Source organism: Nonomuraea sp. NPDC001699 (assembly GCF_053596455.1).
Map to the genome: position 1 here is coordinate 1 of NZ_JBSFGF010000024.1, position 55,387 is coordinate 55,387.

The 55,387-nt window shown below is 69.5% G+C and carries 58 protein-coding genes and 3 pseudogenes (1 of these 61 cut by a window edge); 40 read left to right on the plus strand and 21 right to left on the minus strand.

From position 1 onward, the window contains the following. Positions 1 to 253 precede the first annotated feature (253 nt). A complete protein-coding gene (locus ACWCSU_RS42500) occupies positions 254 to 865 on the minus strand; it encodes a class I SAM-dependent methyltransferase (RefSeq protein ID WP_449942236.1) in 612 nt (203 codons plus the stop codon). 342 nt (positions 866 to 1,207) lie between these two features. Between ACWCSU_RS42500 and ACWCSU_RS42505 the strand changes: the two genes are divergently transcribed. The 5 genes from ACWCSU_RS42505 to ACWCSU_RS42525 all read left to right on the plus strand — a co-directional run bounded on the left by ACWCSU_RS42505 (position 1,208) and on the right by ACWCSU_RS42525 (position 7,877). Continuing rightward, positions 1,208 to 1,867: a glycosyltransferase family 2 protein gene (locus ACWCSU_RS42505; RefSeq protein ID WP_449942237.1), complete on the plus strand. Its 660-nt coding sequence runs from the start codon at positions 1,208 to 1,210 to the stop codon at positions 1,865 to 1,867. A 1-nt stretch (position 1,868) separates the two neighbouring features. Next, on the plus strand, positions 1,869 to 2,522 hold the full coding sequence (locus ACWCSU_RS42510; RefSeq protein WP_449942239.1) for a TIGR04282 family arsenosugar biosynthesis glycosyltransferase: 654 nt from the start codon (positions 1,869 to 1,871) through the stop codon (positions 2,520 to 2,522). Then, complete coding sequence (locus ACWCSU_RS42515; RefSeq protein WP_449942350.1) at positions 2,522 to 3,529, plus strand: NAD-dependent epimerase/dehydratase family protein; 1,008 nt, start codon at positions 2,522 to 2,524, stop codon at positions 3,527 to 3,529. Before ACWCSU_RS42510 ends, ACWCSU_RS42515 begins: the two co-directional genes overlap by 1 nt. A gap of 53 nt (positions 3,530 to 3,582) precedes the next feature. Further along, on the plus strand, positions 3,583 to 4,995 hold the full coding sequence (locus ACWCSU_RS42520; RefSeq protein WP_449942240.1) for a glycosyltransferase family 87 protein: 1,413 nt from the start codon (positions 3,583 to 3,585) through the stop codon (positions 4,993 to 4,995). A 797-nt stretch (positions 4,996 to 5,792) separates the two neighbouring features. Next, positions 5,793 to 7,877 (plus strand): CocE/NonD family hydrolase, encoded by a 2,085-nt coding sequence (locus ACWCSU_RS42525; protein ID WP_449942241.1) that lies wholly within the window; start codon positions 5,793 to 5,795, stop codon positions 7,875 to 7,877. A 130-nt stretch (positions 7,878 to 8,007) separates the two neighbouring features. On the opposite strand, the gene ACWCSU_RS42530 is transcribed toward ACWCSU_RS42525, so the two are convergent. Next, the gene (locus tag ACWCSU_RS42530; RefSeq protein ID WP_449942242.1) at positions 8,008 to 8,235 is read right to left on the minus strand and encodes a hypothetical protein; all 228 of its coding nucleotides are present in this window, start codon (positions 8,233 to 8,235) and stop codon (positions 8,008 to 8,010) included. An 894-nt stretch (positions 8,236 to 9,129) separates the two neighbouring features. Here ACWCSU_RS42530 and ACWCSU_RS42535 point away from each other — a divergent pair. Continuing rightward, complete coding sequence (locus ACWCSU_RS42535; RefSeq protein WP_449942243.1) at positions 9,130 to 9,561, plus strand: ester cyclase; 432 nt, start codon at positions 9,130 to 9,132, stop codon at positions 9,559 to 9,561. 387 nt (positions 9,562 to 9,948) lie between these two features. On the opposite strand, the gene ACWCSU_RS42540 is transcribed toward ACWCSU_RS42535, so the two are convergent. The 4 genes from ACWCSU_RS42540 to ACWCSU_RS42555 form a co-directional block, all read right to left on the minus strand. Next, entirely contained in the window at positions 9,949 to 10,095 is a 147-nt protein-coding gene (locus ACWCSU_RS42540) for a transposase (RefSeq protein ID WP_449942245.1), read from the minus strand. After that, positions 10,092 to 10,322, minus strand: coding sequence for a hypothetical protein (locus ACWCSU_RS42545; RefSeq protein WP_449942246.1), 231 nt, complete (start codon positions 10,320 to 10,322; stop codon positions 10,092 to 10,094). The genes ACWCSU_RS42540 and ACWCSU_RS42545 overlap by 4 nt, the downstream gene beginning before the upstream one ends. Positions 10,323 to 10,512: 190 nt before the next feature. Next, positions 10,513 to 10,746 carry a hypothetical protein gene (locus ACWCSU_RS42550; RefSeq protein WP_449942248.1) on the minus strand — a complete coding sequence of 78 codons (234 nt, stop codon included), beginning with the start codon at positions 10,744 to 10,746 and terminating at the stop codon, positions 10,513 to 10,515. Continuing rightward, positions 10,731 to 12,536 (minus strand): S41 family peptidase, encoded by a 1,806-nt coding sequence (locus tag ACWCSU_RS42555; RefSeq protein ID WP_449942249.1) that lies wholly within the window; start codon positions 12,534 to 12,536, stop codon positions 10,731 to 10,733. The genes ACWCSU_RS42550 and ACWCSU_RS42555 overlap by 16 nt, the downstream gene beginning before the upstream one ends. Positions 12,537 to 12,703: 167 nt before the next feature. Here ACWCSU_RS42555 and ACWCSU_RS42560 point away from each other — a divergent pair, with 167 nt between their 5' ends. The 3 genes from ACWCSU_RS42560 (at position 12,704) to ACWCSU_RS42570 (ending at position 15,965) form a co-directional block, all read left to right on the plus strand. Then, a complete protein-coding gene (locus tag ACWCSU_RS42560; protein ID WP_449942250.1) occupies positions 12,704 to 13,942 on the plus strand; it encodes a sensor histidine kinase in 1,239 nt (412 codons plus the stop codon). Continuing rightward, entirely contained in the window at positions 13,939 to 14,622 is a 684-nt protein-coding gene (locus tag ACWCSU_RS42565; RefSeq protein ID WP_449942251.1) for a response regulator, read from the plus strand. Before ACWCSU_RS42560 ends, ACWCSU_RS42565 begins: the two co-directional genes overlap by 4 nt. A gap of 98 nt (positions 14,623 to 14,720) precedes the next feature. After that, complete coding sequence (locus ACWCSU_RS42570) at positions 14,721 to 15,965, plus strand: SGNH/GDSL hydrolase family protein (protein WP_449942252.1); 1,245 nt, start codon at positions 14,721 to 14,723, stop codon at positions 15,963 to 15,965. 162 nt (positions 15,966 to 16,127) lie between these two features. On the opposite strand, the gene ACWCSU_RS42575 is transcribed toward ACWCSU_RS42570, so the two are convergent. Then, a complete protein-coding gene (locus ACWCSU_RS42575) occupies positions 16,128 to 16,628 on the minus strand; it encodes a winged helix-turn-helix transcriptional regulator (protein WP_449942253.1) in 501 nt (166 codons plus the stop codon). Positions 16,629 to 16,796: 168 nt separating this feature from the next. On the opposite strand from ACWCSU_RS42575, the gene ACWCSU_RS42580 reads away from it, so the two are divergent. Continuing rightward, positions 16,797 to 17,600, plus strand: a complete 804-nt coding sequence (locus ACWCSU_RS42580) for an SDR family NAD(P)-dependent oxidoreductase (RefSeq protein ID WP_449942254.1) — start codon at positions 16,797 to 16,799, stop codon at positions 17,598 to 17,600. 105 nt (positions 17,601 to 17,705) lie between these two features. On the opposite strand, the gene ACWCSU_RS42585 is transcribed toward ACWCSU_RS42580, so the two are convergent. The 3 genes and pseudogenes from ACWCSU_RS42585 to ACWCSU_RS42595 all read right to left on the minus strand — a co-directional run. Beyond that, positions 17,706 to 17,918, minus strand: coding sequence for a hypothetical protein (locus ACWCSU_RS42585; protein ID WP_449942255.1), 213 nt, complete (start codon positions 17,916 to 17,918; stop codon positions 17,706 to 17,708). 115 nt (positions 17,919 to 18,033) lie between these two features. Continuing rightward, complete coding sequence (locus ACWCSU_RS42590; protein WP_449942351.1) at positions 18,034 to 18,234, minus strand: TetR/AcrR family transcriptional regulator; 201 nt, start codon at positions 18,232 to 18,234, stop codon at positions 18,034 to 18,036. A gap of 209 nt (positions 18,235 to 18,443) precedes the next feature. Next, a pseudogene (locus tag ACWCSU_RS42595) lies at positions 18,444 to 18,572 on the minus strand (hypothetical protein); the annotation flags it as partial. 286 nt (positions 18,573 to 18,858) lie between these two features. On the opposite strand from ACWCSU_RS42595, the gene ACWCSU_RS42600 reads away from it, so the two are divergent. From ACWCSU_RS42600 to ACWCSU_RS42625, 6 genes are all read left to right on the plus strand, one after another. Then, positions 18,859 to 20,574 carry an ABC transporter substrate-binding protein gene (locus ACWCSU_RS42600; protein ID WP_449942256.1) on the plus strand — a complete coding sequence of 572 codons (1,716 nt, stop codon included), beginning with the start codon at positions 18,859 to 18,861 and terminating at the stop codon, positions 20,572 to 20,574. After that, on the plus strand, positions 20,561 to 21,490 hold the full coding sequence (locus ACWCSU_RS42605; protein ID WP_449942257.1) for an ABC transporter permease: 930 nt from the start codon (positions 20,561 to 20,563) through the stop codon (positions 21,488 to 21,490). The genes ACWCSU_RS42600 and ACWCSU_RS42605 overlap by 14 nt, the downstream gene beginning before the upstream one ends. Next, the gene (locus ACWCSU_RS42610) at positions 21,487 to 22,473 is read left to right on the plus strand and encodes an ABC transporter permease (protein WP_449942258.1); all 987 of its coding nucleotides are present in this window, start codon (positions 21,487 to 21,489) and stop codon (positions 22,471 to 22,473) included. The genes ACWCSU_RS42605 and ACWCSU_RS42610 overlap by 4 nt, the downstream gene beginning before the upstream one ends. After that, entirely contained in the window at positions 22,466 to 23,500 is a 1,035-nt protein-coding gene (locus tag ACWCSU_RS42615) for an ABC transporter ATP-binding protein (RefSeq protein WP_449942259.1), read from the plus strand. The genes ACWCSU_RS42610 and ACWCSU_RS42615 overlap by 8 nt, the downstream gene beginning before the upstream one ends. Continuing rightward, positions 23,497 to 24,285, plus strand: coding sequence for an ATP-binding cassette domain-containing protein (locus ACWCSU_RS42620; RefSeq protein WP_449942260.1), 789 nt, complete (start codon positions 23,497 to 23,499; stop codon positions 24,283 to 24,285). The genes ACWCSU_RS42615 and ACWCSU_RS42620 overlap by 4 nt, the downstream gene beginning before the upstream one ends. A gap of 131 nt (positions 24,286 to 24,416) precedes the next feature. Beyond that, positions 24,417 to 25,265 carry an alpha/beta fold hydrolase gene (locus tag ACWCSU_RS42625; RefSeq protein ID WP_449942261.1) on the plus strand — a complete coding sequence of 283 codons (849 nt, stop codon included), beginning with the start codon at positions 24,417 to 24,419 and terminating at the stop codon, positions 25,263 to 25,265. On the opposite strand, the gene ACWCSU_RS42630 is transcribed toward ACWCSU_RS42625, so the two are convergent. Both ACWCSU_RS42630 and ACWCSU_RS42635 read right to left on the minus strand, forming a co-directional pair. Further along, on the minus strand, positions 25,252 to 26,214 hold the full coding sequence (locus tag ACWCSU_RS42630; protein ID WP_357710164.1) for a LysR family transcriptional regulator: 963 nt from the start codon (positions 26,212 to 26,214) through the stop codon (positions 25,252 to 25,254). The genes ACWCSU_RS42625 and ACWCSU_RS42630 overlap by 14 nt on opposite strands. A gap of 282 nt (positions 26,215 to 26,496) precedes the next feature. Beyond that, positions 26,497 to 28,056, minus strand: a complete 1,560-nt coding sequence (locus ACWCSU_RS42635) for a PHP domain-containing protein (RefSeq protein WP_449942262.1) — start codon at positions 28,054 to 28,056, stop codon at positions 26,497 to 26,499. Between the two features lie 360 nt (positions 28,057 to 28,416). On the opposite strand from ACWCSU_RS42635, the gene ACWCSU_RS42640 reads away from it, so the two are divergent. Continuing rightward, the gene (locus ACWCSU_RS42640; protein ID WP_449942263.1) at positions 28,417 to 28,923 is read left to right on the plus strand and encodes a GNAT family N-acetyltransferase; all 507 of its coding nucleotides are present in this window, start codon (positions 28,417 to 28,419) and stop codon (positions 28,921 to 28,923) included. A 508-nt stretch (positions 28,924 to 29,431) separates the two neighbouring features. Beyond that, entirely contained in the window at positions 29,432 to 29,752 is a 321-nt protein-coding gene (locus ACWCSU_RS42645) for a hypothetical protein (protein WP_357710191.1), read from the plus strand. Here the strand turns inward: ACWCSU_RS42645 and ACWCSU_RS42650 are convergent. Further along, positions 29,745 to 29,915 (minus strand): hypothetical protein, encoded by a 171-nt coding sequence (locus tag ACWCSU_RS42650; RefSeq protein ID WP_449942264.1) that lies wholly within the window; start codon positions 29,913 to 29,915, stop codon positions 29,745 to 29,747. The two genes, ACWCSU_RS42645 and ACWCSU_RS42650, sit on opposite strands and share 8 nt — an antisense overlap. Positions 29,916 to 30,113: 198 nt before the next feature. Between ACWCSU_RS42650 and ACWCSU_RS42655 the strand changes: the two genes are divergently transcribed. From ACWCSU_RS42655 to ACWCSU_RS42690, 8 genes and pseudogenes are all read left to right on the plus strand, one after another. Beyond that, a complete protein-coding gene (locus ACWCSU_RS42655; protein ID WP_449942265.1) occupies positions 30,114 to 31,583 on the plus strand; it encodes an alpha/beta hydrolase in 1,470 nt (489 codons plus the stop codon). 92 nt (positions 31,584 to 31,675) lie between these two features. Beyond that, a pseudogene (locus tag ACWCSU_RS42660) lies at positions 31,676 to 31,843 on the plus strand (FAD-dependent oxidoreductase); the annotation flags it as partial. A gap of 76 nt (positions 31,844 to 31,919) precedes the next feature. After that, positions 31,920 to 32,294 carry an oxidoreductase C-terminal domain-containing protein gene (locus tag ACWCSU_RS42665; protein WP_449942266.1) on the plus strand — a complete coding sequence of 125 codons (375 nt, stop codon included), beginning with the start codon at positions 31,920 to 31,922 and terminating at the stop codon, positions 32,292 to 32,294. 207 nt (positions 32,295 to 32,501) lie between these two features. Next, positions 32,502 to 33,515 carry an AraC-like ligand-binding domain-containing protein gene (locus tag ACWCSU_RS42670; protein ID WP_449942267.1) on the plus strand — a complete coding sequence of 338 codons (1,014 nt, stop codon included), beginning with the start codon at positions 32,502 to 32,504 and terminating at the stop codon, positions 33,513 to 33,515. A gap of 258 nt (positions 33,516 to 33,773) precedes the next feature. Beyond that, positions 33,774 to 34,127, plus strand: a complete 354-nt coding sequence (locus ACWCSU_RS42675) for a hypothetical protein (protein ID WP_357710198.1) — start codon at positions 33,774 to 33,776, stop codon at positions 34,125 to 34,127. A 441-nt stretch (positions 34,128 to 34,568) separates the two neighbouring features. After that, positions 34,569 to 34,886: a hypothetical protein gene (locus ACWCSU_RS42680; RefSeq protein WP_449942268.1), complete on the plus strand. Its 318-nt coding sequence runs from the start codon at positions 34,569 to 34,571 to the stop codon at positions 34,884 to 34,886. A 198-nt stretch (positions 34,887 to 35,084) separates the two neighbouring features. Next, positions 35,085 to 35,231 carry a hypothetical protein gene (locus ACWCSU_RS42685; protein ID WP_352365486.1) on the plus strand — a complete coding sequence of 49 codons (147 nt, stop codon included), beginning with the start codon at positions 35,085 to 35,087 and terminating at the stop codon, positions 35,229 to 35,231. A gap of 238 nt (positions 35,232 to 35,469) precedes the next feature. Next, positions 35,470 to 36,294: a class I SAM-dependent methyltransferase gene (locus tag ACWCSU_RS42690; protein WP_449942269.1), complete on the plus strand. Its 825-nt coding sequence runs from the start codon at positions 35,470 to 35,472 to the stop codon at positions 36,292 to 36,294. A gap of 430 nt (positions 36,295 to 36,724) precedes the next feature. Here ACWCSU_RS42690 and ACWCSU_RS42695 read toward each other — a convergent pair whose 3' ends face one another. Then, positions 36,725 to 37,666 (minus strand): IS630 family transposase, encoded by a 942-nt coding sequence (locus tag ACWCSU_RS42695; protein ID WP_449942352.1) that lies wholly within the window; start codon positions 37,664 to 37,666, stop codon positions 36,725 to 36,727. 178 nt (positions 37,667 to 37,844) lie between these two features. On the opposite strand from ACWCSU_RS42695, the gene ACWCSU_RS42700 reads away from it, so the two are divergent. From ACWCSU_RS42700 to ACWCSU_RS42725, 6 genes are all read left to right on the plus strand, one after another. Beyond that, positions 37,845 to 38,318: a hypothetical protein gene (locus ACWCSU_RS42700; RefSeq protein ID WP_387658750.1), complete on the plus strand. Its 474-nt coding sequence runs from the start codon at positions 37,845 to 37,847 to the stop codon at positions 38,316 to 38,318. Between the two features lie 383 nt (positions 38,319 to 38,701). After that, positions 38,702 to 38,872, plus strand: coding sequence for a hypothetical protein (locus ACWCSU_RS42705; RefSeq protein WP_449942270.1), 171 nt, complete (start codon positions 38,702 to 38,704; stop codon positions 38,870 to 38,872). A gap of 233 nt (positions 38,873 to 39,105) precedes the next feature. Continuing rightward, the gene (locus tag ACWCSU_RS42710) at positions 39,106 to 40,389 is read left to right on the plus strand and encodes a serine hydrolase domain-containing protein (protein WP_449942271.1); all 1,284 of its coding nucleotides are present in this window, start codon (positions 39,106 to 39,108) and stop codon (positions 40,387 to 40,389) included. 125 nt (positions 40,390 to 40,514) lie between these two features. After that, positions 40,515 to 41,132: a thiolase C-terminal domain-containing protein gene (locus ACWCSU_RS42715; RefSeq protein WP_449942272.1), complete on the plus strand. Its 618-nt coding sequence runs from the start codon at positions 40,515 to 40,517 to the stop codon at positions 41,130 to 41,132. Then, positions 41,129 to 41,773, plus strand: a complete 645-nt coding sequence (locus tag ACWCSU_RS42720; protein ID WP_449942273.1) for a proline racemase family protein — start codon at positions 41,129 to 41,131, stop codon at positions 41,771 to 41,773. Before ACWCSU_RS42715 ends, ACWCSU_RS42720 begins: the two co-directional genes overlap by 4 nt. A gap of 6 nt (positions 41,774 to 41,779) precedes the next feature. Continuing rightward, positions 41,780 to 42,313, plus strand: a complete 534-nt coding sequence (locus ACWCSU_RS42725; RefSeq protein WP_449942274.1) for a serine hydrolase domain-containing protein — start codon at positions 41,780 to 41,782, stop codon at positions 42,311 to 42,313. Positions 42,314 to 42,606: 293 nt separating this feature from the next. Here ACWCSU_RS42725 and ACWCSU_RS42730 read toward each other — a convergent pair whose 3' ends face one another. Continuing rightward, the gene (locus tag ACWCSU_RS42730; RefSeq protein ID WP_449942275.1) at positions 42,607 to 42,939 is read right to left on the minus strand and encodes a response regulator transcription factor; all 333 of its coding nucleotides are present in this window, start codon (positions 42,937 to 42,939) and stop codon (positions 42,607 to 42,609) included. 155 nt (positions 42,940 to 43,094) lie between these two features. On the opposite strand from ACWCSU_RS42730, the pseudogene ACWCSU_RS42735 reads away from it, so the two are divergent. Continuing rightward, positions 43,095 to 43,142, plus strand: a pseudogene (locus ACWCSU_RS42735) (hypothetical protein); the annotation flags it as partial. Between the two features lie 55 nt (positions 43,143 to 43,197). On the opposite strand, the gene ACWCSU_RS42740 reads toward ACWCSU_RS42735, so the two are convergent. Next, positions 43,198 to 43,563: a DUF4158 domain-containing protein gene (locus ACWCSU_RS42740; protein WP_449942353.1), complete on the minus strand. Its 366-nt coding sequence runs from the start codon at positions 43,561 to 43,563 to the stop codon at positions 43,198 to 43,200. 221 nt (positions 43,564 to 43,784) lie between these two features. Between ACWCSU_RS42740 and ACWCSU_RS42745 the strand changes: the two genes are divergently transcribed. Then, positions 43,785 to 46,568 carry a hypothetical protein gene (locus tag ACWCSU_RS42745; RefSeq protein WP_449942276.1) on the plus strand — a complete coding sequence of 928 codons (2,784 nt, stop codon included), beginning with the start codon at positions 43,785 to 43,787 and terminating at the stop codon, positions 46,566 to 46,568. On the opposite strand, the gene ACWCSU_RS42750 is transcribed toward ACWCSU_RS42745, so the two are convergent. The 3 genes from ACWCSU_RS42750 to ACWCSU_RS42760 all read right to left on the minus strand — a co-directional run bounded on the left by ACWCSU_RS42750 (position 46,561) and on the right by ACWCSU_RS42760 (position 48,308). Next, positions 46,561 to 46,878 carry a hypothetical protein gene (locus ACWCSU_RS42750; RefSeq protein ID WP_357710913.1) on the minus strand — a complete coding sequence of 106 codons (318 nt, stop codon included), beginning with the start codon at positions 46,876 to 46,878 and terminating at the stop codon, positions 46,561 to 46,563. The two genes, ACWCSU_RS42745 and ACWCSU_RS42750, sit on opposite strands and share 8 nt — an antisense overlap. Next, positions 46,851 to 47,402, minus strand: coding sequence for a hypothetical protein (locus ACWCSU_RS42755; protein WP_449942277.1), 552 nt, complete (start codon positions 47,400 to 47,402; stop codon positions 46,851 to 46,853). The genes ACWCSU_RS42750 and ACWCSU_RS42755 overlap by 28 nt, the downstream gene beginning before the upstream one ends. Before the next feature lie 168 nt (positions 47,403 to 47,570). Continuing rightward, positions 47,571 to 48,308: an ATP-dependent DNA ligase gene (locus tag ACWCSU_RS42760; protein WP_449942278.1), complete on the minus strand. Its 738-nt coding sequence runs from the start codon at positions 48,306 to 48,308 to the stop codon at positions 47,571 to 47,573. On the opposite strand from ACWCSU_RS42760, the gene ACWCSU_RS42765 reads away from it, so the two are divergent. Next, positions 48,298 to 48,516, plus strand: coding sequence for a hypothetical protein (locus ACWCSU_RS42765; protein WP_449942279.1), 219 nt, complete (start codon positions 48,298 to 48,300; stop codon positions 48,514 to 48,516). The genes ACWCSU_RS42760 and ACWCSU_RS42765 overlap by 11 nt on opposite strands. Before the next feature lie 152 nt (positions 48,517 to 48,668). Here the strand turns inward: ACWCSU_RS42765 and ACWCSU_RS42770 are convergent, their stop codons facing one another. After that, entirely contained in the window at positions 48,669 to 49,691 is a 1,023-nt protein-coding gene (locus ACWCSU_RS42770) for a glycerophosphodiester phosphodiesterase family protein (RefSeq protein ID WP_449942280.1), read from the minus strand. A 555-nt stretch (positions 49,692 to 50,246) separates the two neighbouring features. After that, a complete protein-coding gene (locus ACWCSU_RS42775) occupies positions 50,247 to 51,140 on the minus strand; it encodes a LysR substrate-binding domain-containing protein (RefSeq protein WP_357708110.1) in 894 nt (297 codons plus the stop codon). Positions 51,141 to 51,238: 98 nt separating this feature from the next. Here ACWCSU_RS42775 and ACWCSU_RS42780 point away from each other — a divergent pair, with 98 nt between their 5' ends. The 5 genes in view from ACWCSU_RS42780 to ACWCSU_RS42800 are tightly spaced (at most 41 nt apart) and all read left to right on the plus strand, a layout consistent with a single transcriptional unit that may run on beyond the window. After that, positions 51,239 to 52,417, plus strand: coding sequence for an acyl-CoA dehydrogenase family protein (locus ACWCSU_RS42780; RefSeq protein ID WP_449942281.1), 1,179 nt, complete (start codon positions 51,239 to 51,241; stop codon positions 52,415 to 52,417). Further along, positions 52,414 to 53,592: a CaiB/BaiF CoA transferase family protein gene (locus ACWCSU_RS42785; protein WP_449942282.1), complete on the plus strand. Its 1,179-nt coding sequence runs from the start codon at positions 52,414 to 52,416 to the stop codon at positions 53,590 to 53,592. The genes ACWCSU_RS42780 and ACWCSU_RS42785 overlap by 4 nt, the downstream gene beginning before the upstream one ends. After that, positions 53,589 to 54,320, plus strand: a complete 732-nt coding sequence (locus ACWCSU_RS42790; protein ID WP_449942283.1) for an enoyl-CoA hydratase/isomerase family protein — start codon at positions 53,589 to 53,591, stop codon at positions 54,318 to 54,320. The genes ACWCSU_RS42785 and ACWCSU_RS42790 overlap by 4 nt, the downstream gene beginning before the upstream one ends. A gap of 11 nt (positions 54,321 to 54,331) precedes the next feature. Beyond that, positions 54,332 to 55,171: a 3-hydroxyacyl-CoA dehydrogenase family protein gene (locus ACWCSU_RS42795; RefSeq protein ID WP_449942354.1), complete on the plus strand. Its 840-nt coding sequence runs from the start codon at positions 54,332 to 54,334 to the stop codon at positions 55,169 to 55,171. Positions 55,172 to 55,212: 41 nt separating this feature from the next. Continuing rightward, on the plus strand, positions 55,213 to 55,387 hold the 5' end (the start) of the coding sequence (locus ACWCSU_RS42800) for an OB-fold nucleic acid binding domain-containing protein (RefSeq protein ID WP_449942284.1). It continues 515 nt past the right edge of the window; 175 of the gene's 690 nt are visible here — the first part of the coding sequence; the start codon lies at positions 55,213 to 55,215; its stop codon lies off the right edge, out of view.

The window sequence follows — 55,387 nt, forward strand, 5'->3', positions numbered from 1 at the left end:
CACGGTGACCGTCGCCGCGTCCAGGAGCAGCAGGCTCGGCCGCGCGGTGAAGGCGATCGTGCCGGTCCCCGTGCCGGCGGGCAGCGTGCCGATGGCCCAGCGCAGCGTGGTGGTGCCGTCGGTGTTCCTGCTCACGCTGCTCGAAGCGGGCCGCGTGGCCACCGAGCCGGCGGGTTGGCCTGATGCGCCGAGATGCCTACACCCCGTGCAGGGCCTTCCCGCCCGGCGAGGCTGGGAACCGCGGCAGGGTAGGTCATGAGAGGGATGCGAACCATCGCCCCGCCGCGTTCCAGCGTTCGACGGTGGGGAACCCGGATCGTCTGGCTAGGGGGCCGACATCGTCGATCGAGACAGTTGCCCAGGTGAACCAGTCGCCCGTGCGCCCGGCCTGGCGCAGCCGTAGGGTGTGAACCCCGCTCTGTGAACCCGGTGGCGAGAGTTCGGCGATCACTTTTCCTTCCGGCCTGACCAGCTCGCGCAGGCGCCGCAGGAGGACTGCCGGGTCGCCACCGATGCCGATGTTGCCGTCGACCAGGAGCGCCTCGGCCCACCACCCGGTTCCCGGAAGAGGTTCGAAGATGCACCTGTGCAGCGCCAGGCCGCCCGCGCGGCGGGTCAGCTCCACGGCCAGAGGTGTGATGTCGATGCCCAGAGAGGGAATCCCCATCCGGGTAAGCGCCACAGTCAATCTTCCTGGCCCCGAACCGACATCCAGAGTGGGTCCGCCGCATCGGGCCACAATGTGCTCGTCGCCCTCGTTGTACCGGAGCCAGCGCATGGCGGAGAGTGGCTGCATTCGGCCGTCGGCGTATTCGATTTCTACGCTTTCGCCGTTGAGAGAATCCTCGTAGAAAGCGCCGATCACGCGACTCTGCCACAGCGGCCGGTGATGGGAAAAGGGGCTGCTGGAATGTTGCCGCGACTCCCGTTGATCATGTCGCGACATTACCTCGGCAAGTCGGTGCCGATTCTTACGAAGCTGTTATGGGCGCGGAGCCGTAACGGCCTTGCAAAAACACGTCCTGCGCGCCTTGAGCGAAAAGTCAAGGTCTGGTGCATGCCTTCCGAGGGCGCAGGACACATCGGCCATATCGTGCGACTGGCTGCCCTGGGAACCGTATCTTCGGGGACCCGAACCGGTCATTTCTCGGAATGACGTCATACTTTCGTAAGGGAAGGGGCGCTGATCCCGCGTTAGCGTCCACCTATGGAGATCGACGTAGTGCTGCCCTGCCTGAATGAGGAGGCAGCCCTGCCCTGGGTGCTCGGGCGGATGCCGCCCGGCTTCCGCCCGATCGTGGTCGACAACGGTTCGACCGACGGATCCGCGAGGGTCGCGGCGGAGTTCGGCGCGATGGTGGTGACAGAGCCTCGGCCCGGATTCGGCGCTGCGTGCCACGCGGGGCTGACGGCCGCGACGGCTGACGTGGTGTGCTTCATGGACGCCGACGCGTCCCTCGATCCCGGGCAGTTGCCGCGCGTCACCGGGCCGGTCCTGGCGGGTGAGGCCGATCTGGTGCTCGGCCGCCGTGTCCTTGGGCGGGGCGCCTCCTGGCCGGTGCACGCCCGGCTCGGCAACGCCGTGCTGGCTCGGAAGCTGCGCCGCCGTACCGGTGCCGACCTGCACGATCTGGGGCCGATGCGGGCGTGCGAACGTGCCGCCCTGCTGGCCTTGGAACTGGCGGACCGCCGGTTCGGCTACCCCCTGGAGATGGTGCTTCGCGCCGGCGCGACCCACTGGCGGATCGCCGAGGTCGAGGTGGACTATCTGGCCCGTACGGGGAGGTCGAAGGTGACGGGTACGGTGCGCGGCACGCTCCGGGCGATCGGCGACATGCGCCGGGTCATGGCCGACAGGACGATATGACGTGAGGTCACACCATGTCGAGAGTGCGCAACTCCTGGTGATCGCCAAGGAGCCCGTACCGGGAAAGGTGAAGACCCGCCTGACCCCGCCCTGTACTCCGCGTGAGGCCGCGGCACTGGCCGCCGCCGCGCTGGAGGACACGTTGCGGGAGGTTGCCCGGGCCCCGGTGACCCGCCGCGTGATCGCTCTCGACGGGGCTCCTGGGGCGTGGCTGCCCGCCGGGTTCACGGTCGTTCCGCAGCGCGGCGACGGCCTGGACGAACGGCTCGCCGCCGCCTTTGACGACGCCCACCGGGCGTCGCCCATCCCGACCGTGCTCATCGGCATGGATACCCCGCAGGTGTCCGCCGGCCTGCTGGCTGGTGCCGTGTCGCTGCTCGGCGCCCATGACGCGGTGTTCGGCCCCGCGACGGACGGTGGGTTCTGGCTTCTCGGGCTGCGTGCCCCCGACCCCGATCTGCTGCTCGGCGTGCCGATGTCCGAGCCGACCACGGGAGAGATCCAGTTGAACAGACTGAGAGAGGCAGGGCTGAGTGTCGCTCGCATGCCCTGCCTGACCGATGTGGACACCATGGCGGACGCGGTCGAGGTGGCGGCCCTGGCTCCCCACTCCCGCTTCGCCGCCGCGCTCGCCGGAACGGCGGTGTTGTCGTGATGGGCGGCGAGGCGAAGGTACTGGTCACCGGCGCGGCCGGATTCATCGGGAGTCATGTGACGGAGGCACTGGAAGCGGCCGGACATGAGGTGGTCCGCCTCGACCTCAGGAGCGGCGAAGATGTGCGCGACGCCGCCGCGCTCGACCGGTCGATGGCAGGAGTCGACGTCGTCGTGCACCAAGCGGCCAAGGTCGGGCTCGGCGTGAACGTGGCCGACCTGCCGGACTACGCCTCGGTCAACGTGTACGGCACGGCCGTGCTGCTGGCCGCGATGGCCAGGCATGAGGTCGGGCGGTTGGTGCTGGCCTCCTCGATGGTGGTTTACGGCGAGGGCGCCTACGACTGTCCGAGACACGGCCGGGTACGGCCCGCGCCGCGATCCGCCGCCGCTTTGGCACGCGGTCTTTTCGAGCCCTGTTGCCTTCGGTGTGACTCGGAGGTGGTCTGCGCCACCATCAACGAGGACGCGCCGGCCGATCCGCGCAACGGGTACGCCACCAGCAAGCTGGCGCAGGAGCATCTGGCCGCCAACTGGGCGCGCGAGACCGGCGGCACGGTCGTCGCGTTGCGGTACCACAATGTGTACGGGCCCGGGATGCCTCGGGACACGCCGTACTCTGGGGTGGCGGCGATCTTCCGGTCCGCGTTGGAGGCCGGTCGAGCTCCTCGGGTGTTCGAGGACGGCGGGCAGTTGCGGGATTTCGTCCACGTCCGCGATGTCGCTCGTGCGAACGTTGCCGCGCTCTTCGGCGGCCGGCCGGGGCTACTGGCCGCGTACAACATCGCCAGTGGGGAGCCGCGCACCGTCGGTGACATGGCGCGAGCGCTGGCCACGCACCACGGCGGGCCGGAGCCGGTGACGACGGGGGAGTACCGGCTCGGCGACGTCCGGCACATCGTGGCCGCACCGCACAAGGCGGCTGCGGAGCTCGGATTCCGCGCCAGGGTCGGTTTCGACGAGGGGATGAAGGAGTTCGCCACCGCGCCTCTGGCCCGTCCGGCGTGAACTGCCGCGCGGCGGGAACGGCCGTCCTGCTGCTCGCCCTTGTCGGCACGCTCGTGGCGGCGATCGGCGAGGAAGCCGTTTCAGCGGATCGCCACGGCCTGTTCTGGCCCTACGCGCTCGCGTGGGCGATCTTCTACGCGGCGGTGTGGGCCGTGCGCGGGCTGCCGAGGCGTCAGGCGATGTCCCTGGTGATCGTCGGGGGGATCGCCGTAACCGTCACCGGCCTCCTCTCTCCCCCCGCGACCAGCACCGACTCCTACCGCTACGCCTGGGATGGACGGGTGCAGGCCGCGGGCGTCTCGCCCTACGATCACGCTCCGGCCGAGGCGGAGCTGGTGCCGCTGCGCGATTCCTGGCTCTTCCCGCGCGGTGCCGGCTGCGAGGGACCCGATCGATACCCGCTGCCATCAGCGGACCCGATGGCGCGGTGCACGCGGATCAACCGCCCCGCCGTGCACACGATCTATCCGCCCCTGGCGGAGGCGTACTTCCTTCTGGTGCACGGGCTCTCGCCCGAGGAGGCACGGCACAAGCCGCTGCAGATCGGTGGTGCGCTCCTGGCGCTCGCGACCTCGGCCGTGCTGCTGATCGCGCTCAGCAACCGGGCCGGCACCCGAGACGCCGCTCCGGCGTATACCGCCTGCTACGCGTGGTGTCCCGCCGTCCCGCTCGAACTGGTGAACAACGCCCACGTCGACGCGCTCGGCGTCCTGCTCGCGGTCATCGCCCTGACCACCGCGAACAGGCACAGGGTGCTCGGCGGCGCGCTGTTCGGCGCGGCGACCGCTGTCAAGCTGCTGCCCGCCGTCACCGTCCCCGGAGCGCTCTCCGGGCTCCTCGCGTCAGGCGGAAGGACGCCGAAGCGCCGGGTGGTCGATGCCCTGGCCGTCGTCGGCCCCGCCGCACTCGTCGTGGCGCTCGCCTACCTGCCGTACGTGCTCGTCTCGGACGGGTCGGTACTCGGATTCCTCTTCGGTTACCTGACTGAGGAAGGGTACGACGATGCCGGCAGCAGGGACCGGTACGCGTTGCTGCGGCTGGTCCTTCCCGACTCGTGGGCGTTCCACGCGGCCCTCGTCATCCTCGGGACTGTGATCTTCCATGTGCTCCGACACGGTGACGCGGATCGGCCGTGGCGAGGCGCCCTGGTGCTGACCGGGGTGGGGTTCCTCGTGTTCACGCCCGGCTATTCCTGGTACGCCGTACTTGTCGTCGCGCTGGTCGCCCTCGACGGTCGGTGGGAGTGGCTCGGCGTCCCGCTGGCGAGTGGCGCGGCCTACATGGGCACCGGCGCCGGCTTCGGGACCATCGCCTACGCCCTCGCCGCGCTGATGGTGACCGCCGGATTCGTCGCACGCGCGGTCCGTCCCCCAAACAGCGCGTACAACTCCCTGAGACTGCGAAGAGCGGCCGGACATTGCCGAACGGGTGCCGGGACGTCGCTTTGGAAGGACCGTTTTCGGTGAGGAGACCGACAGCCGACATGGGATTTCAGGGGGCTCGGTGCCGGATGCGTCGCATGGGCGCGATCGTAGAGTCAAGCCCGACAAGAAGAGCCGCCTGGCCGCGCGCCTCAGGAGATGGAGCCGGCCGCCCGGGCCGTTCCGGCCAGAATTTCGGCGCAGCCCGCTACGCGGTCCCTGGCTGACCTCGGTGCTCGGACTGATCCTGCTAGCTGGAATCACCATCGTCGCGATCATCGGGCTGATGTCGTAGGCCGCTTACGAGCCGAGACCACCGGGCAACGACACGATCCCCGGCAGGGGGCTGCTGGGCTTCTCCCTGTTCGACTGGCCCACGGACCCGGTCTGGTTGTACCGGGTCCCCCAGGGCGCGCACGTCATCGGCGGGCTGACACTGGTGCCGATCCGGAGCTGACGGGCGAATCTTGCGACGTGAGGTCAGGGGCGTGGCCGTGCCATGCCCGGCCTTGAGCTCGTCCAGCGCCTAACAAGATCGGGGCGAGGCATGGCATACATGGCTGTCGCTATTGCAGGGGGCTTCCCCCATAAACGTGGACGCCTTGGGGTGTTCGGCAATTGCAGCCCGCGGTCGATGTCTTGTCGGTCTGGCGCGGCCCGTCCTGCCTCCATGGGCGGCAGGCTCACGAGCAACGATCAGGCCGCCGGCCCCACTCTGTGGGCGCGGCTTCCGTAGCTATTCGGTGTTGCTGAGTACCGGTAGCCAGTGCTACTTTGTACCGGTAGTAAGCAGTACTGAGTAGCGGAAGTGCGGAGTTTCCCTGGGCGAGGAGGTGACGGAGATGCTCAAGGGCGTGCTGAAGGGCGTCGTCCTGGCGATCCGGCCCGGCCGGCCCACGTACGGCCACGAGATCACGGCGTGGCTCCGGGACCAGGGCTTCTCCGACATCGCCGAGACAGGCTTGTCGCCGCCCGCCTCCGTGTGCTTCGACGACTACCGCTGGTCCCGCGTAACCATCCTCGAAGGAGACCGCATGTCAAACCCCCAATGGCGAGGGGTCCTCGCCGCAGCCGCGCTTGCGCTCCCGCTCGTAGTGGCCGCCGCCCCCGTCGCGTCCGCGACGGCGAAGCCGGAGATCAAGGTCTCCGGCGGGCTCACGCAGCCGGTCTTCTCCTATCAGGACGCCATTCGCGAGCACGTCCGGGTGCAGTCACCGGTCGACAGTGACGGGGACGGCAAGAAGGATCTGGTCCGGGTGGACATCATCCGGCCGAAGGAGTCCGGTTCCGCGCTGAAGGTCCCGGTGATCATGCATGAAAGCCCGTATTACGACGTGCCAGGCGTCGGCTACGAGATCGAACACAAGAAGTATGACGCGAACGGAAACGTGACGAAGTTCCCGATGTATTGGGACAACTATTTCGTGCCGCGCGGATACGCGTTCGTGTCGGTCGACATGATCGGCACCAGGCTGTCCGATGGTTGCCCGACCACTTACGGTGCTTCCGACGTGCTGGGCGGCAAGGCGGTCGTTGACTGGCTGAACGGCCGGGCGATCGCCTATGACGACAAGGGCGATCCGGTCGAAGCCGCCTGGACCACCGGACGCACCGGGATGATCGGCCATTCCTATGAGGGAGCGCTCGGTGTCGGCGTGGCCGGCACCGGCGTGCCGGGGCTGGCGACGATCGTGAACATTTCGGGTTACACCAGCGGATACGAGACATCGCGCAACAACGGCACCGTCACCTGGTACAAGGGTGGGCAGGAGGAGCTGGCCCAGCGGGTCGACCTCGATCCGGATGAGAAATGCGCGGCGGTGCACCAGCGCCTGCGCGAGGGCTCGGACGACGCCACCGGCAACTACAACGCCTACTGGGACGAGCGCAACTACCGGACCGGGCCGATCTCGAAGGCGCGCAACGTCCGCGCCAGCGTCTTCTCGGTGATGGGCATGCAGGACCGCAACGTCGTGGGCAGCCAGTTCTCCGAGTGGTGGGCCAAGCTGCCCCGCACCGTGGAGCGCAAGGCGTGGGTGACCCAGTACGGGCACCTCGATCCGTTCTGGGCCCGCCGCGACGTGTGGCTCACCACCCTGAACAAGTGGTTCGACCACGAGCTGATGGGCGTCCCCAACGACATCATGCGTCAGCCGCGCGCCGACGTGCAGCTCGGCCCGGGCCGATGGGTCACCCAGGCCGACTGGCCTGCGTCGACGCGCACGATGACTCTGCGGCCGCAGCATGACGGTTCCCTGGGCCGTAAGCCCTCGACCGGCTCCGGCAGCTATCTCGACACCGCTCAGACCGAGATCGCGATGGCCGGCGATCCCGCCACCGCCAACCCCAACCGGCTGGCCTTCCAGACCCCGCCGCTGGAGAACGCGACGCGGCTGTCGGGGACACCATCGGTGAGCCTGCGTCTCAAGCTGGACAAGCCGACCGCCAACCTGGGCGTGCTCCTTGTCGACTACGGCACCGACACCCGCATCAACTACCGCGAACGCACCGCGACGTCCGCGGAAGGCCTCAAGTTTCTCGGCGGTGAAGACTGCGTCGGCCAGAGCACGGCCGATGACGACGGCTGCTACCTCAAGGCCGGCGACAACACGGCGACCTCCGGCTTCCACGTGGTCACCCGCGGCATCCTGGACGCGCAGAACCACAAGTCGCTCAGCCGCCAGGAGCCGCTGACCCCAGGCAAGTCGTACCAGATCACCTGGAAGACGCTGCCGCTGGACTACGAGTTCAAGGCCGGACACCGGCTGGGCCTGGTGCTGACCGGCGCAAACGACGACTTCAACCTCGACGTAACCGGCAACGGCAGCGGGGACGATGCCGAACCCGGCACCGGGGCCAAGGTCACCGTCGACCTGGCCGGTACATCGATCTCGCTGCCGCTGGTCACCGGCACGTCCACCGAGTAACACCTAGCTAGTACTGCGTCCATCAAAGGGGGTAGGCGAACCGTCGGCGTAGCGGTGGCGGTGCGGTCGCTGAACTCCCGGCCGAACAGCCAGATGGCGATCAGCCCGTAAATGCCCAGGCCGCCGACCGCTACGGCTTGGGCGAGCAGGGCGAGGTAGCCGGGCCAGTCGGCGGTGGCGCCCGACAGCTGGGCCTCGCCGCCGAGCAGGCCGACCCCGTCCGGGCGCGGACGGGGTCGGCCAGGATGAACATGAACATCCCGCACACCAGCGCGGCGATGGTGAAGGCCGGCGCGTTGATCCAGGGCAGACGGCTGCGCCGTACCTTCAGGAGCTCGGCCCACAGTGCCTCACGCATGTCCGTTTCCCTCTTCGGTCATCTGCGTGACCACCGTCACCGACACGCTCACGAGGTATCCGCGACCCTCGACCACGTGCCACACGGGGACGCCTCGGACTGGGGGCGTTCCGGCCGCGTCCGGACACCACACGAGACGGCTGAGCCCGCTCGGCCCAGATGATCGGCCTGCCGCCACGCAGTCCGGCCGTCCTGGACGCCCTTCGCTCGCCTCATTTCCGCCGGAACCGCGAGATGGCGATCGCACAGAGTGTGACGACGGTCAGGAGCACCAGCCCGCCGACCAACGGCGCGTCGCGGGGATAGTGAGGCAGGTGCGCCTGCAGTGCGAGAGGGGCGACAGGGACTGTGCCGACGCCCCAGAGGGACACACCTCGGCGGTAGCGACATCCCGAAATGATGACCATCACAACCTCTTGACTCGTCATGACGGCAAGCGGCGGTAACGGCGTCATGCCCGGCCTGACCATCTTCATGCCCGTCGCCGGGACGGTACGGTCACTGGCTCCGGCCTACTTTTGGTGCTGACTCAACCTTCGCGGCGAGAGGACATTTCGGGAGTGTAAGAACAACGGTTCAACTCCTGATCAAGGAGAACGCTCGCCCAGCCGAACAGCATGCCGAACGCCGTCCAGAAGACCGACTGGGGGCCGATCGCGGCAAGCCGGAACTCCCATGGCAGCGTGGCGGAACCCTTCGGGCGCCCCGTTGACCGTCGGCAGCAGCCACCACGCGGCGACGGCGGGTATGAGGAAGGCGACCACATGCCGGAGCGCGTCCGACGGAAACGCCGAGAATTCTACCGTGTCGAGTAAGCAGATTTAGCAAGCGTTGGCAAGTCGACCGCATATCGGTAGTTACGTTGGGCATCGAGCGATGGGAGGATCTGGTGCCATGAATGTTGCCCGCGAGATACGTGACCGATATACAGCCGCGTTCAACGCTCACGACATGGAGGCGCTACTTCGCACCTTTAGCCCGACTGGGGTCTCCATCAGCCCTGAAGGAGTGTCTCAGGGGCATGCCGAGCTGGCCTCCTATCTGGAGGAGTTCTGGGCGGCATTCCCCGACGTCCAGGCGGTGATCATGGAGTCCTTCGAAAGTGAATCCACAACCGTTGACGAGCTCCTTATGGTAGGCACACATAGGGGGCCGTATGTCCTGGCCGACGGACAGGTGGTTTCCGCGACGGGTCGCGCCATCCGGTTGCGATGCTGTTATGTCTGCACAGTGGAAGACGGGCTCATGGCGAGTTTGCGCCTGTATTTTGATCAATTGGAGCTGCTCGCCCAGCTCTCCTGCTCCGTGACTTTGCCTGGTGCTTAGCGGATTGTTTGATTTGGTGATCGCACGGCATGCTGCGGTCCCGGGTGACTTTCAGGCTGGGCTTGGCTCGCGGGACGAGGGTGGCCTGCATGATGAGCACGGTGCCCGATGAGGGCGGTGGCGTGGACGGTCTTCCACGCCTTCGACGTCGTGACGGCGCTTGGTCGGCGATCCGGAGCGGCGGCGTCGACGGCAACATCGCCTCCGAGGCCATCTCGAGAAGATGTGGCTACGGACCATGGCCATCAGGCCCACCTGGATCGACATCTCCCCATGCAGCGCCCGGATCCTGGTCGTGGAGACCACGCTCACCGTCCAGTCGATCTTCCCGGCGGCGGCCGTCCGCCTCTGCAACGCGGTCAGGATCTTGGCCCAGGTGCCATCACGTCACCAGCGGCGGAACCGGCCGTACTCGGTGGACCAAGGTGTGTACAACGCGGGGACGTCCCGCCACGGCGCATCCGTCCGCATCCGCCACTGGCCGGCGATGTCGGCGAGGGTTGCGCCGCCATGGCCGGCGCCGCTGTCAGTCATGGGGACACGGCGTGTAGGTCCTTGGCCCCGTCGTGCCACTCGATGTCTGACCTGCGCAGCACGCGCAGTGCGATCCAGCCGTGGCCAGCCAGGTGCAGCAGGGCGCCGGTGGACTGCACGACGGACGCCTGCGCCATGGTGACGAACGGCACGACGGTGCCCGCGAGCGCGGCGACCGGCCCCCACCAGGGCGCGACCTTGACCGCGGCCGGCGTGAACCGCCTCACCGATGGACCCGCCACCGGCGACCTCCCTGTGAGCCGCGGCCTGCTCGCCCGGTCGCGGCCCCTCGGCCGGGCCGATGCGGCCGCTCTCCTCGTCCGCCCCGAGCCGCACCACGGTCAACGTCGGCGGCTGAACCACGACCCCGTCCGGTGCCGCTGAAGACCGGATCACGTGACAGGGGACCCGCGAAGATCACGTTGAGGCTGGCTGTTCGGCCAGGCGGCTCATCTCCAAGGCAGCACGGTAGTCGGGCAGCGTGATGGAGTCGGCCTTCTGGGCCGCCTTGGCCATCAGGCTCCGCAGAGGGCGGGAGGTCATCACCTTGACCGACAGGTCGCGCATCCGGATGGCCATGCGGCTCTGGGGCAGGAGGCCGCTCACGCCGCCCGGCGGCAGCTTCTGGCATGCGGTCACGTACGGGCGCATCCTCTCCTCGTAGCGGACGAAAGCCGGATCGTGCTCGCCCCGGGCCGAGGCCAGTTCGCCGGCCAGCACGTACGCACCGACCATCGCCATGGCGGTGCCATTGCCGGAGAGCGGGGAGCCGCAGTAGGCGGCGTCGCCGAGCAGGGCGACGCGGCCGCAGGAGTAGTGCGGCAGGTGGACCTGGCTGATCGTGTCGAAGAAGAAGTCGTTCGCGTGGGCATGGTGGCCAGGAGCTGTGGCGTGTGCCAGCCCATGTCGGAGAAGCGATCGGTGAGGATCTGCTGCTGTTGGGCGCGGTTGTGGCGGTCGTAGACGAGGTGAGCCGCCAGGTAGGACAGGGCCTTGGCGAAGGCGGCGTCGTGGTCGCCGGCCAGTTCCTCGTCGCTGAGGACGCCGGGAACGGACAGATGCGGAGGGATGCCGGTCACGTCGAAGGACGTCCCGTCCCGGGTCAGGAAACGCTCGTTGGGCAGCGCGAAGCTCCACCCGTTGGGCAGCTTCCGCCACAGGAAGTCGGAGAAGGCCCCTTGGGTGTTCTCCCCGATGCGCTCGGGCCGGGGCGTCCGTCCCGTCATGGCCTGGGTGAAGGTCTCGCCTGCGCTGATGGTCAGGCTGCTGGTGAGCATGGCGACCGGGCCCGTGTACACCGGGGCGGACGCCGGCCTCACCGGCACGGGCTGGGGGCGGGTGAACCCGGACGGGGCGCCGGGGCTGTTGCGGGCCTGCTTGGCGTAGGCCAGGTACGGCCTGCCGGTGAGCCTGGAGGCCAGCCGCAGGCCGAGCGCGTCGTAGCCGCCGAGGTTGATCCGGACATCGAGGATGAGACCCCGCAGCCGGTCGGGCCCCGAGGTGCGGGACGCGGTGAAGATCTCGTCGAGCGCCCGGTCCAGCTCGGCCGCATTGGGGTCGAAGCCGCCGTCGGCGTAGCCGTCGAACGCGCCCAGCCGCAGATAGCCCAGCCCGCCGGGGAGGTCGGCGTACCCGATCACGCCTCGTCCCCACTGTTTCAGGGGTTGGTGGGTGGCGTTCGTCTCGATGAACTTCTGGACCCGTGCGTTGAAGGCCAGGAAGGCCGGTATCCCGTCCAGCTGTCGGGTGCCCGGCCGCAACGGCCTGGCGAACTGCCTGCCGCCGGCGAGGAGGGCGGTGTGCGCGTCGCCGAGCTCCTTGAGGATGTCGCGCAGGACGGCGAACAGCTCCTCGTCCCCGGTGTTCGAACTGACCTTGGGACGGTACCGGTCACGTACGGCTCGCCAGTCGACGCCCTTGGTGGCGAAGAAGGGGTAGTTCTCGGCGAAGGTCGTCCAGAAGACGTCGAACACCCTCACCGGGTCGCCGGACGTGGGGGTGGAACAGGCCCCGGGCAGGCGGGGCAGCCTCCGCAGGCCGATGGCGCCGACGCTGCCCGGATACCGCAGCCGCGCCCGGCCGGACCCCCGCGTCTGGACGATGATCCGCCGGCCGCCTTCCCGGGCCGTGAAGGACGCCGAGTCGCGCGTCGCCGCTGTCTGTTCCGCCGACAGCACGCCCGGCAGGCAGCTGATCGCCGTCGTGTCGTAGGTGGTGAGCCTTCCCTGGCCGATGCTGACGACGGTGCCGTAACCGTCGGCCTGCCAGAGTCCGTCCAGCGGTTGCCGCCGTGCGGCGGCGTCGGCGGGCGGCGCGGCGGCCTGTCCCGCCACGACGATGCCCAGCGCGGCCAGTACGGCGGCCAGCCGCCGGGACGTCCGCCCGCGCCTCATGTCCCTGTTGTCGTTCAGGGTGTTCACAGTGTTCACGGTGTCGTTCACGGGATCCGACGCTAGGCAAGGCTCCCGGCCGGGCACATCACACCACGGAGCCGTCCGGACCCGTCATACCTTCGGGCCAACCGGCCCGCGCGTCATACCCAGGGCGGAGACCCAAGGTCAGCTGCAGGGCCGATCCCTTCACGAGGGCCGACGGCTACGGTGATGGCATGTCGCGCGCCTTCACCCCGGCCCCGGCCGGAACCGCGGTCGTGCCCGCGCTCCGGTTCGGGAGAGTGCGGGCCGTCGCGCCCTGGGTGATCGCCGGCTTCATGTTCGCCATGAACGTGGGCATGCTCGCCACCGTCTACGACGCTCCGGTCGAGCTGACGGTGGCGCTCGCGGCGGCCTGCGCGGCTCCGGTGACGTTCTGCCGGCGCCGGCCGGTCACCGCCTGGCTGCTGATCTACATCGGGATGCTGGTCACGCCGCCGCTGGTCTCGCCGCCGCCGGAGAACAACCCGTGGCCGTGGCTGCCGATGCCGGTGGTCGCCTATCTGATCGTGCTGTTCGCGCTGGCGCAGCACCGGCCGCGATGGATGCTGGCGGCGGTGTGGGCGCTGTCCCTGCTCGGCGCGCTGGCAGACGTGTCCCTGGTGCCCATGTCGTCCACGAGCCCGGCCGTGGCGCTGCAGCTGGTGGCGGCCGTCGTGCCGGTGCCGCTGATCGTCGGCGACAACCTGCGCTGGCGCCGCCTGGCCCAGGCGCGGGTCGCCGAGCAGGAGCAGGTCAGCGCGGCCGAGCGGGCCCGGCGCGAGCTGCTGGAGGAACGGACCGCAATCGCCAGGGAGATGCACGACGTGGTGGCGCACCACATGTCGGTGATCGCCGTCCAGGCCGCCAGCGCGGCGCGCAGGCTCGGCGGGGTGCCGGCCGACGCCGAGCGGGAGTTCGACTCCATCGGCGCGGCGGCGCGGCAGTCACTGGCCGAGATGCGGCGCCTGCTGGGCGTGCTGCGCAGCGACGACGCGATGCCGCCGCGTGCCCCGCTGCCCGGCCTCGACCAGCTGAGTGTGCTGGCGGACAGCGCCAGGCGGGCCGGGACACCCGTCGAGCTGACCGTGCGGGGCCTGCCCGCGCACGTGCCGCCGGGGACGGAGCTGCCGGTCTACCGGATCGTGCAGGAGGCGCTCAGCAACGTGATCCGGCACGCGCCGGGAGCCGCCACGGCCGTGGCGGTCACCGGGAACGGGACCGGGCTGCGGGTCGTGGTGGAGAACGCGCCGCCCGCGGGCGCGGCCCGCGCGCTCGCCGAGCCCGCAGGCACCGGTCACGGGCTGGCCGGGATGCGCGAACGTGCCGCCATGACGGGCGGCGTGCTGCTGACCGGGCCGACGCCACGGGGCGGGTTCCGGGTCGAGCTGACGTTGCCCCTGGTGCGGGCGGGAGACGAGGAGGAACACGCGTGACGATCCGGGTGCTCGTCGCCGATGACCACGCGATGGTCCGGGCGGGCTTCGGCGCCCTGCTGGCCGCCGAACACGACATCGAGGTCGTCGGCGACGCGGCCGACGGCGAGCAGGCGGTGGCCGAGGCGAGGCGACTGCGGCCTGACGTCGTCCTCATGGACGTCCGCATGCCCGGCATGGACGGACTGCGGGCGGCCCGGCTGCTCCTGGCGCCGCCCGGCGGGCAGTACCGGCCGCGCGTGGTGATGCTCACCACCTTCGACCTGGACGACTACGTCTACGAGGCGCTGCGCGCGGGTGCCAGCGGATTCCTGCTGAAGGAGGCGCCGCCCGCCGACCTGGTCTCGGCGGTGCGGGTGGTGGCGGCCGGGGACGCCTTGCTGGCCCCCTCGGTGACCCGGCGTCTCATCGAGGAGATCGCCCGGTGCAGGCCCGTCCTGCCCGGCGCCGCTCCCCGGGTGCGGTCGCTGACCGAGCGGGAGTCCGAGGTGCTCCTCCACGTGGCCCGTGGCCTGTCCAACGCCGAGATCGCCGCAGCCCTGGTCGTCGCCGAGCAGACCGTCAAAACACACATCGGCCGCATCCTGACCAAACTCGATCTGCGCGACCGCGCCCAGGCGATCGTCTTCGCCTACGAAAGCGGCCTCGTCGTCCCCCGCTCCGACCTCCCCGCCCGCTGACCAGCCTCCGGAGAATATCGAGCATGAGCAACCCTTGACCCAGATGAGCGAGGGCCGCCGACCACGCCATCGACTTCTGACCCAAGGATCCTCCACTCATGCTGTTCACCAAGACCCTGGCCGCGCTCACCCTCGCCTTCACCGCCGTCCCCGCCCAAGGCGGTACGACGCAGCCCCGCTGGACGGGCGCCTGGGCGGCAGCCGTCCAGCAGCCCTCACCCGGCGGGCTGCCGTGGTCGTCCAACTGGTCGGAGCGGGGCTTCGAACGCCAGTCCGTCCGTCAGGTGCTCCGCGTCACCGGGCCGGGAGCCGCGCTCCGCATCACCGTCTCCAACCGGTACGGCACCGCGCCTCTCACCGTGAACGGGGCGACGATCGGCAAGGCCTCGACCGGCGCCGCCGTACGTCCTGGCACTCTGCGCGCCGTCACCTTCTCCCGGCGCGCGGACGCCGTGGTCAAGGCCGGCCAGGAGCTGGTCAGCGACCCGATCCCGCTCCCGCTGCAGGCGCTCGACCGGCTGGCCGTCACCCTCTACTTCCATGGCGCGACCGGACCCGCCACCTTCCACGACATCTCCTCGGCCACCAGCTACCGGGCGTCCGGCGACCACCGGTTCGACCCGCGCGGCACCGCCTTCACCGACACCACCCAGTCGTGGTACTTCCTCAGCGGCGTCGACGTGCTCGGCGCCTCAGCCCGCGGCGCGGTGGTGACCTTCGGCGACTCGGTCACCGACGGCACCGGCTCCACCCCGGACGCTGACAACCGCTACCCCGACCAGCTCGCCGAGCGCCTCGTCGGCTCCGGCACCCGGCTGACCGTCCTGAACAGCGGGATCTCCGGCAACCGGGTCCTCCACGACCACCCGCTCTTCGGCGAACGCGCCCTCGCCCGCTTCCAGCGGGACGTGCTCGACAAGCCGGGCGTGCGAACGGTGATCGTGATGGAGGGCATCAATGACATCACTTGTCGTGACCCCGACGTCACCGCCGATCAGATCATCGCGGGACACCGCGAGTTGATCCGGCGCGCCCACGCCCGGGGGATCCGCGTCGTCGGTGGCACCATCATGCCGTTCAAGGGCAACCCGTGGCTCTACCCCGACGGTACGGCTGAGCCGTACGGTCTGGAGCAGGTCCGCGACCAGGTCAACGCCTGGATCAGGACCGGCGGCGAGTACGACGCCGTGGCCGACTTCGAACGCGCCCTCGTCGCCCCGGACGACCCCGACCGGCTGCGCCCGGAGTTCAACGTCCGCGACGGCCAAGAGGGCGACTGGCTCCACCCGAACGACGCGGGCCTGAACGCGATGGCGGAGACCATCGACCTGAACGCACTGTAGGACCGTGGCCCCGCCGGCCACGCGCAGCGGTTCGACAAGACACCCGGCAGCCGGGTCGTCCGTGGCACATCCGGCCTTGTCCGCCAGCGGGGCGGGGTGTGGCCGTCGCAGTGCGCGGGATCCCGCCTACCGGGCTGAGCCCTCGTCTCCGAGAGCGGAGTGTCATCGCAGGTCGGCGACCTCCGGGCGATTCTTCCGCGCGATCATGAGGGCCTCGGGGAAGCCGGGGCCGTGGACGACGTGGATCTGCGCGAGGTCGGTGACCTCCCCGCAGGTGTCGCAGGTGGTCTGCTCGGTGATCGCCCCATCGCAACCGGTGTGCCGGTACAGAATGGGCGGGCCGCCGGGCGCCGCCCATCGATCACCCCACTCCGTCAGCGCGATGATCACGGGTGCCAGGTCGAGTCCCTTCCGGGTCGCGGCATAGGCGCCGCGATCGGGGTGTTCCTTGCTCGATCGGCGTTCGAGGACGCCCGCGTCGACCAGGCTGTCCAAGCGTTTGGCCAGGATGTTGGTCGCGATGCCCAGGCGCTGGAAGTCGGCGAACCGGGTCGCCCCGGCGAACAACACGTCGCGCACGATCAGCAGGCTCCATCGCTCGCCGATGACCTCCAGTGCCCTGGCGGCCGAGCACACCTGCGTGTCATAGGTCCTGCCCAGCATGGCGACCCCACCTCTCCGAGGAGCACTTGCGTCATGCAAGGCTACCCCACTAGCCTCGCTTGCATCACGCAAGTGAGCGCTCGTATGCCGGACGGCGACATGGCCGCGACCAGGGGACCCGCCTGTCCATCCGGAAGAACAATCATGTGGAGGTCACCAATGAGTGGATTGCTGCTCAAGGACAAGAACGCTGTGATCTACGGAGGCGGCGGCGCCATCGGCGGCGCCATTGCACGGGTCTTCGCCCGGGAGGGCGCGAGGGTCTTCATCGCCGGACGGACACGGGCGAAGCTCGACGCCGTGGCGCGTGACATCGCCGCCGCGGGCGGAAAGGTCGAGACCGCCCAGGTCGACGTGCTCGACCAGGAGGCGGTCGACAAGCACGCCGACGCGGTCGCGGCGACGGCCGGCGGCATCGACATCGCCGTGAACGCCGTGAGTGTCCAGCACGACCAGGGGACTTCGCTGGCGGATCTATCGCTGGAGGAGTTCATGCGGCCGATCGACGGCTTCTTGCGGACGCTCTTCATCACCAGCAAGGCTGTGGCCCGGCACATGGGGGGCGAGCGTCCCGGTGTGATCCTGACGCTGTCGGAGCCGGGTGCCAAGCTGGCCGTCGGCGGCATCTTGGGGCACGCCGTGAGCGCGGCCGGCAAGGAGGCGTTCTCCCGGGTTCTGGCCGCGGAGCTGGCACCGAGCAACGTCCGGGTCATCGGCATCCGTCCGCACGCTGTCGTCGACGCGCCGGCAGCCGGTTCCTACACCAAGGAGCTCTTCGAGCAGGCCGCGGCAGCGGCCGGGCAGTCGGTCCAGGAGATGCTCGAAGGCGGGGCGATGGCGCAGGGGACGCTGCTCAAGAGGCTTCCGACGCTCTCCGAGATCGCGGAGACGGCCGCGTTCCTGGCTTCGGATCGAGCGGGGGCCATGACCGGCACGATCGCCAATCTGACCAGCGGCGCGATCGTCGACTGAGCTCAGCCTCGCCAGGACGTACGCCGGGCGGCGAGCGCGGTCACAGGACCGGCGGGGGCAGGCTCGGCGCGTTCGCCGGCCCCGAGACGGGGGCCGCTTTCCGGATCATCGAGCCTGAGGACGCAACTCGCCGGCGGCACGGACATGGCGCTGCCTGGCGCGTCGTGCGGTGCCGTGCCAGTCGGCCATGTCCTGCGTTGGACGCGACGGCAGATCGGTGGTGGAGCCGCCATCCCGGGGAGCGATGTCAGGACGCCGCGCGTTCACCAGCGGTTTGCTGACCAATTTGCTGAACCCGAAGGCGGGCACCTTCACCATCGCCCTCCTCCCTCAGTTCATCGATCCGCGACTGGACCAGGTCTGGCCGCAGATCGCGATCCTCGGCGCACGGAGATCCCCGTTCGGCCGGGCGCTCGGGCGGCGAGCGCGCCGATCAAGGGCTGGTGTGCTCGCCCGTCAGGCTTTCGAAGCAGGGACGCAGGAGCTCGATGATGTCGTCGGCGGAGGCATCGGCGAGCGCGCTCAGCTTGAGAAGGTGACGGTCGATGACCACGCCGGTGATGATGGCCGTGACCAGGGCCGCCCGCAGGTCCGCGTTCCGGTGCGGGATGGCCTCGCCGACCGGGACAGCCAGGCACGCCCGCTGTCGCGGAAGTCGTCACCGGCGCCGGCGTGGGTGAGTACGGAACGCAACAGCGCCGGCGACGCTGCCGGTTCGTCGTCGAGGCGTCTGCGCAGCATCGAGAGCAGCGCTTCGGCGGGCTCGCCGGGCGGCAGTTCGTGGGTTTCGACCTGGACGGCCTGCGTGAAGAGCTGTTCCTTGGAGCCGAAGTAGTGCATCACCAGGCCGGCGTTGACCCCGGCCGCGGCGGCGACGGCGCGAATGGTGTGTTCCGGGTCCGCGACGGCCAGGTGGTGTCCTACCGGGACTACATCAACCCGCTCCCACTCATGAAGGTGCTGGAGTCCCATGACGCGTGAACCGCTGGCACGACCAGATGGCGAGCTTCTCGCTGGCCCGGCGACCGGTGAGCTCCCCTGCCGGGTCCCGTGGGTGTGCGCCGCGGTCTTCCGGCCACCGGGGTTGCCGGACTATCATTGACGCCGCGCGCGCGGATCCCCGCGATCTTTCAGAAAATCTGAAAGATCCGGTGCAGAACTCCTCGATGGACGCGTGCTCTCGCTCGCCAACAGACTCCCTTCCTGAGATCCACAGCGGACCCGACCGATCGGGGCCGCTTCACAGGAAGCGCGATCTATGGCGAATCGATCCCGGAGAGTGGTGCCCGCAGGGCTCGCCCTCGTCCTGGCCCTCGTGACGGCGGGCTGCAACGCGAACTCGCAGTCCACCTCGCAGTCCACAGAGCCGACGACGGGCAAGAACGCGGCGCCGCTGGAGTCCGTGCCCAAGGGCGGGACCCTGCACTACCTCTCGCGGCGCGCTACCGAGTCCTTCGAGACCGCCAACGCGCAGATGGTGCCGACCAGCCGGCTGCGGTGGGTGCACCGCGGGCTGACGTCGTGGCGGACCCTCCCCGACAAGGACACGGTCCTCGTCCCGGACCTCGCCACCGACACCGGTACGACGGACGACGGCGGCAAGACGTGGACCTTCACGTTGAAGGAGGGCTTGAAGTTCTCCGACGGCAGCCCCATCACGGCCCAGGACGTGAAGTACGGCATCGAGCGGTCGTTCGCGCCGATGTTCCAGGGTGGCCTCGGCTACCACAAGACGCTGCTGGTCGGCGGCACCGACTACGACGGCCCGTACGACGGCAAGGAGCTCGACTCCATCGAGGTCGCCGGTGACCACAAGATCGTCTTCCGGCTGAAGCGTCCGTTCGGCAACTGGCCGTGGATCGTCAGCATGCCGGCCTTCGCGCCGGTGCCGGCCGCCGCCGACACCAAGCCGGAGACGTACGGCGAGCACCCGGTCGCCAGCGGCCCGTACCAGGTGACGAGCTTCCGCAAGGGGGCGCAGGCGGTGCTGGACCGCAACCCGAACTGGACGGCCGACAGCGACCAGGTACGGTTCGCCGGCCCGGACAAGATCGTCCTTGACATGGGCCTGAACAACGACACGATCGTGCAGCGCCTCATCGACGACAAGGGCGAGGACCAGACCGCGATCAGCAACGCGCTCATCTCGCCGTCGCAGTTCCAGCGGATCCAGTCCGACCCGTCGATCTCCGACCGCATGGCCAACAGCCCCTCGGGCTACTTCCGCTACCTCGCCATGAACGTCAAGCGCCCGGGCCTGTCCGACGTCCGCGTACGGCAGGCGATCAACTACGCGGTCAACAAGGCCGAGGTGCAGAGCGTGTACGGCGGCCCGAAGTTCGGCGGCCAGATCGCCTCGACCATCATGACGCCCGGCATCCCCGGCTACACCGAGTACAACCTGTACGACGGCGGTGACACCGGCGACGTCGGCAAGGCGAAGGAGCTGCTCGCCGCCGCCGGCGTCTCCGACCTGAAGCTCACGCTGACCTATCCGACCGACGTGAGCGCGATCGAGGAGAAGGAAGCCCAGAGCATCAAGAACTCGCTGGCGCGGGTCGGCGTCAAGGTCGAGCTCAAGGGCCTGGACGCCAACACCTGGTCCGAGCTCATCTCGTCCGCCGACGGCGACTACGACCTGACGACGAACGGCTGGGGAGCGGACTTCCCGAGCGGCATGAGCACCATCCAGCCGCTGTTCGCGTCGAGCGAGATCGGCAACGGCGGCGGAAACGCCTCGAAGTTCTCCGACCCCAAGGTGGACGCCGCGATCGACGCCGCGATCGCGGAGCCGGACCTCGACAAGGCCGCCAAGATGTGGGCCGCGATCGACCGGCAGATCATGGAGGACGCCCCGGTCGTGCCGATCCTCGTGCAGCGCACGCAGGCCCTGGCCGGCTCGAAGATCATGAACTACTTCATCCCCGCCTACCCGCCGTTCGCGAACGAGTTGGTCGTCGGTGTCGATCGCTGAGATCCAGCAGGCGGAGGGCCGGGGCACCTCGGTCCTCGGCCGCTTCCTCCGCAAGCGGTCCGGCGTCGCCGGCCTGGTCATGCTGGTCGTGCCGCTCGTCGCGGGGCTCTGTGCCCCGCTGCTCGTGTGGATGGAGGGGCAGGACCCGAACACCCTGCACACCGACGTGCTCGACCCGGACGGCGGCCGTCCGCTGGGCGCCTTCGGTGGCGTCAGCGCCGACCACTGGCTCGGTGTCGTCCCGGTGACGGGTGTCGACCTGTTCGCCCAGATCGTCTACGGCATCCGCTCGTCGCTGTTCATCGCCTTCGGGGCGAGCATCCTGTCGATCGCCTTCGCCGCCGTCCTCGGTACGGCGATCGGATACTTCGGCGGCTGGCTCAACGCCGTCGCGGGACGGGTGATCGACTTCATGTTCGGCTTCCCGGGCCTGATGTTCGTCATCGCGATCATGGCGATCGTGCCGCCGGAGATGCCGCGGGGCCTGGTCCTCGTGCTGGTGCTGGCCTTCTTCGGCTGGGCCGTCCCGGCCCGGATCATCGGCGCCCAGGCCGGCGCCGTCAACGCCCGCGCCTTCGTCGAGGCGGCGCGCGCGAGCGGGGCCGCGCCCTGGCAGATCATCCGCAGGGAGATGCTGCCGCACCTCTTCGGCCTGGTCGTCGTCCTGTTCGCGATGTCACTGCCCGGCAACGTCAGCGTGGTCGCGGGACTGTCGTTCCTCGGCGTCGGCCTGCGTGGCGACGTTCCCGACCTCGGCAAACTGCTCTCGGACTCGCTGCCGTGGATCTACAGCGGCGCGGACGTCTGGTACATGCTCTTCCCGGGCGCCGTGGTGTTCCTGATCGTTTTCGGTGCCACGCTCGCCGGTGACGCGCTGCGCGACGTCCTCGACGTGCGCATGGAGGATGCTGCATGATCGTCTACATTGCCCGCCGCATGGCCACCGCGGTGTTCATGCTCCTCGCGATCGCCTTCGTGACGATTGCCCTGTTTTTCGGGGCCTCGAAGGACCCGGCTCGCGCCATGTGCGGCAAGCCGTGCCCGCCCGAGACCCGGGCCAAGGTCAGCGCCTACATGCAGACCGACCAGAGCCCGGTGTGGCAGTACGCCGAGTTCGTGAAGGGCCTCTTCACCGGCCGTACGTACGGCGAGGGCACCCAGCAGGTGCACTGCCAGGCGCCCTGCTTCGGCTACTCGTTCCCGAACCGCAGCGACGTCACGACGCTCATCGCCGAACGGCTGCCCGTCACGTTGTCGCTCGCGTTGGGCGCGGCCGTCCTGTGCCTCGTCGTGGGCATCGGCCTCGGCGCGTTGTCGGCGATACGCAAGGGCGGGATCGTCGACCGGTTCTCGATCGGCTTCGCGATGTTCGGGCTGTCGGTCCCGACCTTCCTCGTCGGTCTGCTCGTCGTCCAGGTCTTCGGCTTCATGCTCAACGCGCTGCCGTACTCCGGCTTCGTGCCGTTCTCGGAGTCGCCGGCGGATTGGGCCTGGCACCTGATCGGCCCGTGGATGGTGCTGTCGTTCATCCTCGCCGCCGGCTACATCCGGATCACCCGCACCCAGCTGCTCAACGAACTCTCGGCCGACCACCTCGTCGCGATGACCGCGCGTGGCGCGTCGGCGCGGCGGGTGAACCGGCACGCCGTCCGCGGCGTGATGGTGCCGGTCGTGGCGATGTTCGCGCTCGACGTCACCGCGCTCCTGGGCGGCTCGGTGATCGCGGAGAAGGTGTTCAGCCTGCACGGGCTCGGCGACCTGCTGTTGTCCGGCGTGAACGAGTCCGACCTGAGCATCGTCGTCGGGGTGACGCTCTTCTCCGCCTTCCTCATCATCGTCGGCAATCTGATCGCCGACCTGCTGATGCCGCTTCTCGACCCGAGGATCCGCCGTGCCTGACCCCGTACTCCAGGTCGAGGACCTGTGCGTCTCGTTCACCGGCGGCGGCGTCACCGCCGATGTCGTACGGGACCTCTCCGTGAGGCTGGACGGCGGCCGCGCGCTCGCCGTGGTCGGCGAGTCGGGGTCGGGCAAGACGATCACCGGCCGGGCGATCATGCGGCTCCTGCCGCGCGGGGCGAGCGCCCGGGGCCGGATCGTCGTCGCCGGCCGGGAGATGCTCTCCGCCGACGAGCGTGAGCTGCGCCGGGCCCGCGGCTCCGACGTGGCCATGGTGTTCCAGGACTCGATGTCCGCGCTCAGCCCGTACCTCGACATCGGCGCGCACATCGCCCAGGCGGTCCGCCTGCACGACCCGTCGGTCACCCGTCGCGCCGCGCGGGCCCGTGCGGTCGAGATGCTCGACCGGGTCGGCATCCCCGAGCCCGCGGAGGCCGTACGCCGCTTCCCGCACGAGTTCTCGGGCGGCATGCGGCAACGCGCGGTGATCGCGATGGCCCTGGTGAACCGGCCGGCTCTGCTCATCGCCGACGAGCCGACCACCGCGCTCGACGTGACGGTGCAGGCGCAGATCCTGGCCCTGCTCCGCGGGCTCCAGCAGGAGTACGGCATGGCGATGCTCCTGATCACCCACGACTTCGGGGTGGTGGCGAATGCGGCGGACGACGTCCTCGTGCTGTACGCCGGCCGCCAGGCCGAGTACGGCAGCCTCCGCGACATCTTCGATCAGCCCGCCCACCCGTACACCGCCGGTCTCCGCGCGGCCACGCCGCGGCTGGACGCCCGGCTCGACATCGGCGGGGAGCGGACCCGGCTGCGCGCCATCCCCGGCACGCCCACGTCGCTGCGCGACGCCGGACCTGGTTGCGCCTTCGCGCCGCGCTGCGGCTTCGCCGGCCAGGTCGGCGCACGCTGTGTCGTGGAGGTACCGCTGCCCACCGTCCGCCCGGCCGGCGAGGACGGCGGCGTGCACCTCGCGGCCTGCCACCTCGACCGTCTCCCCGAACCGCAGGAGGTCGCCCGGTGAGCGAGCCGATCCTGGAGATGACCGACGTCAGCAAGCGGTACCGCACCGCCGGTGGCTTCGGCCGAGGCCGTAAGGGCTTCCTCGCCGTGGACGGCGTCTCGCTCCATGTCGAGCGGGGAGAGGCGCTCGGCCTGGTCGGCGAGTCCGGCTCGGGCAAGTCCACGCTGGCGCGGATGGCCAACGGCCTGGTGGTGCCGACGTCCGGCACCGTCCGTACGGACGGGCAGGACGTCGCCCGCCTCGGCCGGCGAGGACTACGGCGGCTGCGGCGCAACGTCGCCATGGTCTTCCAGGACCCGCTGGCGTCGCTGAACCCGCTGCAGACCGTGCGGCAGACGCTGGAGAACGTCTTCCGCGCGCACGGCGATACGACGTCGACCGCCGAACTGGTCGCGCTGCTGGAGTCGGTCGGCCTCGGCGCCGACTACCTGGGGCGCTACCCGCACGAGGCGTCCGGCGGGCAGCTCCAGCGCGTCGCCGTGGCACGCGCGCTCGCCCTCAAGCCGGATCTGATCATCGCGGACGAGCCGACCTCGGCGCTCGACGTGTCAGTGCGTGCCCAGATCCTCAACCTGCTGGCCGACCTGCAGCGTGACCAGGGGATCTCGTTCCTCCACGTCAGCCACGACCTGGCGGTGATCCGGCTCTACAGCGACCGGGTCGCCGTCATGCAGCGCGGCCGCATCGTCGAGACCGGCTCGTCCGACGAGATCTTCCGCTCCCCGCGGCACCCCTGCACACGCGCGCTGGTCGAGGCGACACCGGAGGCTGAGCTGCTGACCTGACCTGACCTGACCGGCGGGAGCGTTGCGCGACGCCGAAGAGGCGTGCCACGATCACGACCATGATCCATTGAACGACAACCCCGTCGTGAGCCGGCCGGGGGCCGGTGCGACAGAGCAGTGAATGAGGACACGTGGGAACCGACCTGTTCGTCCGAGAGTATGGGCGGGACGCAGCAGATGCGCCTGCCATTCTCATCCTCCACGGCGCCGTGGAGTCCGGCGCGTGCTACGGCGACGCCGTCGACCGCTGGGGCGGCCACTACCACATCGTGGCACCGGACGCGCGGGGCCACGGGAAGTCGCCCGGCCGCCTGCCCGAGCACGAGGGCGTTCCGTCCACCGACGTGATGGTGCAGGACGCGATCGACATCCTCAAGGACATGCTCGACGAGACCGGGCGCAGGACGCTCGTCGTCGGACACTCCATGGGCGCGCGGATCGCCGCCTTCGTCGCCGCCGACGCCCCGCACCTCGTGGCCGGCGTGGTGCTGGAGGACCCGCCGTGGTGGGTGCCGGAGGCCGGTCCCAACCCGTGGCTCAGCGTCGAGCAGACCACCAAGGACCCCTTCGACTACGCCGGCACGGCGTCGGTCGAGGAACTGATGGACATGCAGCGCGAGCTCAAGCCCCACTGGGCGGAGCAGGAGCTGCGCCCGCTCGCCGAGGCGATGAAGGCCGTCGACATCGACTACATGCAGCAGCGGGTCCACGAGAAGCGCCGGATCTGGACGCCGACCGCGCGGCAGATCACGGTCGGCCCGGCCGGCGTACCGGCGCTGCTCGTCACCGGCACCGGCGACGTCATCGTCGACAAGCACTCCCGTGAGCGCCTCACGGCCGTCGCGCCCGGCTTCGACGTCGTCGTGATCGAGGGCGCACACCACTGCGTGCGCCGCGACAAGCCGGAGGAGTACCACCGGCACGTCGACGCCTTCCTCCGCGAGAACGCGCCGCCGGCCGGAGCCGTCACTCGACGCTGAAGGTGTCGGACCGCGCGAGCGGGCCGTAGACCTCCGAGTCCGGCTCGGACACAGCGGCCCGCATCGCCTCCAGCCCCGCGCGTACGACGGGGTGGCCCTGGTTGTCGCGCCGCGTCGTCATGATCACCTTGCGCAGCGGCGCGATGCCGCGCGTCGGCAGGATCGTCACCCAGTCGGCGTCGCGGGCGTAGAGCGCGGACTCCGGCGCCAGGCAGATCCCCGCCTCGGCGGCGACCAGCGCCAGCGCGGCGCGGTAGTCGTCCGAGACGTGGGTGATCGGCGGGTGGAAGCCGAGCTCCGCGCACGCCTGCAGCACCATCGTGCGGCACGGATTACCGGGCGAGGGCATGATCCAGCCCTCCTCGGTGAGCTGGGTGAGCCCGATGCCCTCCTCGCCGGCCAGCGGGTGCGCCTGGGGGAGGACGACCTTGAACCGCTCGATGTAGAGCGGGAACTTCACGATGTCGGGGGAGTCGCGCTCGGGGTCGGACTCGTACTCCATGCTGACGGTCACGTCGATGTCGCCCCGCATCAGCATCCGGTGGCTCATGTGCGCCTCCGCGTCGACGACGGTGACGTCGACACCCGGGGCCTGACGGCGCAGCTCGACGATGGCGGGTGCCACCAACCAGCTGATCGCCGTGGGGAAGGCGCCGATCCGGAGCTGACCGAGGACACCGCCCGCGTGCGCGGCCAGGTCAGCCTCGGCGATCTTCAGTCGTGAGCTGATCTCCTCGGCGTGCCCGGCGAGGATGCGCCCGGCCGGCGTGAGCACCAGCTTGCGCCCCGAGCGTATGACGAGCGCGTGACCGACCTCGCGCTCGAGCGCCGCGAGCTGCTGCGATACCGCGGACGGCGTCAGGTGCAGCGCCGCCGCGGTCGCGGTGACAGAGTCGGACAGCACGAAGGCACGGAGGATGAGGAGACGTCGGGGGTCGATCGTGGGCACGCGCGCTCCGTGGCGGGTCGGCCGGGCGTCCGTCGCAGTGGGGCATCCGCGAGGCGGGACCGGGGGACCCCGATGCTAGCGGGCCCTTCCGGACGCGGGCGCTCCGGCACGGGTACGCCGCCTGCTCACGGTGGCGACGCAGCTCGTAGGCGCCGGGTGCGATGCCGGTGAAGGCGTGTTCCGGGCGCGCGAGACAGGCGCCGTTGTCGCTCTGGTCGCACGGCGAAGCCCCGCTCCCACCCGAAACCATGTTTCGAGTGGGACGGGTGTCGTCGACTCGTTCTATGTCAGTTCCACGAAGGTGGGGTTGGTGTAGCACCAGAGGTCGTGCCAGGGGTTCTCATTGCGGCCTGTGTCCGCCGCCGGCTCCATCCCGCCGGGAGCGCTGCGCCTGCCGTCGGTGCCACGCAGCCGGAAGTAGAACGGCTCGCGCACGTCGCGGAACTTGTGGTGGAACTGGGCGACCCGGCCCCTGCCCTTCGGCATGAACGACTCGACCACACTCACGTCCGGGGCGGTGAAGACGTCGGGGTCGGCGGCCGGCCCGGTGATCGCACCGCGGATCAGATCCAGGCGGGCGAGCCGGGGGATCTCTTCGTTGGCGTTGGGGCGGCCGGCGAGATCGACGGAAATGGTGATGGTGACGTCGTCGCCGCGCCGCACCGACAGCCGTCCGCCGAACGTGGCCGGGGTGTTGCCGGGGGCGTGCGCGTCGACGTGCAGCCCGTCGATGAGGCCGCCCATCGACACCCAGGATCGCCCGGCCTTGATCGCCTCCATGACCGCGCCATAGCTGCGTGAGGTCGCCCCTACAACCGTGCGGCTGAACTGACCGGGCCAGAAGTCGGCGTGCCGCAGCGGGACGCCGCCGTCGATGGGATCGGGATATCTACCGTGCTGGTCGTACCAGTCAGAAGGCCGGGAGGGCTCGACGATCGTGTCACCGTTGTAGAAGTGGCCGTCGGAGTTGGCAGTGATCCACCAGCCCTTGCCCTCGGCGAGCATCGAGTCCCACATGCCGCCCAGGATTCCGGTCATGGAGTCGAAGCCGCCGTACGTCGGGTAGTGTTCCGGCCGCCAGCCGGCCCAGGAGTCGGCGTCGGCGGTGTTGTTGAAGTCGCCGCGGGCCCTGGGCTCGTTCTGGGCGCCCGGCGCGCCCTCCATGCCGACTGCGATGTTCGGCGCCTTGTCGCGATAGGTGCGCAGGTCACGCGGGGAGTACCTGCCACGCCGCATCACGTGGTTGATCAGGAACAGCGCGGAACTCGCCGAACCCGTGCGCAGCGCGGTCTCGAGCCAGGCGAGCGCCTCCAGCGCCTTGGCCTCATTCGCCGGGCTGCCGGCGCCGGTGCCGTTGATCCTGGAGTCGAAGAGCCGCTCGAACGCGCGCAGCAGTTGGATCTCATCGCGAGCACCGTCGAAGAACACCGTGGCGTGCTCGCCTCCGGGAACGTTCCATTCGAGCCCTTGCCACAACAGCAGCTCAGGGTGCTTGGCCCGGGAGGTGACGATGTCGGCATAAGTGGACTCGACCGCGAACTTCTCGTGCGCGGCGTGCCCGTGGTCGGTGATGACCAGCCAGTCCAGGCCGTGCTTGAGAGCGCCCGCAGCCTGCTGCTCAATGGTGTACATGCCGTCGTAGCTGTACTGCGTATGAACGTGATGGTCGCCGGCCAGCCAGTGGAGCGCGCGGGAGCCTCTGCTGGTTGCGGCGGCGGGACGCGTGGTCAGCCCTCCCAGAGCGGTGACGCTGAGACTGCTGATGCCGAGCAACCCACTGTTCAGCAGAAAGCGGCGCCGACCGAGGTCGGCGGGCGACAGTTCGGTCTCTGAGACGGACAAGTCGGCGAACGCAGCCGTTCCTTCCGGTGCGCTGTGGGAGTGTGCATGGGTGCGGCACATGGGACATACCTTTCATCTGGAATACCTGGTGCGTCGTTCTCGGGTGGCCCATGAGCTTGCGCACGAAGTGGGGCGGAGCAGGTGAACCTGCGGCCCTTCGTCACGCTCGCAGAGGAGCGTGACGGCATGCATGGGGAGGAAGCGAATGCTGGGCGACTTCTTGCCGAACGGCGGAAGGCTCCGGCGAGCCGTCTGTGGCGCATGTGACTGTCGGCCTGCTGGTACGCGCAATGGTCACCCGTGCCTGATCGCGGTGATATTCGCATGACGGTCTGCGCAGTGATCCGATAGAGAGGACCCATGTCGATCCGTGTGCGTCTTGACGACCTGTGCCAGGAGACCTGGGAAGCGGTGGCCGAGCTGAGGGTGGCTGACGACCAGGCTGATCTCATCGCGTCGAACCTGTACTCGATTGCGGAGAGTCGGTTCCTGCCGGGCTTCGTGACCCGTGCGGTGATGCACGATGAGCGCGCCGTGGGCTTCGCGATGTACGGCCCCGATCCCGATGACGGCCAGATCTGGCTCTATCGCTTGATGATCGACAAGGATCACCAGGGGAAGGGGCTGGGCCGCGCGGCCCTCCAACAGGTCATCGCCCACGTGCGGGACGCGTTCGACGTACCGGTGCTGCGGTTGGGAGTGCGTGGCGACAACATCGCGGCCAGGGCGCTCTACACCTCTGCCGGGTTCGTTCCCACCGGGCAGGTCTTCGGCAGGGAGGACGTCCTGGAGCTCCGTCTGCGAACGGGGCACACCGAGGCGTCCGGTGACGTGCATGATCTTCGAAGAGGAAATCCCGGAAGTTGATGCACGCCTCACCAGCAGGGGCATGTATCAGACCAATGATCGCATGGGCCGCCCTGCGGCCAAGGATGGCGACGCGTTGACGGCCGTTACGAGGACGGTCACCTCGTGGCGGACCGCGGGCTTGTCGTATCTGGCGGCGCCGCCCGACCAGGCTCCTCGTTCAGCCCACGCCGGTAGCAAGCCCAAGAACGCCTCTCGCAGCAGGAAGGGACAGGGCTGGTCAACCCCCGAGCTCCGCGACCGACCCCCACCCCGCCGTCCGACCGTCTTCTTTCTGGGGTCCTGCCAGGTGGAGCGTGTGCAGCCCGTCCGTGGCCGGCGCCACCCGCGCGCCGTCCAGGCCGGCCAGCTCCAGCTCTGTCGCCCCGTGAAACCCAGGACGGGCCCGAGCGGAATGCCTATCGTTCGTCATGTGACGGGGGCCAAGGACATACAGCGATGTTCGAGCAGGCCCGCGCGCCGCCTGGTGCGGCCCGAACCGCCATCGCGCCCGATGCGATGCTCCAACTTGTCCACCGACACCGCTGTGGTCACCGAGGCGCTCGCCACGCCGCTGCCGCCGCTGCCGGACAGCGGGCTGACCAGGTTCCGAGCCGATCTGCGCCGCCAACTCGGCCCCGATGACTTCGCGCTGGCCGATGCCCTGTACCGGCAAGCGATGGACTCGGCCTGCGCGTTCCTCACCGGCCACCCGGACTATCACGCCGATCCCGTGCCGCGCGCGGCCTGCCGCGCCCGTGCGCTGGCACCGGCGGGTTCACCCGCCAACGGGACCGTGGTCTGCAACCCCTTCGCTTCGACGACTCGGCCGGTCCATTCAGTTACCTGACCCAGCTGCTGTGCGGCAGCCCCAGCCCTGCCCACTCGCTGGTCCTAGTCCCACCGAGCGCGTCGATCGCCTTGGTGAGGCCGGCCACCTGGGCGTCGGCCGCCTCCGCCGTCAGGCGGGGCAGCGGAACGACGATCACCTCCCCGGGGCTGACGTTGACCACGACCACGGGGCTGCGTCGGTCAACACGAGTTGCTCATCGTGCAGGCGTCCAGGCGTTGAATGTGTTCGATCTTGCTCTGGGAATAGTTCTCTTCCACTCCTCCCGCGCTGACCGCCTTCGCCGTATAAGCAACTCGGGTTGACTGTCCCGGATTTAGTCAACTATGGTTGCTTGCATTCCCGATGAAGGACGTCCCACATGAATCTCCCCCATGCCCTAGTCGGCATAGTGCTGACGGGAGCCACGCTCCTGCCAGGCCCCACGACCACTGCCCTGACCCGCTTCTACGACCAGCCCGTCGAATGGGCGGCCTGCGGCGACCCCCTCCTGGACCATGTGGGCGCCCAATGCGCCGAGATCACGGTCCCGCTGGACTACTCCAAGCCGCAGGGCAAGACGATCAAGGTCGCGATCTCCCGCATCAAGGCCACCGACCCGGGCAAGCGGCGCGGCGTCATGCTGTCCAACCCCGGTGGTCCCGGCGGTGCGGGCCTGAACTTCATGGGCTACATCAGCCAGCGGATGACCCCCGAGGTCACCTCCCGCTACGACCTGATCGGCATGGATCCACGCGGCGTCGGCAGGAGCGCACCGGTCGACTGCGGCTGGCCGATCGGGCACATGCTCTGGTCCGCCGGGCCGACCCGGGCGAGCTTCCGCCGGGCCGTACAGACGCAGGCCGATCTCGCGCAGCGGTGCGCGCAGCGGGAAGGCGACCGGATCGCCCACATCACCACCCGGAACACCGCGCGGGACATGGACGTCATCCGCGCCGCCCTCGGCGAGGCGAAGATCTCCTACTTCGGCATGTCCTACGGCACTTACCTTGGCGCGGTCTTCACCCAGATGTTCCCGCAGCGCAGCGACCGCTTCGTACTGGACAGCGCGATCGATCCGGCCCAGTACATGGCCGGGTCGATCAGGAACAGCGGACCGGCCAACGAGGCCGCGCTCGACGACTGGGCCGCCTGGACCGCCAAGCGCGACCCCGAATACCACCTCGGCGCGACGGCACGCCAGGTGCGGGCCCGCGTCGAGAGCTTGGTCAAGGCCCCGATCCGCATCGGGGAACATCTCGTCGACGAACGTTTCCTGCCCATGGTCATCTTCACCCTGCTGCCCGACGCCAGGGAGAACGCCCGTCTGGCCGCGCGGGTGCGGCTGCTCGCCGAAGCCGCCGAGGGCAAGCCGGTCCGCCCGAGCGACGACTTCGAACAGGAACTGCAGTTCACGCTGTACGGCAAGCCGCAGGGCTACTCCAGCCAGGCCGCCGTCATCTGCGGCGATGCGGCAGTGCCACGCGACCCCGAGCGGTACTGGCGCGCCATCCAGCGCAGCCGGGCCACCCAGCCGGTGTTCGGACCGTATGCGAACAACATCACCGCCTGCGCCTTCTGGCCCACCCCCCGCGAGCCCGCGACCAAGGTTGGCAACGACGTCCCCGCACTGATCGTCCAGGCCACCGGCGACACCCGCACGGTCTACCAGGAGGGCGTGAACCTGCGCCGGGCGATGCCCGCCGCACGCCTGGTCACCGTACGGGACGTGCGCATGCACGGCGTCTTCGGCCGCCTGCCCAACACCTGCGTGGAGACGGCCGTGAACACCTACTTCGCCAGCGGCACCCTGCCCGCCGACGATCTCACCTGCCGCGCCGATCCGTCCTGACCAAGTGGGCCACAACCAGTCGGCCCCGTCGTCGGTCAGCGCCTCGCCGACGCATACCCGCTTCGCCCACGCCGCCCGCGCTCAGGCGGTCGGTGGTCGTCGTCGGCGCGGGGTTCCTTGGTACGGAGGTCGCCGCCGCCGCCCGGCAGCTCGGCCTGGACGTCACCCTGGTCGATCCGCTCCCCGCGCCGTTGATCGACCGGCTCGGCGACCGGGTGGCGCGGCTGCTGGCCGGATTGCACGCCGGGCACGGCGTCCGTCTGCGTCCCGGCACCCTGGTCACCGGCCTGACCGGCCACGACGGCCGGGTGAACGGGGTGCCGGGCCGCACCCGGCGTGGTCGCCGCCGGCGACGTCGCCTCCTGGCGGCACCCCGGCTTCGGCCGCCTGCGCGTCGAACACCGGCTGAACGCCACCGAACAGGGCACGGCCGCAGCCTGGACGCTCCTCGGCGGCCAGGCACCCTTCGCACCCGTGCCCTACTTCTGGACCGACCAGTGCGACGTGAAGATCCAGGTCCACGGCGTCACCGGCGGCGACGCCCGGTTCCAGGTCGTCGCCGGGGACCCCGCCACCGGCCGGTTCATCGGCCTGTACGGCAGGGACGGCCACGTCATCGGCACCCTGACCTGGAACCTGCCCCGGCAGGCCCGCGCCCTCCGCCGACACGTCGCCGAACGGACCCCGTGGCGCCAGGCCACCACCGGATGACCCGGCACTCGACCGCTCCTGGGCAACGGCGGCACGGACAGCGGCACGGACAGCGGTACGGACAGCGGCACGGTCGCCGGCACGCACCCCGCTGCGGTCGGCCGGCTCGGCCTCAGGATGGCCGATGATGTGGTCGGCGGGGCACATCGGCCTGGCTTCTCGTCACACCCGAGTATGTCTCGAACGCTCGAGATCATGTCATGAGAGGTGAAATTGGGAATCGTCACCCTGCACAGCACGGACCTGCCGCCCGACCAGCGATTCGACTGGTGGTGCGACCTGATCAGCCGCGACGTGGCGCCCATCCGGGTCACCAGCGACCATGCCGCCGACTTCCGGGCTTCGGCCGGGGCGATCGACCTGGACACCGTACAGGTGACGACCATGTCGTTCCCCGCGCTCAGCTCCGTGCGCACGCCCGCGCTGATCCGCCGCTCCGACCCCGAGAGGTACGAGCTCGCCCTGATCGTCGGGAGCACGATGTGGATCTCCCAGGGCGGCAACGACACCCGGATGGGGGCCGGCGACCTGGTGATGTGGGACACCTCCCACCCGTACCAGGGCGGCGCGTTCGACGGGCCGGGGCCGGCACGGGCGATCATCGTGCATCTGCCCAAATCCGAGCTGCCCCTGCCGTCCGGCAAGGTCGACGCGCTCCTGGCCCACGCGATGCCCGCGAACGGCGGCGTCGGCGCGATCCTGGCCGGCTACCTCAGGACGCTGGTGCGCGAGGCGCGGTCCATGTCCTTACCCGAGGTACGGCGGCTCGGTGCCGCCACGCTGGACCTGGCCCTGGCCTTCCTCGCCCACCGGCTGAACGCACAGGACCGCCTGCCCCCCGAGACCCGGCAGTTCGCCCTGGTGGCGCGCATCCGGGCGTTCGTCGAGCACAACCTCGCCGACGCCGACCTGACACCCCGCGCGATCGCCCACCGGCACCACATCTCCGTGCGCTACCTGCAACTGCTGTTCCAGCGTCAAGGCACAACGCTGACAGAGTGGATCCGCCGCCGCCGTCTGGAGCACTGCCGCGCCGACCTGGCCGATCCCCGCCTGGCCGGGCAGCCCATCCACGCCATCGCCGCCCGCTGGGGATTCACCCGCGCCGCCGACCTCAGCAAATCCTTCCGGGCCAAGTACGGCCTGTCGCCCAAGGACTATCGGCACGAGGCCCTGACCCGCGCCACACCAGAGGCGGACGACAGCCACGCGCGACGATGACGTCGAGACCTCCCCGGCTGCCGGCCGCCGGTCAGGCCGGCCCTCTACCGGCAGCGCCACGTCGTGGAGAGCGGCATCAACCGGCTCGAACGCCATCGCGCTGTGGCGAACTCGCCGTCCGCTGTCGTGCGCTCATTGCCAAGACACAGTGCGCGCCGCGCTGACGACTTTCATGATCGACCGCAACTAGGCTGCGCACGTCGGATCCCAGCGAACGGGATTCGACGCCACGAATTTCATGGGATGAGGGGAACGGGAATGACAAGAAGACTCAGGCGGTGGGGTGCCCTCGGGGCCGCGGCCGTATCCCTCGCAGGGACCATGGTCGTCGCGGGCGGCGCAACAGCGGCGCACGCGGACACCCGGTGCAGCGCGGATCCGATCTACATCAACGACAGCCCCGGCGGGGACCCCAAACAGCGGGCGTACGGCCACTCCCACAACACCGGTAACCACTACGTCAACGGCTCCCTTTACGACGCCTATCGGGGATTGCACAAATGGTTCTGGATGGCTGACAACGACGGCGGGTCGGACGGCGACAGCGCTGACACCTTCTATGGCAATTCCTGGTGCTATTCGTCCGCGCCACCACAGCCGGGCGTTGCGTGAAGGCGGTTCTGGCGCAAAAGAGCAGGATGCCGTGACGGCACGTGTCCATGATCGCGGTGCTGTAACTGCCCGCACGTGAGAACGACCGCTCGTGATGATCAGGTTGGATCAGAAGCCTGATCTTCACGGACGGCCGTAGGGGTTGTCGCGCGGTACTCGCCGAGGGCGACTGGCTGGAGACGGTCCCGGCGGATCGGTGGCGGTCATGATGATGGGCGGGCTCTACCCCTGGCTAACCAGCCCCACCTTCATCAGGCTGCCGCCTGCTGGGCTTTTCCAAGCCTTCCGGTCAGAGGGTGCGCAAGGTCGTGCCGGCCATCAAGACGATCAGAGCTCCCGTCAACGAGGGCTTCGGCGACCCCCGCGACGTGGCGCCCTAAGATCCCGACCAGCGGCTCGTCGAGCCTGCGCATAGCCGGCCCGGCCCCCGGACAGCGCTCCGTGAACGCAGCGACCTGCACGCCGAACAGGCGGCCGAAAATACAGCGCCGCCTGGCCGGCATCGATAAGGCCGCCCGCCGCGGCCCCTGGACCCACGACCTGCTCCGCCTCATCCACGAACTGCCCGCGACCGCCGCCGCCGAGCTCGGCCAGCACCTCGGGCGCGACACCCAGGCCCTCAAACGGGACGTCCGCACACTCAAAGGCCGCAGCCTGACCGAGAGCCTGGAAGTCGGCCACCGGCTCTCCGTGCGGGGAGAGGCTCTGGTGAAGAGGGCGAAGACGGCGGCGAATGATGTTCCGGACAGCACGCCCTGAATCCCTCGGTCAGTGCTACGGGAACTCCACATTGCGTTGATGTCGAAGGAAGCGTGCGTTCAGTGCCAACGACATGAAGAGGTCGATCATGTGAGGGTCGACAGCGACATTTCGGCTCGCCTCACAACGATCGGAGAACCCGTGGCTCGTGGAAGCGCGGTCTTTGGGTCGCCGGCGTCGGCCGCGACGTCCTCGGCCATGGGACCGCACCGGGAGAGCGCCGCGCGCTACTACAGCATGGACATGTACGACAGGTGCCCCCGGACCGGCCGCGGTCACCAGTGCGTCGAGTTCCCGGTGAAGTGGGGAGACCCGTACCTCGAACTGTGGATCCTCATGTACTGACGAAACGCGCCGGGGCCGGAGGCGGGCCAGAGATCCCCGCCATGGCCGGGTGCATGGACGCGGCGGGACGACACCCGCGCGGCGTCGCAGCAACGCTGCCACACCTCCGAAAGCGCTGGGGCTCGACATCGCGGGCGGCGAGGGACACCGCACCGAGCGCATCAAGGCCGGCCGTGACTCCCCGACATGGCCACAGAACTCCGCAGCCCGCCATCCGTTACGCCGTTAAGGAATCACCATGTACCGCTGGCAACCCGACCTCGGGCTGATCCAGGAAACGCTCCTGCTCACGCTCCACGCCAGAGCCCGGGACGCCGAACTGCCCCGCCCGATCCTCGGCGACACGCTCTCCGCCGACCTGGCCGGCAGAATCGACTATGACTTCGGCAAGCTGAAGGTCAAGACCAACGTCGTCGTCACCACGGCCCTGCGCTCCAGGAAGCTGGACGACGCCGTCCGGGCCTTCGTCGCCGCTCACCCCGGATGCGTGGTGCTCGACCTGGGCTGCGGCCTGGACACCAGGATGCGGCGCTGCGATCCGCCGCCGGGCGTCGACTGGTACGACGTCGACTTTCCCGCAGTGGTGAGTCTGCGATCCGCACTCCTGCACGGCCGCTCCCACCTCGTCGGAGCCAACCTCACCCGCTCCGACTGGCTCACGGCCATCCCCGATGACCGCCCGGCGATGATCGTCGCCGAAGGGCTGCTCCCCTTCATGCCCGGCGACTCCTTCCAGGCCCTGGTCCGCGAGCTGGCCGGCCACTTCCCTTCGGGCGAACTCGCGCTCAACGGCTACACCCGCCTCGCCGCCTGGGCCATGAAGCACCACCCGATCATGAGGACACTCGGCATGGAAGCCGCCCGGGGCTTCGACGACCCGCACGAACCCGAGTCCTGGGACGCCAGCCTCAAACTGATCGAGGAACAGATCCTCAACCGCGCACCGGAAGTAGCCCTGTTCCCGCAACCGCTACGCGCGCTGACCCGTCTCACCGCCCGTAGCACGGCCTTGTCCCGCCAAGGGGCACGCATTCTCCGTTACCGGTTCTGGAGCCGGGGCTGATGGCACGGGGAACGTACGCGAGCGCGCCTGCCCAGCGAGGATCCCGGCCAGGTCCGCCGCCTGGACGGCGGGAAGGCTGACCAGCAGCTGTTCCCACTCGCGCCCCGCCTCTGTCCTTCGGAGCCCTGGCCTGATCGACAACGGCCGTCCGCCGGTTCCGCACGCCATGGGCGCATATGAGCCGTTCCACGGCCGGTCGATGGTGATCCTCACTGCATGAGCTGGCGGCGTGGACCTTCACCTCGAGGACGTCGCGGTACGGGCTCGACCCACCGGCCACAGAGCGCCGGCAGGCAAGCGGCTGGGTCAGGTCGAAGGAGATGGGCGGCGTGGTGGGCTGGATGGTGTCGACCGGATTGATGGTCCCCATCGCGGGGTCCCCGGATCCGATGTCCCGGGGGAGGGTTGGGACCGGCGTCGCACGGCTGCGTCACCCTAGTGAGCCGGTTTTTGAGATTCGGTCGCAGTAGCGGCAGATGCGGTCGAGGATCTGGTCGGCGGTCTTGGCCCACCTGAACGGCTTGGCGTCCTCGTTCCAGACTTTGATCCACTCCTCCGACGCGGCCTTGAGAGCGTCCAGGGAGCAGAAGTTGCCCCGCTCCAGACAGCGGCGTTCCAGTTCGGCGAACCAACGCTCCGCCTGGTTGATCCAGGAGGAGTAGGTCGGGGTGAAGTGCAACGTGAAGCGCGGGTGGGCCAGCAGCCAGGCGTGCACCACCGGCGCCTTGTGGGTGGACAAGTTGTCGCAGATGAGATGGACCGCCAGGCCCGGTTCGACCTGGCGGTCGATCTCGTCCAGGAAGTCGCGGAAGTCGACGGCACGGTGACGGGCCGACAGCTTGCCGATCACTTTGCCGGTGGCGGTGTTGAGCGCGGCGAACAGATCGACGGTGCCGTGCCGGACGTGGTCGAAGCTGCGCCGCTCGGGCACGCCGGGCAGCATCGGCAGTGCCGGTGCGCTCCGCTGCAACGCTTGGATCTGCGGTTTCTCGTCGACGGCGAACACCGCGGCATGGGCGGCCCGGGGCCAGACACAGCGCGACCACGTCTTGTCGATCAGCAGCGGATCGGTGGAGATCTTGAAGTCCTGGGTGCGCCAGGGTTGGAGCCCGAACGCCCGCCAGATGCCGGCCACGCTGGTCGGCGAGATGCCCACCGGGCGGGCTAGTTCCCGCTTGGACCAGTGCGTGGACCCGGCCGGCACCTCCTCCAGGGTGCGCACCACCACCTCCTCCCCCTGGACGTCGGTGATGGTGCGCGGCACGCCCGGCCGGGGCTCGTCGGACAGCCCGTCCAGCCGATGGGCCAGGAACCGGCTGCGCCGGCGGGCCACCGCCTGCCTCGGCGTTCGCGTGCGCGCGTGACGTTGAATACGGGAGACCGACCATGGACACCATCAGAATGACCGCCTTGGCGATGGCCGCGGCGATCGTGCTCGACGGCTGCGGGGGGGGACGCCGAGCCCTCCGGGAAGGCGCTTCACTCCGTCGAAGTCGGCCGCGACGGCACTGGAGAAGAGGCGCCAGTTCGAATCCGTCAAGGCGGACTGCATGAAGCAGAAGGGCTTCAGGTACATCCCCTATGTGCCACCGGAAGATCCCATGACCGACGACGAGCGCAAGCGCAGAGCCGGCGACTATGAGGCGTTGAAGGCCCAGCGGGCGAAGTACGGCTTCGGGGTCTTCTCGGTGTACGTCTACCTGAAGGGCCCGGACGCCCCCGACTTCATGCCCGACCTCTCAGGGGCCGACCCCAACGGGGATATCTGGACGAAGCTCTCCCCAGCGCAGAGAACAAGCTACTGGAAGGCCGTGGACGCCTGCATCGTCGACGCGGCCAAGCGGGTCCTCGGCAAGGAGCTGAAATCCGGCGAGGACCTGTTAGCGCAGTCCGCCGCCGCCGCGGAGAGGGCGGGTAAGCGCGCGATTCTGGACGATCTGGAGTGCGGCAAGGACTTCTATCGGGTCTACACCCCCAAGCTGGAGGCCATCCATCAGAAAGTCGCCGAGGAGTTCGGCAACTGACGCGCTCACGCTTCGCGTTTCCGTGAACTCCGGCACGACAGGTGCGCGGCCTCCGAGGGCGTGCACGCAGCACAACACAGGCGAGTCCCGGCGACGCACAGCTCGTGTCAGCGGCCATGTCAGCACGACGACGGCCCGGTGTCAGGGCGGTCTGCGAAGGTGAACGTCATGAACGGTTCAGCGACTGAGGCCGGGGGAGATCCGCTCGGGCGATCTGACCTGAGCCGTCCAGCCCTCCGGGCACCGGCAGGACCGCATTCCACCAGTCGTTCGTTCACTCGACCTTCATCACCGATCTCTGAGAGTCCACCACCATGTCCACCACCCCTTCCGCCTAAGACACGCACACCCTGCGGGTCCCCGCCTGGAGCGCCGTCGCGCTGATGTCGACCGCCGGTGCCGCCGGCTCGGCCCACCGGGTCGGCACCGACGGCTCCATCGCCCTGACCTCCGCCACCGGCCTGGGCGGGCACGTGCTGGCCAAGGCGCCCAAGGGCGTGAAGTGGGGCAAGGCCGTGGCCGACCTCGCCGACCCAGAGTGCTGCCGGCTTTGACGGCTTCGATGAGCCTGCTCAAGCGGGAGGATCCGGCAGAGGCCGACAACTTCCGCAGCACCATCATCGTCGCCCTCGACGCCGCTTGACTCAAGGCCCGCAAACGCACCTGGGCCTCCTGGTACGCGACCTGATCGATGGCCCATACCCATCCCGATCGCCCATCCCGATCGCCCATCCCCGAATCACCGGACGAGCGCTTCGCATGAGCGCGACAACAGAGAAGAGAAGCCATGAAGACCCCGTCCTCATCAGCGACCCAGGCACGCATCTCCGGCGTGCACCCGCGCCCGGCCGGCCACGGCAAGGTCTTCCGGCGCGTGGCGGTCACCGCGCTGGCGGCCGCGCTGCTGGCCGGAGCCGCCACCCCCGCGATGGCCACCGTAGACAGCAGAGCCGTGTCGAAGGCTGCCGCCGCACAGGACCGCCCGGAGCTGCAGAAGGCCATCCAGGCGTTCGTCGATGCCGGTCTCGCCGCCGGGGTGCAGATGCGGGTGAACGATGAGCAAGGCGAGTGGGTCGGCAGCGCCGGGGTGCGCAGGCTGGGCACGAGCGCCAAGCCGCCGACGAACGGGTACTTCCGGATCGGCAGCAGCACCAAGAACTTCACCGCGACCCTGATGCTGAAACTGGTGGAGGCCGGCGAGATCGGGCTGGACGCCACGGTGGCCGACTACCTGCCCCAGTTCAAGCTGGACCGGCGGATCACTGTGCGGATGTTGCTGCAGCACACCACCGGGCTGTTCGACTACAGCTTCGACATCGACCCCGACGGGAAGCCGGTGTCCTTGATCCCCTGGCAGGGCAAGGAGTGGGTGGCCAAGCGCTTCCACACCTACACCGACGAGCAGCTGGTGCGGCTGACGTTGACCAGGCCGGCGAAGTTCGAGCCGGGGACGAGCTGGAGCTACGGCAACGTCAACTACGTGCTGACCAAGCTGCTGATCGAGAAGGTCACCGGCCATTCCTACGCCGTGGAGATGAAGCGGCGGATCCTGGGGCCGCTCAAGCTGAGGCACACCGTGGTGCCGGGCGCCTGGACGGGTATGCCCGCGCCGTACGCCCACGCCTACTACCGCTACCAGGACGCCGCCGACCAGTGGAAGGTGATCGACGTCACCCGCCAGAACCCCTCGTGGATCTCGGGCGCGGGCGAGATCATCTCGACCACGGAGGATCTGCGTACGTTCTTCTCCGCGCTGAACAGCGGCAAGCTCCTGCCGGCCGGGCTGCTGACCCAGATGCGCAAGCCGCACCCCAACAGCGCCGGTCTCTTCGGTAGCTACGGCCTCGGGCTGTACGTGCAGGACCTGGGCCCGAGCTGCGGCGGCGTCGTCTACAACCACGACGGCAGCAACAACGGCTACGGGGCGCTGATGTACAGCACGCCCGACGGCAAGAAGACCCTGACCGCCTCGATCACCACCGGTGACGCCGCCGTGGACGTGGCGACGGAGTTCCCGAAGGCGTTGAACAACCTGGTCAAGACGGTGTTCTGCGACGGGCAGTCTCAGTAGACGGGGCCGAGCGGGCCTCGGGCACTGCCTGGAACAGGGGGTCGCAGACGCACAGGGGTGCCGGTCGGGCTGGGCCGGCTCCGCCGCACGCCCAGTTCCAGGACGTCTACACCGTCGAAGACATCATGGGCGCCAAGATGGTCTACGCCGACGCGGGCCTGACCAGGCTGATGTGCTCGCCGACGTCCGACGGCTCCGGCGCCGTGGTGCTCGCCGGCGCGAGGTTCGTCGAGGAGAACGGCCTCGGTGACCGCGCGATCGAGATCGTCGGCCAGGCGATGGTCACCGACATGCGCTCGACCTTCGACAGCAACAGCGCGATCAACCTGGTCGGCACGGACATGAGCCGGAAGGCGGCGGAGAAGGTCTACGCCCGGTCCGGGCTCACCCCGGACGACGTCGACGTGATCGAGCTGCACGACTGCTTCGCCCCGAACGAGCTGTTCACCTATGAGGCGCTCGGCCTGGCCGAGGAGGGCGAGGGGCACCTGCTGGTCGACAACGACGACACCACCTATGGCGGCCGTTGGGTGGTGAACCCGTCCGGCGGCCTCATCTCCAAGGGCCACCCTCTCGGCGCCACCGGCCTGGCCCAATGCGCCGAGCTCACGTGGCAGCTCCGCGGCGAGGCCGGCGCCCGCCAGGTGGACGGCGCAACCGTCGCCCTCCAGCACAACATCGGTCTCGGCGGCGCCGTCGTCGTGACCGCCTACCAGCCCGCCAACCGTGGCGGCACGCTGTGACACCGCCGGCGTTCGGAGACACCGAAGGCCAGCCGGTCGCCTGCTACGACGCCACGGCGGTGCCTCATTCCGGGTCGCGGATGCGCGAGGTGCCCGCCCTCATGGCGGACACGCTGGAGGAGATCCGGCGCGACTACTTCGAAGCACGGGCCGGGGACCCCGGCGCGATCGTCGCCGTCCTGGTCGCGCCCGTCCGGAGCGAGGCGGACCTCGGGCTGGTCTTCGTGGCCGCCGACGGACCGCTCGACGGTTGCGGCGAGGCGAGCATGTTCGCCGCGATGCTCGTCCTCGGGTCCCGGCCTGAGGTGCGGCTCGAGACGGGCGCGGGCCAGATCATCGCCCGGTCTTCGGGGAAGGCCCGCATCACCCTCACCATGCCTCCGGGGACCTCCCGGGTCGACGTCGCCGAAGTCTCCTACGAGGGCAAGCGACTCCAGGTCCGTACCGTGACGGCCGGAGGCAACATCTTCGCCGCGGTTCACCATGGGTTCGGCCGCGTTCTGGGAGGCGCTTGCCGTGACGGCGTACGTGGCGACACAGCTTGCCCTGCCCCCGCTCCTCGCACTCAGGGAGCGCCGCCTGCGGAGGTCGGGCAGGCTCCTGTGCGAGGTGCTGCAGTGACGTCGTCATCTCGTCTATGAACGGACATGGCGGATGCCCAGAAACACGTGCAGCGACTGCTCGACGAGTTGGTTGCTTCTAGACGGGAGACCGGCGTCCAGGTGGCCGCCCACCTGCACGGCGAGCGGGTCGTGAACACCGGCGCGGGCCTCGCCGACCCGTGCGCGGAGCGGCCGGTGGACGACCGAACACTGTTCCACTCCTGGTCCACTGGCAAGGGACTGACTGCGGCGGTCGTGCACGTGCTGGCCGACCGCGGCAGACTCAGTTACGACAGGCCGGTCGCCGAGTACTGGCCGGAGTTCGCCGCGCACGGCAAGCAAGGCATCACGCCGGCTCACGTTCTCGTCCACACGGCGGGCGTGCCCAGGCGCCGGCCGGAACCACGCCGGGCGACCTGCGGGACCGGGGGAGCATGTGCGACCGGATCGCCGACCTGGCGCCGCTGTGGCCCTGGGCACCGTCACCCGATACCACGCGCTGACCTTCCGCTACATCCTCGAGGAGGTCGTCAGCCGCGTTGCGTTCGTCAGACACAGTCACCGCTTCACGGACTTTGATCCAGATCGGCTAGACATCAACGAATCACGGCGGGCTCGGTCAGTTCGGGTTCTGCCCCTCTGAGCGGTGCCCGGCCTGAATGGCGAGGGTCTGGGCCGGGCTCGGGATGTCGAGACGTGACTGTGCGGCTGCCCTGCGCCCGCCCGGTTGGCGGGACGATGAAAGCGACCTCAGTGCTGTCTCCGAGGACACCAGAGCTGCGAATCGTCCATGCAGCTTCGAGGTCAGCGCGAGCGGAGAAAGGTCAGTGCGGCGAGCACTCTGCGGTGGTCGTCGGCGTCCGGGCCGAGGTTCAGCTTGGTGTATACGCCGGTGACGTGCTGGCCACGGCGGCCTCTGACACATACAGGCGCTGGGCGATCGCACTGTTCGACCGATCCTCGGCAACCAGCGCGAGCACCTTGCGTTCGCGTGGCGAGAGCGCGCGCGAGAAGCCGCTGTGGCGGATGCTCCACGAAACGGCGGCCAGAGCGGCTGAGATCCCGGCGCTGAACGTCGAGGACCTCGACCTGGAGCATCGCCGCGCCCCGGTCCGGTCCAAGGGCAGCTCGATCGAGTGGGTGTACTGGGACAGCGGCACCGCCCACCTGCTGCCACGCCTGCTCCGGCTCCCGGGCGGCAGCACGCACGCGCGGCCCGCTGTTCCTGTCCGAACGCCGCCCCGCCCGCGCCCGCCGCCCGGCGGCCGCCGACATCTGCCCGCACACCGGCCGCGCCCGCCTGGGCTACGACCGCGCCCGCGTCCTGCTGGACAAGCACGCCGGCCTCGATCTGCACCAGCTGCGCCACAGCGCCGCCACCCACCTCGGCGAGGCCGAAGTCCCCCTGCAGCCCATCATGGGCAGGACCCGGCACAAGGACCCCCGCACCGCCATGCGCTACGTCAACCCCGGCCCCGAGGCCATCGCCAAGGCCACCGAGCTCCTGGCACCCCGCCGCCGCACCCATGCTCGGTTCGCGTCTTCGCCCGCCGCCCGTGGGACCGCAGTCCGGCTGGGTCGACGGCGAGTTGGTCGGCCAGCCTGGCCACCGCCACCGGCGGCGCCGCCGACACTTTGTCCGGCACGAATCCGAGCCACGGCAACGTGGACAGGGCTACGGCCAGCCCCAGCCGATCGGCCGGACCTCGGCCCGGGCCGGGATCGACGAACGCGACATCAGCTGATGGCAGGGTGAAGAACCGAAACAGCTCGTCTCGGCCGATCTCCGGGAATCCCCGCAGCCGCCCCAGCTCCTCATCCGCGAACACCTGCGTCGCCAAGAACGACCTCCAGCCAGCCCCACAGATACCAAGCCCAGAAGCCTACTCGGCTATATCCGCCCGATTTTCGGCCGTTACTACTGAGACCCCTTCGTGGACCGGGGCTGCTTTTTGAGGGTAGTTAGTGCTGAACGCACACTTCATTGCCATGGAGCGCAACGGCATTCGATCGGCTGTCGCCGACCTGACGATCATGTGATACTCCGCGCATGAAGCGCGCGGTCTTAGCGGGTCTGCTGATACTTCTCCTCCCCGCCGTCGTTCTCTCCCGCCCGGCTCAGGCAACAAGCCTCTTCGGGCCGAACGAACGGATCGTCAGCGCCTACCAGGCGGGCGAACTGTCGGTCGACGACATGATCAGGTACGGCGTGGCGTCGGTGACCGCCCCCGAGACGGTGCCCGCGCGGCTGCGCCCGACCGGCCCGCTCTCGACGAATGCCGAGACCTATCTCACCTACCTGTCAGCGATGTCGGCGAAAGCCTCCGGCGCCGCCAAGCAGGTGCTTTCACCCCCGGGACTGCGAAGTACCGGGAATTCCTTCTTCGACTGCGCGCACGACGAGCCGTACCGATTCCTGAGAAAGGACTACCACTGCTGGGCCAACGTCGATAACTTCGTCATCTTCTACAACCTCGACACCGGTGGCGGCGGCGTGCCTCCCACGCCTGCCGAGCCGAGCGGACGCCCGACCGCGATCCAGAACGCGGTCGACGCCGTCTCCATAGCGGCCAGGACATATCGCTCGATGGGATTCGAGATCTCCGACAATCCGGCGGTGCCGCACGCCATCTTCTTCGGCACCGACCAGTTCTGCGACCCCGTGCTCGACAACCTCTGCTCCCCCAAGTTGAGGAATCCGTTCGTCCTGCCGATCGGCTACAACTTCCTGCCGACGATCTTGATGCCGTCGAATCCGGTGTACTACGACTATCTGCCGCGCCACGAGCTCTTCCACGTGTTCCAGTACTCCTACTGGAAGGCAGGAAAGGTGGCTCAGGACTTCTTCCGGCAGTTCATCGACACGGACGCCTTCGGGTCGATGAACTGGTGGATGGAGGCGACCGCGGAATGGGCGGCCCATCAGACCTACCTCCGCGCCCCCTCGCACGTCCCCTATCCCTCCCAGCGCGACATGTACGCCGATCACGTGGATGACTTCCTGGCCAAACCCATGCTGGCGTTGAACGGCTGGGACGGCCTGGGCGGGCCACGCCAGTACGGCGCCTTCCTGCTGCCCCTCTACCTGACGGAACAGGTCGGCCCTGACTTCGTGCGGAGCACCTGGGAGCAGATCCGCAGCGCGGGCTCCGCCCCCATCACCGCCATCCAGGCCTCGCTCGGCGGGCGCGACTTGCGAGTGCTTCTGCACGGCTTCGCCATCGCCAACTACCGCCTGGCCGCCCCGCAGTACGGCGCGGCGGAGAACGGCTATCGCGACCCCGACGTCGCCCTGTGGCGAAGCGAACTCGAGCAGGAGCAGGCCACGGAGGGCGACTCGCTCGGCGGCGCCCGCCCGATGAGGAGCTCGAACGCCGCGTTCGTCGGCTACAACGAGGTGGCTGGCGGCGCGCTGCTGCCGGGCGGCAGCTCCTACACCGACTTCACGGCCCAGCAGGGGGCGGCGCCGGCCACGCTCACGATCAAGGGCTTCAACGTGGCGCCCGGCCAGCCGGTGCCGCGCGTCGCGTGGAGCGTCCTGGTATGGGCACAGGCGGGAGAGGGTTCCGACACGTTGTCGGCGTACCCGACGGCGGAGTACGTGCGCTCACCCGATTCCACCGGGACGGTGGAGATCGAGAACTTCCGCTATCCGATGGTGGCGACGCTGGTCAAGACCCGCCTCGACCTTCGCACCTCCTCCACGGCCGCGAGCAACGACTGGACCAACCCCTTCTGGAGCGTCGGCAACTACGTCCCGTTCCAGCGCCGCTCCTGTGCCCTACGACCGCCCGTGCTCGGGCCTCCCCAGCTGGACGCCTACCCGGTCGGCACGTTCAACGCCTACGCCGCCTCCACCCCGGACGGCTGGACCGGCGGCGACTCCACCTTCTCCATGCCCCTGCCAGGAGGCCGCACGCTCTGGCTGTTCTCCGACACCTTCCTCGGGCCGCTCAACGCCAACGGCACCAGACCAACGACCGCCAGGATCATCAACAACTCGTTCGTCCTGCAGGACGGGGACAAGCTCACCACCGTGCACGGCGGCACGGCCTCGGATCCCCGGGCGCTCCTGCCGCCGCCGGACGGCACGCACTGGTACTGGAGCGGCGACGGCTTCGTCACCGGCGACCGGCTGCAGGTGATGTTCAACAAGTACCGCCTCGAGGGCACCGGCCCGATGCCGTTCGCCTTCGACCAGAACGTGGTCGCCACGTTCTCGCTGAGCGATCTGACCAAGCCGAAGAGCGTCACCCCGCTGCCCTCGCGCGCCGGCGTGGCCTGGGGGTCGGCGATCCTGCCCGCGAGCCGCAGCGGCGACGGCTACACCTACGTCTACGGCGTGTCGGACGCGCCGATCAACAAGAAGATGAAGGTGGCCCGGGTGCGGGGCGACGACCTGCGCGTCGGCCGGTGGCAGTTCTACACCCCGTGGGGCTGGAGCGAGGTCGAGGAGCACGCCGCGGAAACGCTGAGCGGCATCGCGAACGAGTACAGCGTCACCCCGTGGCGGGGCCAGTTCCTCATGGTCAGCCAGGACAGCACGGAGGCGTTCAACGGTCTGATCAACGCCTTCACCTCGTGCGACCCGTTCGACGGCTTCACCAACAGGACTCCCGTCTACCGGATGCCCGAGCCCGGCCCGTTCGGCAGCTACCTCGACGGCGACGTCATCTCCTACAACCCGCACGTGCACTTCGAGCAGAGCACCGACGCCTCGCTGCTGATCTCCTACAACGTCAACAGCATGGACAACAGGGCCCAGCCGGACGCCGACCACTATCGCGACCCGAGCATCTACCGGCCACGCTTCATCCGGGTGGCGATCAGCTAGCCGTACTCGATCGTCGGGCGTCGCGCCGCTTCGCCGTACAGGCGGCGATCGCCAGCAGGACGAGTGCGAAAGCCAGGTAATAGGCCAGAGCCCACCACGGAGGCAGCGAAGAGGTCGAGGGCGTGAGGGCGGGCGCGGCCGGCTGGCCTGTGCCGGGATCGGGGGCGCCGATGAGGAACTGTTTGGCGACGTTGAAGGGCAACCACCGGTAGATCCCCGCCCCCACGCCGGGGACCGCCTGCACGAGCGACTCGGCGATCATGGCGTACCCCAGCAGCAGCGTCAGGACGGCGGCGGCGTGCCTGACCATCGCCCCGACACGGTGAGGTCGCGGGCGGACTGGGTCAGCCGCAGGGCCAGCCGTAGCACGCCGCCGGGGTAGTGCAGCGCACCGCCATCGCTGATTCGCTTGGTCTTGTGCGACCCGCCGCGGGCTCGCTTCTTGACGTAGGCGACGCTGATGAAGCCGCGGGCCGGGTTGACCAGGCAGTCGGCGTCCAGCTTCTTCACGTATTCGGGTTCCAGCCCCGTCTGGCAGATGAGCAGAACTAGGAACGGCACCAGGTCGGCGGACGCAAGGAACAGGCTGCTGTTCAACCGGCGGATCCCGCCCAGATGGAAAAAGCGGCGCTGCATGCGCGGTAGGCGGCGGTCGGCGGTAGTGAACGGCCGTCCCTGCGCGACGATGCGATGCAGCGCGTTCTCCGGCTGTTTCCATCCGGCAAGGTCAGGGTCTTGCCCGGTCTTGGCCAGCCGCTCGCCTTCGAGGATGCGGTCGCGGATCGCGCGGACATCGGCCAAGGCCGCCGCCTGAATGGCCTCAAAGACCGGCATGGGATAGCATCGTGGCTCGCGTACGCGACGTACGACGGAGGTGTACGACCGCTTCAAGCGGCTCGACGGAGGGGTCGACCGCTGCTTGTGTTGCTGTGGGAGGCACTGCTCATCTCTTTCGTGAGACAGGTGTGGAGCAGGCATATCTGCTGGACCTGTGAGACAAGATCAAGTGCCAAGATAAACCACGACCTCAGGCCGGACCTGGGTACAGCTGATCGGGTCACGCTGGCCGTACGGGCTGGACGCCCACCCGGGCGGCAGTGTCTGCGGCCACGGGTGACCGGCGGCGGCAGGTGTGAGCAGCGGCGCGACCTCGGCCGCGGCCTTCTTGGACAGATGGGAGGTGCGGCCGACGACCTGGAGCCGCCCGCCGGAGTCGTATCGGCCCAGCAGCAGCCCGCTCGGCCGCCGCAGCGAGCCGACGTAGCCGCCGACGACGGCTTCTGAGCTGGCCCTTCGTTTGACCTTGACCCAGCCCCGCACGCCGTAACCGTAGGTGGAACCGGTCGGCTTGCAGACCAGCCCCTCGACCCCGGCCACGTGCAAGGTCTCGTACCAGATCCGAGCCTCGGCCTCGTCGGTCGTGTGCATGCCCAGGGCGAGCACGCCGGCGGCCGGGATGGCCGCGAACAGCTCCTCCAGCAGAGCGCGACGCTCGCACAGCGGCAGGCCCGTCACGTCCCGGCCACGCACGCAAAGTATGTCGAAGGCGACGAGATGACAGGACTCGGATGTTGCGAGGGAGGCGGCACGGCGGCGCCCGGCGATGGTCCGGCGGTGCAGCGCGGTGAAGTCGAGGCGACCGGACGGCCCCCATCGGACGATCTCGCCATCGAGCACAGTGCCCGCGGGGAGGTGCTCGAACGCCCAGGCGTCCGCGGGCCCTGAGGGGATGTGGTCCACCGCCTACGACCGGTTCCGCTCCTGGGCGCTGGACGGCGTGTTCGAGCAGCTGATGCAGGCGATGATCGCCAAGGCCGCAGCTCGGGGACAGGCCGACCTCGACCCGCCCCACGCCCTCGCCGGCCGACTGGAGAATTCTCAGATCAACGCCGGCTCTTCAAGGGAAGAGGGGTCTTACCGCTACGACAGCGACTCTCCTACCTCCTGAAACTACTGCGAAATCGACGCCGCGGCGGGAAATTCGGAGAGTGAGGGTGCGGCCGGCGGGGGTTCTCCACGCCGGCCGCGGACCGGCACGACGGCCCGACAAAGCCTCGGGCGAGCCACGTGCTTGAGAGACCGCTGAAGGGCGGCCGACGGTTACTTGGCGTAGGGCTTGGGCAGGCGCATGCCGCGCTCGGCCATGATCTCCCGGACCCGGTCCGGGTAGTCGGTGATGATGCCGTCGATGCCCATGTCGATGAGGGCCGCGATGGTGGCCGGGTCGTCGCACGTCCACGGGACGACCTTCAGGCCGCGCTCGTGCGCGTCCGACACCATCTTCTCGGTGACGTAGAAGCGGAAGGCGGGATCGCTGATCGTGCCGTTCTGGGGAAAGCCGTACACCGGGGACAGGGCGGTGACACCCGGGATGCTGGCGGCGGCGCTGACGAAGTCGCCGCCGAAGTCGTCGGCGTCGATCCCGCCGAGCCAGGGGGAAGCGCCCGGCTTGCCGACCTGGAGGAAGTCGTAGTTGGTCAGGGCCACCAGCGGCCATTCCGGCGCGAGCCGGTGCATCTCCGTCAACGCGCCCCAGTCGAAGGACTGGATGGTGATCTGGTCCTCGATGCCCGAGGCGCGGATCTCCTCGAACACGCGGCGGACGAACAGCTCGCGCGGCGCGGTCTGCTGCGGCGCGCCCGCTTCGACCTTGGTCTCGATGTTCAGCTTGACCTGCTTGGCCCGGCGAGCCCTGACGAGGTTCAGCACGTCCTTGAGCTCGACCATCCGGAAGCCGTCGACCACCTCCTGTTCGGGGAAGCCGGGCAGCTGCCGGTACCCGCAGTTCATGGTCTTGATCTGGGCCAGGGTCAGGTCCTTGATGAACTTGCCGACGTAGGGGAACATCGGGTCCCCAGGGGTGAGGGGCGCGGTGTCCTGGCACTTCTGGGCGCTGATCTGCCGGTCGTGGTTGACCACCACCTTAAGGTCCTTGGTCACATGGGTGTCCAGCTCAAGGGTGCTGACCCCGAGGCGCAGGGCCTTGGTGAACCCCTCAAGTGACTCCTCGGTCGTCATGCCGAGGCCGCCGCGGTGGGCTTGCAAGTCGAAGTGGGTCTTTTGGGGCAGCACGCCGGGGCCGCCGGTCGTCGAGGCGTGGGCGGCGGCCGGAGCGGCGAGCACGGAAACGAAGGCCAGACTTGCCAGGGCATGGCGACAATGCACGGGATGTTCCGCTCTGTAAGGTGTGAAATGACCTTGGCGAGGCTAGAGGCCCGTCCGCCCTTCGCTGCGGCGACAGCATGATGAGGTCATGAACGTTCGCAGAACGCCCAGGAACGCCGGTTTCCTCTCAAAGGCCGCGAGTACGGCGGGTGGGCTCGCGCCGAGGACGTTACCTTGATCAACTGTTTGTGTCGGGCACGATCGCGGGAGACGGTCTTCGCGCACCCCGTTCACTCTCTGGCCACCATCGCCGGCCACTGGCGACCGGAGCTCCTGCCCGGTGACCCTCTGGCCGTCCCGGCCCCGTCGATGCGGTGCTGCCGGCCACCGGCTACCGGCCGAACCTGCCCCATCTCACCGACCTCGGCGCACTAGCCGTCATCGACCCCGTACAAGGTCGACGAGGACAAGATCTTCGAGGCCGGTCTGGAGATGATCATTGAGGGGATCGCGTTGAAGCCGCACGGACCAGGAGAACGGCCCATCCGTGACGGACCAGGGCGCATCGCGTGGCTATGCGGAACCGTCCTCAAGCTCGAAGAGCTCGGTCAGTACGCCGCGCAGCGCCGGTCGGCCGTCGTCACGCCGCCAGGCCGCGCGCAGGTCGACGTCGTGCGGCGCGTCGAGCGGGACGAACACCACGTGCGGGTCGGTCACGTTCCGTGCCACCGAGGCCAGGGTCAGGTGGCAGCCCACCTCCGCGCTGACCAGCGCCAGCGCGGTCTGGGTGTCGGGAGCGACCTGCGCGATGTCGGCGACGAAACCGGCGGCGTGGGCGAGCCGCCGCAACCGGTCGGGCAGCACGGCTCCGTCGTGCGGCGGCAGCGAGACGAAGGGCTCCCCGGCGAGCTGCCCGGCCTCCAGCCGGTCGGCGCCGGCGAGCCGATGGGTGGCGGGGAGCGCGACGACCAGCGAGTCCGGCATCACCACCTGTGCGGCGACATCGGCGGGGATCACGTCCCATCGGCCGAAGGCGATGTCGGTCTCACCCTGGACCAGCTTGCGCATCGCCGGCTGCGCGAAGTTCTGGCTCGACAGCTCCAGTTCGATGCCGGGCCGCCGTGAGCGTACCGCTCGTGCCAGTCGCGCCACGAGCGGGTGGGTCGACACACCGGCGAACGCGATCCGGACCAGCCCGACCTCGCCGTCACCGGCGGAACGCGCCGCCTCCTGCGCGCGCCGCAGAGCCGTCAGGACGTCCTTGGCCGGCCCCAGAAGCGCATGCCCGCTCGCGGTGAGGCTGACCGACCGGGTGTTGCGATCGAACAGCCGCGTCCCCAGTTCCCGCTCCAGCTGCTTGATCGTGCGGCTCAACGGCGGCTGCGCGACGTGCAGTCGTTCGGCGGCGCGGCCGAAATGCAGCTCCTCGGCCACGGCCAGGAAGCACCGCAGCTGCTGCAGCTCCACCGCCGGCTCCTTCCCGCCGCGATTTTTGCGCTCAAGGTATCAGAGCAGGACTCATCAAGTATTGGACTGGTCTCAATCGGTGGGGAACGGTAGTCCGTATGTACACCGGCAATCCCGACGTGCCCGACGACGTCTTCGCGGACGTCCTCTGCCAGATCAAGGACTTCGTACGCGCCCGTGTCATGCCGCGCGAGCTGGAGATCATGAACACCGACGCCGTCCCCGCCGACCTGCGCGAGCAGGCCGCGCGGATGGGACTGTTCGGGTACGCGATCCCGCAGGACTGGGGCGGGCTCGGTCTCGACCTCGTCCAGGACGTCGAGGTCGCCATGGCGCTGGGATACACGTCGCTGTCGCTGCGGTCGATGTTCGGCACGAACAACGGCATCGCCGGACAGGTCCTGGTCGGCTTCGGCACCGCCGAGCAGCAGGCCCGATGGCTGCCCGGCATCGCCTCCGGCGAGATCGTCGCCTCTTTCGCGCTCACCGAGCCCGGCGCCGGCTCCAACCCGGCCGGTCTGCGGACCACCGCCACGCCGGACGGCGAAGGCTGGGTCATCGACGGAGACAAGCGGTTCATCACCAACGCCACCGAGGCCGGCCTGTTCGTGGTGTTCGCCCGCACCCGGCCGGCGTCGGACTCCGGTACGGGCATCGCGGTGTTCCTCGTGCCCGCCGACGCGCCGGGAATCCAGGTCGGCGCGAAGGACGCCAAGATGGGGCAGGAGGGCTCGCGTACGGCGGACGTCACCTTCTCGCAGGTCCGCGTAGGCCCGGACGCGCTGGTCGGCGGGGACGAGGAAGCCGGGTACAAGGCGGCGATGACGTCGCTGGCCCGGGGCCGGATCCACATGGCGGGCCTGGCCGTCGGCGCCGCGCAGCGGGCACTGGACGAATCGGTCGCCTACGCGGCCACCGCGACCCAGGGCGGCACGCCGATCGGGGACTTCCAGCTCGTACAGGCCATGATCGCCGACCAGCAGACCGGCGTCCTTGCCGGCCGCGCCCTCGCCCGCGAGGCCGCGCGGCTGTACGTGACCGGCGAGGACCGCCGGATCGCACCCTCGGCCGCGAAGCTGTTCTGCACCGAGATGGCGGGCAAGGCCGCCGACCTGGCGGTCCAGATCCACGGCGGCAGCGGCTACATGCGCGACGTCGCGGTTGAGCGCATCTACCGCGACGTCCGGCTGATGCGCCTGTACGAGGGCACCAGCGAGATCCAGCGCCTCATCATCGGCGGCGGCCTCGTACGCGCCGAGAGAAGGAAGCGGTCATGACCCGCCCACTCGACGGCTTCACCGTCGTCGCCATCGAGCACGCCGTCGCCGCACCGCTGGCCACCCGCCACCTCGCCGACCTCGGCGCGCGCGTGATCAAGGTCGAACGTGTCGACGGCGGCGACTTCGCCCGCCGCTACGACCACGCCGTACACGGCACCGGCGCGCACTTCGTCTGGCTCAACCGCGGCAAGGAGTCGATCGCCGTCGACCTCAAGACCCCGGAGGGATGCGACGTGGTCCGGCGGCTCGTCGCGAAGGCCGACGTCTTCCTGCAGAACCTCGCCCCTGGAGCCGTGGAGCGCCTCGGCCTCGGCGACCTCCGCTCCCGGCGGCCCGAGCTCGTCGTGGTGAACCTGTCCGGGTTCGGTACGGGCGGGCCGATGGAACAGCGCAAGGCGTACGACATGCTGATCCAGGCCGAGGCCGGGCTCATCGCGATCACCGGCACGCCGGAGACCCCGGTGAAGACCGGCATCCCGACCGCCGACATCGCCAGTGGCATGTACTGCGCGCAGGCCGTGCTCGCGGCACTGCTACGCCGCGCCCGCACCGGCGAGGGCGCGACGATCGAAGTCTCGATGTTCGAAGCCACCGTCGAGTGGATGGGCTACGCCCTCTACACCCAGATGTACGCCGGGACACAGCCGGAGCGGATGGGGCTGAGCCACAGCTCGATCGCCCCGTACGACGCGTTCCCCACCCGCGACGGCCAGATGCTGATAGGCGTCCAGAACGACGCCGGCTGGCGAACCCTCGTCACCTCCGTCCTGGACGCCCCCGAGCTCGCCGACGACCCGCGTTTCGCCACGAACGTCCTGCGGGTGCGCAACCGCGCCGAGTGCGACGCCGCGATCGCGGCCCGCACGTCCTGCCGGCCCACGGCCGAGTTGGACGCCCGGCTCGCCGCGGCTGGCATCCCCGCCGCCCAGCTCAAGGACGTCGACCAGGTCGTCGATCACCCCCAGCTGCGCGCCCGCGACCGCTGGCGCACGATCGGCACGGAGCACGCCCAGGTGGACGCCCTCCTGCCGCCGGTGACGTTCACCGATGTCGAAGCGCGTATGGGCGACGTCCCCGCACTCGGCCGGCACACCCGCGCGTTGCTCGAAGAACTCGGCCTGGACCCCGACGACCTCATCGCCCGCGGCATCGCGGCGCAGGGCCACGCATGAACGCCCTCGCCGTCGACGAACGCGACGACCGCGTCGTCGTCACGCTGAACCGTCCGGCCGCCCGCAACGCGATCAACGCGGCGATGATCGAGGAACTGCACGCCGTCTGCGCCCTGCTCGAACGCCGGCCCCGGCTCCTGCTGCTCACCGGCGCGGGTGGCGTGTTCGCCGCCGGCGCCGACATCGCCGAACTACGCGCCCGCGGCCGGGACGAAGCCCTGCAAGGCATCAACAGCAGGCTCTTCGACCGCATCGCCCGGCTTCCGATGCCCACCGTCGCCGCGGTGGACGGCTACGCGATCGGCGGCGGCGCCGAGCTCGCCTACGCCTGCGACCTCAGGCTGGCCACCCCGGCCACCGTGTTCGCCAACCCCGAACCCGGCCTGGGCATCCTCGCCGGAGCCGGCGCCTGCTGGCGGCTGGCCGAACTGGTCGGCACTTCCGTCGCCAAACAGGTCCTGCTGGCCGGCCGACGACTGGACGCCGAAGCCTGCCTCGCGTTCGGCCTCGTCACCGAGGTCGTCCCGACCGGCGAGCTGCTCCATGCCGCGCATCGGCTGCTGGACCGGATGACCGGGTGGTCGCCCGCGGCGCTGCGGCTGACCAAGCTGGTCCTCGACGCCCCCGGCGCACACCCGTTGGCGGACGACCTGGCCCAGGCCGTCCTGTTCGAGACCGAGGACAAACACCACCGCATGACAGAGTTCCTGGAACGGAGACGAACGTGACGACAGTGCGAATGCCCACGACGGTCGGTGTGATCGGCGGTGGCCGGATGGGCGCCGGGATCGCACAGGTCTTCGCCGTCGCGGGTGCCGCCGTGTGCGTGGTGGAGACCGGCGACGTCACGGCGACACGTCTGCGCCTGGCCGACGGCCTGGCCAAGGCGGCCGAGCGGGGGAAGCTCCCCCATGCTCCGGAGCTCGTACTGGACCGGGTGCGCGTCGTCGACAACGTCGCCGGGTTGCCGCCGTCCGCCGAGCTGGTCGTCGAAGCCGTGCCGGAAGAGCCGGCACTCAAGGTGGACGTCCTGGCCCGCGCGGAGAGAGCGGTCGGCGATCAGACGGTGCTGGCCAGCAACACCAGCTCGTTGTCCATTGCCGAACTCGGCGCCGCTCTCCAGCGCCCGGCCCGCTTCCTCGGGACGCACTTCTTCAACCCCGTCCCGGCCTCCAGGCTGGTCGAGGTCGTCACCGCGCCCGAGACGGCCGCCGACGTCGTCGAGCGCGTCCGTGCCTGGGTGCGCGGCCTGGACAAGACCGACGTCGTCGTACGGGACTCGCCGGGCTTCGCCACGAGCCGCCTCGGCGTCCTGCTGGGTCTCGAAGCGATCCGCATGCTCGAAGAAGGCGTCGCCGACGCCGAAGCGATCGACAACGCGATGGAACTCGGCTACCGCCACCCGATGGGGCCGCTGCGGTCGACCGACCTGGTCGGGCTCGACGTGCGCCTCGCGATCGCCGAATACCTGCACGCCAAGCTCGGGGACCGGTTCGCGCCCCCGCAACTGCTGCGCGACAAGGTCGCCGACGGACAGTTGGGACGCAAGACCGGCCAAGGCTTTCACCACTGGGATTGAGGTCAGACGGCAGCGGCGGCGTCCAGGCCAGGGTCCGTCCGATGCGGTGCCGTGGCCGACCAGCCCCGCCGACGACACCGCCGGCTCTGGCCAAGGCCGGCGCCTTCGACAGCCTCGGCCATCACCGCCAGGCCCTGGTGGCGGTGCACGAGCAGGCCGTCGACGCGGTCGTCGACCTCAAGCGCAACGAGGCCCACGGCCAGGACTCGCTGTTCG

Coding starts and splice junctions, on each gene's coding strand:
- ACWCSU_RS42675 (WP_357710198.1), top strand. CDS start 33,774: ATGACAAGAAGACTCAGGCGGTGGGGTGCCCTCGGGGCCGCGGCCGTA.
- ACWCSU_RS42685 (WP_352365486.1), top strand. CDS start 35,085: ATGGGACCGCACCGGGAGAGCGCCGCGCGCTACTACAGCATGGACATG.
- ACWCSU_RS42785 (WP_449942282.1), top strand. CDS start 52,414: ATGACCCGCCCACTCGACGGCTTCACCGTCGTCGCCATCGAGCACGCC.
- ACWCSU_RS42525 (WP_449942241.1), top strand. CDS start 5,793: ATGCTCAAGGGCGTGCTGAAGGGCGTCGTCCTGGCGATCCGGCCCGGC.
- ACWCSU_RS42540 (WP_449942245.1), bottom strand. CDS start 10,095: ATGACTGACAGCGGCGCCGGCCATGGCGGCGCAACCCTCGCCGACATC.
- ACWCSU_RS42600 (WP_449942256.1), top strand. CDS start 18,859: ATGGCGAATCGATCCCGGAGAGTGGTGCCCGCAGGGCTCGCCCTCGTC.
- ACWCSU_RS42570 (WP_449942252.1), top strand. CDS start 14,721: ATGCTGTTCACCAAGACCCTGGCCGCGCTCACCCTCGCCTTCACCGCC.
- ACWCSU_RS42710 (WP_449942271.1), top strand. CDS start 39,106: ATGAAGACCCCGTCCTCATCAGCGACCCAGGCACGCATCTCCGGCGTG.
- ACWCSU_RS42700 (WP_387658750.1), top strand. CDS start 37,845: ATGAAGCAGAAGGGCTTCAGGTACATCCCCTATGTGCCACCGGAAGAT.
- ACWCSU_RS42795 (WP_449942354.1), top strand. CDS start 54,332: ATGCCCACGACGGTCGGTGTGATCGGCGGTGGCCGGATGGGCGCCGGG.
- ACWCSU_RS42725 (WP_449942274.1), top strand. CDS start 41,780: ATGGCGGATGCCCAGAAACACGTGCAGCGACTGCTCGACGAGTTGGTT.
- ACWCSU_RS42505 (WP_449942237.1), top strand. CDS start 1,208: ATGGAGATCGACGTAGTGCTGCCCTGCCTGAATGAGGAGGCAGCCCTG.
- ACWCSU_RS42550 (WP_449942248.1), bottom strand. CDS start 10,746: ATGCGCCCGTACGTGACCGCATGCCAGAAGCTGCCGCCGGGCGGCGTG.
- ACWCSU_RS42585 (WP_449942255.1), bottom strand. CDS start 17,918: ATGGTGAAGGTGCCCGCCTTCGGGTTCAGCAAATTGGTCAGCAAACCG.
- ACWCSU_RS42750 (WP_357710913.1), bottom strand. CDS start 46,878: ATGGTCAGGCACGCCGCCGCCGTCCTGACGCTGCTGCTGGGGTACGCC.
- ACWCSU_RS42515 (WP_449942350.1), top strand. CDS start 2,522: ATGGGCGGCGAGGCGAAGGTACTGGTCACCGGCGCGGCCGGATTCATC.
- ACWCSU_RS42560 (WP_449942250.1), top strand. CDS start 12,704: ATGTCGCGCGCCTTCACCCCGGCCCCGGCCGGAACCGCGGTCGTGCCC.
- ACWCSU_RS42655 (WP_449942265.1), top strand. CDS start 30,114: ATGAATCTCCCCCATGCCCTAGTCGGCATAGTGCTGACGGGAGCCACG.
- ACWCSU_RS42690 (WP_449942269.1), top strand. CDS start 35,470: ATGTACCGCTGGCAACCCGACCTCGGGCTGATCCAGGAAACGCTCCTG.
- ACWCSU_RS42745 (WP_449942276.1), top strand. CDS start 43,785: ATGAAGCGCGCGGTCTTAGCGGGTCTGCTGATACTTCTCCTCCCCGCC.
- ACWCSU_RS42575 (WP_449942253.1), bottom strand. CDS start 16,628: ATGCTGGGCAGGACCTATGACACGCAGGTGTGCTCGGCCGCCAGGGCA.
- ACWCSU_RS42755 (WP_449942277.1), bottom strand. CDS start 47,402: ATGCCGGTCTTTGAGGCCATTCAGGCGGCGGCCTTGGCCGATGTCCGC.
- ACWCSU_RS42765 (WP_449942279.1), top strand. CDS start 48,298: ATGTGGTCCACCGCCTACGACCGGTTCCGCTCCTGGGCGCTGGACGGC.
- ACWCSU_RS42535 (WP_449942243.1), top strand. CDS start 9,130: ATGAATGTTGCCCGCGAGATACGTGACCGATATACAGCCGCGTTCAAC.
- ACWCSU_RS42790 (WP_449942283.1), top strand. CDS start 53,589: ATGAACGCCCTCGCCGTCGACGAACGCGACGACCGCGTCGTCGTCACG.
- ACWCSU_RS42705 (WP_449942270.1), top strand. CDS start 38,702: ATGTCGACCGCCGGTGCCGCCGGCTCGGCCCACCGGGTCGGCACCGAC.
- ACWCSU_RS42610 (WP_449942258.1), top strand. CDS start 21,487: ATGATCGTCTACATTGCCCGCCGCATGGCCACCGCGGTGTTCATGCTC.
- ACWCSU_RS42640 (WP_449942263.1), top strand. CDS start 28,417: ATGTCGATCCGTGTGCGTCTTGACGACCTGTGCCAGGAGACCTGGGAA.
- ACWCSU_RS42715 (WP_449942272.1), top strand. CDS start 40,515: ATGGGCGCCAAGATGGTCTACGCCGACGCGGGCCTGACCAGGCTGATG.
- ACWCSU_RS42530 (WP_449942242.1), bottom strand. CDS start 8,235: ATGCGTGAGGCACTGTGGGCCGAGCTCCTGAAGGTACGGCGCAGCCGT.
- ACWCSU_RS42780 (WP_449942281.1), top strand. CDS start 51,239: ATGTACACCGGCAATCCCGACGTGCCCGACGACGTCTTCGCGGACGTC.